This window comes from Streptosporangium amethystogenes subsp. fukuiense (assembly GCF_042665875.1).
GTDB classification, from domain to species: Bacteria; Actinomycetota; Actinomycetes; order Streptosporangiales; family Streptosporangiaceae; genus Streptosporangium; species Streptosporangium fukuiense.
The window spans coordinates 9,535,505-9,590,571 of the sequence record NZ_JBHTEE010000001.1 but is presented as its reverse complement, the minus strand read 5'-3'; the positions used below and the strand labels follow the sequence as shown (position 1 = coordinate 9,590,571).

The following is a 55,067-nucleotide window of genomic DNA, read 5'->3' as shown; positions in this document are numbered from 1 at the left end:
GGCCGGATGAGAGTCGACGATGCCACGTTCGACGCGGAACCCACAGCCGTGACGGGCTTGAGCAGGCGCGAGACCGAGGTCATGGAACTGATCGCGACGGGCCGCTCCAACGGGCAGATCGCCCAGCACCTGTTTCTGAGCGAGAAGACCGTGAAGAACCATGTGAACCGGATATACGCCAAGCTGGGGGTCGACTCGCGGGTCACCGCGATCGATCTGTGGCTGGAACGGGCCGCGCGCGAGGACCCTCGGCACCGCTGAACGGCGACACGACGTCTCCGGACCGCTTCGGAGCCGCCGGGCCTGACCGGGCGGGGCGGCTCGGGCGGCGGGAGACCTCCAGGGCGCGGGCGATGGCGGACGTGCCCTCCTCCAGCTCCTCGGAGGCGATCGAGAGCGCCGGGCGCAACCGTACCGAGCGCTCGCCGCAGGGCAGGACCAGCACGCCCTCGTCCTCCCTGAGCCTGGCCACCAGCAGGTCGCGCCGCGCGGCGTCCGGCAGGTCGAACGCGCACATCAGACCGCGTCCCCTGGCGTTCTCCACCAGGCCGGGGAAGCCGGCCTGGATCTCCAGCAGCGCCTTGAGCAGCTCGGCGCCGAGCCTGCCCGCGCGCGGGATCAGGCCGTCGCGCTCCACGATCTCCAGTATCCGGCGGGAGCGGACCATGTCGACCAGCCCTCCGCCCCAGGTCGAGTTGATCCTGCCGCTGATCTGGAACACGTTGTCCGGCACCTCGTCGACCCTGCGGCCCGCCATGATCCCGCCCACCTGGACCTTCTTGGCGAAGGCCACCACATCGGGACTCAGGCCGAGCTGCTGGTAGGCCCAGGGGGTGCCCGTGGTCCCGGCACCGGTCTGCACCTCGTCCATGACGAGGAGGGCGTCATGCTCGTGGCAGAGCCGTTCCATCGCGAGCAGGAACTCCGCCCGCATGTGGTTGTCGCCGCCCTCCCCCTGGATGGGCTCGGCGATGAAGCAGGCGATGTCGTGGGGATGGCGTTCGAAGGCGGCCCGCGCCGCGGCCAGGGATCTCTCCTCGGCCGCCTCGACGTCGCCGAGGTGGATCGCGGGCACCTCGATCCTGGGCCAGTCGAACTTCGGGAACCGGTCGGTCTTGATCGGGTCGGTGTTGGTCAGCGAGAGCGTGTAGCCGCTGCGCCCGTGGAAGGCGCGGGTGAGGTGGAGCACCTTGCCGCCCAGCTCGGGCGAGTGCCCCCGCGAGGTGTTGAGACGGCTCTTCCAGTCGAAGGCGCACTTCAGCGCGTTCTCCACGGCGAGGGCTCCGCCCTCCACGAAGAACAGGTGCGGCAGCTCGGGATCACCGAGCACCCTGGCGAACGTGTCGGCGAAGTCGGCGAGGTGAGAGGTGTAGAGGTCGGGGTTGGCGGGCTTGTTCGCGGCGACGCGGCCCAGTAGCGCCAGGAACTCGGGGTCGTCGTCGAACGGGTTCACCCCGAGTGGGGCCGAGGCGAAGAAGCTGTAGAAGTCCAGGTAGCTTCGGCCGGTGCGGGCGTCGACGAGCCGGGAACCTCGGCTCCGTTCGAGGTCCAGCACCAGCCGGTAGCCGTCGACGAGCAGATGACGAGCGAGACGGGCGTGCACGTCCATGTCCCCTCCACGGTGATCCGAAGAGATGATCCCCCGTCATTTACACATCTACACGGAGAGATTACGCGTCGAAGATGGTTCTTGTGAAGATTTTTCGGTTTACCGGCCTCCTGGGCATGAACGTCCGGAGCCGGGGACCGTGCGGCCCGAGCCCTTCTCGATGACCGTCTCCCTTCCCGGGGACCGCTCCTTCCGAGACCACAGATCGGTCAAATCAACCTGCCGCGGGTCGGGCCGGGTCAGTTCGGCGGAGAGATGCGGATCCCAACGGTGCCGGCGGCGCCCCGGCGGAACCTGCTACCGATCATGAGCAGCCGGGCGAGGAGCCCGTACTTCGCGACGATCAGTCCCCGGACCCGCTCGCTCTCCTCGGCCGGCAACTCCCGCGCGACGCCCCTGACCCCCTCCCCCCGCGTGTTGCCCCGCGCGTCGCACGCCGCCACGACGACCTCCGGATTGTTACGGATCCTCTTGGCCTTGCCGGAGGAGCCGGCGGTCCAGACCAGCAGTGAGTCACCGTCGGGGGCGACCCACACCGGTGTCGGCACCGCGGCACCGCTCTTCTTGAAGGTGGTCACGGACACGTACTTCTCGGTGCCCAGATCCTGGATTCGCGTCATGCACGGCAGGTTACGCCGCCGCGTAGACCACCAGGGAGACCGCCACGTACTGCACCAGGTAGGCGGCGACGGTGAAGGCGTGGAAGACCTCGTGGAAGCCGAACCACCGGGGGGAGGGGTCCGGCCGCTTCATGGCATAGACGACGCCGCCCGCCGTGTAGAGCACCCCGCCGAGGAAGATCAGGGCCACCGCGACCACGCCCGCGCCCCGCACGAGCTGCGGCAGCACGAAGACGGCGGTCCAGCCGAGGCCGATGTAGAGGGCGGTCGAGAGCCAGCGGGGGGCGTTGACCCACAGCACCCGGAAGAGCACCCCGGCGACCGCGCCCGTCCAGATCACGCCGAGCACCACCGCGTCGGCCGGAGCGTCCAGGGCGAGCAGCGCGAACGGGGTGTAGGTGCCCGCGATGATCAGATAGATGTTGGCGTGGTCGAGCCGGTGGAGCACCTCCTCCGTGCGCGGGGAGAGCACCCCCCGGTGGTAGGTGGCCGAGATTCCGAAGAGCAGGCCGGAGGTGATCGCGTAGACCGCGGCGGCGATCCTCGCCTGCGGAGTGGGCCCCAGCGCCACCAGGACGAATCCCGCGACGAGCGCCACGGGGAGCGCCCCGGCGTGCAACCAGCCGCGGAGGCGGGGCTTGACGGACTCGGCGAGCGTTTCTGCGACGGTCGTGGCCATAAACCTACGGTATCGTAACTTACGTCATCGTAGGTTGTGATCCTCCCTACACACCGCGATCGGAGACCGGCGTCTCCCCCGGCCGGGACCCGCCGCAGCGGAAACGGGGCATATGGTTTCTCTCCGGGTTCACGTCGCGGAAAAGAGGATCCAGCTGATGGGCAGGCGGGAAGCACGGGAGCCGATGCCGGGACGGTATCCGGTGACCTTCGGCGAGGTGGACCTCCTGCAGGACCTCGACCGGCCCTCCGGCTGGGTGGTCTCCAAGGACGGCGTGCCGCAGTCGTACGTCGACCTCGACGACGCCACCTACCTCGACTTCGAGTACGTCCAGCTGATGGCCGACGTCGTCGACCTGCTCGCCGAGGGTCCGCTGGACGCGGTGCACGTGGGCGGTTGCGCCTGCACCCTGCCCCGCTACGTCGCGGCGACCCGTCCCGGGTCCCGGCAGATCGTCGCCGAGCCCGACGAGGGGCTCGTCCAGCTCGTCAGGGACCAGCTCCGGCTGAAGTCGGTGCCCCGGCTCAAGGTCAGGGTCCTCGACGGCCGCACCGCCACCGCCGGGCTCGGGGACGACTCGGCCGACCTGCTCGTGCTGGACGCCTTCAGCGGCGCCACGATGCCGATCGAGCTGGCCACCTCCGAGTACATGGGGGATGTCGCCCGCGTCCTGCGCGCCACCGGCACCGTGCTGATCAACGTCGCCGACGGCAAGGGGCTGGCCTTCACCCGCCGGGTTCTCGCCACCGTCCGCGAAACCTTCCCCCAGGTGGCACTGCTCGCCGAGCCGGGCATCCTGCGGGGCCGCCGCTTCGGCAACCTCATCGTCGCCGCCTCCCGGCTGCCGCTCCCCGTCTCCGAGCTGACCCGCAAGGCCGCGGGCGGCCTCACCCAGGCCCGCTGCGTGTACGGCGAGGACATCGTGAGGTTCATCGCCGGAGCCCGACCGCTGCACGACGGCGACGCCGTGGTCACCCCGGTGCCCCCGCCCGCGGTCTTCGGCTGACCTGCGACCGGCTCGTCGCCCCGATCTCGTCCGCCATGGAATAGTTGAAACATCAACTGAGTTATCGCCTGCGAACATCGCAGGAAGGAATCCACAATGCCGGCCGTGACCGTAGAGAACCCGTTGACCCTGCCCCGCCTGCCGCAGCCGCTGAACGCGGTCCGCGAGCGCCAGGTGCTGGCGATCACCACAGCCCCGAGCGGATTCGAGGGAGAGGGCTTCCCGGTCCGCAAGGCACTCGCGACGATCAAGCCCCAGTATCTCGACCCGTTCATCATGATGGACCAGATGGGCGAGGTCGACTACGCGCCGGGCGAGCCCAAGGGCACCCCCTGGCACCCGCACCGGGGCTTCGAGACCGTCACCTACATGATCGACGGCGTGATGGAGCACGCCGACTCGCATGGCGGCGGCGGCACGATCTCCGACGGCGACACCCAGTGGATGACGGCCGGCGGCGGAATCCTGCACAAGGAGGCTCCCCCGGAGTGGCTGGTCGCCAAGGGCGGCCTGTTCCACGGAATCCAGCTCTGGGTCAACCTCCCCGGCAGGGAGAAGATGGTCGCGCCGAAGTACCAGGACATCGGCAGGACCAACGTCGTCCTGCTCAGCAGCCACGACGGCGGGGCACTGGTCCGCCTGATCGCGGGCGAGGTCGGCGAGTTCACCGGCCCCGGCTCCACCAGGACGCCGATCACCCTGCTGCACGCCTCGCTGAGCCCCGGCTCCCGGCTGACGCTCCCCTGGCGCAAGGATTTCAACGCGCTCGCGTACGTCCTGTCGGGTCACGGCACCGCGGGCGGCGACCGGCAGCCGATCGAGTCGGGCCAGCTGGCCGTCTTCGACGGCTTCGGCGGCCTTCCGGGGCTGGGCACCGACGGCGAGACCATCACGCTGTCGGCGGCCGGCAACCAGGAGAGCCGGAGTCCCAACATGGAGGTCATCGTGCTCGGCGGGCGCCCGATCGGCGAGCCGGTCGCGCACTATGGGCCGTTCGTGATGAACACCCAGGCGGAGCTCGCCAAGGCGTTCGAGGACTACCAGGCGGGCCGCCTCGGCACCATCCCCGCGGGCCACGCCTGACGCCCGGGGTGTGTTCCGTGGATCTTCGCCGTAGCGAGGTTCCACGGAACGCACCCTAGGACGGGATGAGGGTGATGCAGGCGACGCGGGGGCCGGCGTTGCCGGCCTCGGCGCCGGCGGTGCGGGTCGGCTCGGCGTGGATCACCAGCGATCTGGGCAACCGGCCCGCGACGAACGCCCAGTCCCGGGTGGTGGTGGCGGTGGCCTCCCCCCGGGCGTCGGTGGTGAAGTCGAGCCAGACCTCGTTCTGGGCACTGGCGTGGGCGTGGGCGTGCCGGTAGTGCGGCCCGGCGTCCTCGGGCTTGAAACCACACGGGTTGACGTGCAGGTGCGCCCCGTAGGTGCGTCCCGGCAGCATGCCGGTGACGGTGATCGTGGAGGTGGCGAGCACCGCCCCCGACTCCGCGGTGACCCGGGCCGTGGCTCCCGGCGGCACCAGCGTGGTGTCATAGGCGATGACGGAGGCACGAGCTTCGGGAGCGGAGAACACCCCGCCTCCGGTAAGGCGGATCCCCGCGGCGCTTGAGGCGACGGCCGGGCCGTGCCCCGCGGGATGGGTGTCGGCGGCCCGCTCACCACAGCCGGCGCAGAGCAGGGCGACGGCGAGAACTCCCAGGATGCGCATCCATGATCTCCTTGGCGGGCCGGAACAGTGCAGCGCCCACCATAACGAGTAATCGTGTGATCACACTGGGTATTGACCACTTCCGGTCGCCGCCTTCGCTCCCGGCCGGGAACGAAGGCGGCGACCGGAATCCGGCCCTCGCGGGGGTGTTCAGGCGTTGGCGGCGGCTATCTCGTCGATGCGGGCGGCCAGGGTGAAGTCCATCTCGGTCAGCCCGCCGGCGTCGTGCGTGCTGAGCGCGAGATGGAGGGTGCGCCAGCGGATGTCGATGTCGGGGTGGTGGTTGAGCTTCTCGGCCTCGACCGCGATCTCGTCCACGATGCGGATCGCGGTCGGGAAGTCGGCAGCGATGATCTTCCGGCGGATCTCGTCTCCCTCGCGCCGCCATTCGGGCAGGCCGGTGAGCCGGTCGTCCACCGCGGAGTCGTCAAGCAGGTTCATCCTCCCAGGAGATCACGTCCCCGGCGAGGACACCAAGCCTGGGCAGGCTTCCGGCGCGCCGGGCCATGGCCATGATGCCCTGGGCCATGGCGGTGGCGTGGCTGGCCCCTTCCAGGAGGGGCTCCAGCTCGGACAGCAGATCGGGAAGCCGGGACAGGCTCCAGTCGTGCCAGCCGGACAGCCGGGTGCCACCGCTGTCGGGATCCTCGGCGCGGTAGGCGGCCAGGATCGGGCACTCCCGGTGAATGCGGAGCAGCCATCTCTCGATGTCGGCGTTGAGCGCGGCTATCCGGGAAGGCGCGGCGTACAGCCAGCCGTCCTCGCCGATCCGGTCGGACTCGCCGCCGAGGGCGGGGTAGGAGCGGGCCACCGTGCCGTGCAGGAAGAGGCCGCTGGCCACCATGAGCTGGCGCCCCTCGCACCAGTCGAGCGCCCCGCGCAGGGGTGCCGGGACGGTGTCGACGATGACCGCGCGCTGGGAGGCCGTGGGCTGCCGGGCGAAGCGAACGTGCACCTCGGCCCACATGTAATAACTCGCCTCCCCCGCTCCGAAGAAGGGGAAGGGGAAGTCCTGGTCGGGGTGGGCCATGGGTCGGGTTTCTCCGTGGAGAGGGGACAGGAGTCGTTCCGAATATGAACGACTCCTGACACCTGCCTCGGGATTACTCGCCGGAGCCGGTAGTTTGACCGGATCCGGTCATTTGACCGCGCCAGAGGTGAGACCCGACTGGATCTGGCGCTGGAAGATGATGTAGACGATCATGACCGGGATGATGGCCATGCTCAGCGCGGCGAACAGGCCGGGCCAGTCGGCCTCGTAACCGGCACTGGTGGAGATGTTGGCGACGCCCTGGGTGATCAGCCACTTGTTCTCGACGTTGCCCGACAGCAGCACGATCGGCAGGAGGTACTGGTTCCACTGGCCCAGGATGTTGAAGATTGTGATGCTGATCAGCCCCGGCCTGGCCATCGGCACCATGATCTGGAAGAACGTCCGGGTGTGCGAGCAGCCGTCCATCATCGCCGCCTCGGCCACCGAGGTGGGCAGTGTCTTGAAGAACGCCGACAGGAAGAAGACGGTGAACGGCAGCGAGTAGGCGATGTAGACCAGGATCACGCCGAAATGGGTGTCGATCAGGCCCAGGTTCTTCACCACGAAGAAGAGCGGGACCAGCGCGAGGAAGACCGGGAACGTCATCCCCGACACGAACAGGAAGTAGATCGCCCGGTTGCCGGGGAAGCTGTAGCGCGCCAGCACGTACGCGGCCATCGAGCCGAGCAGCATGGTACCGGCCGTGCTGCACGCCACCACGAAGACGGTGTTCAGCATGTACTGCCCGATGTGCGCCTTCGCCCATGCCCGGCCCCAGGCCTCCCAGCCGAAGGAGGAGGGCAGCGTGATGGCGTCCCCGAAGATCTCGGCGTTGGTCTTGAAGGAGGCCAGGAAGGTCCAGAGGATCGGGCCGACGATCAGGATCGCCCAGACCAGCAGCGCGAGGTGGGAGAGCACCCCGAAGGGGCCCAGCGAGTTCCTGGTTCGCCTGGCACGCGCGGGGGCTGCGGGGCGGGAGGCGGCGGGCTTGCGAGCCGTGTCCGTGGCCATCAGAACTCGATCCTCTCGCGCCGGGTCACGCGCAGGGTGAGGGCGGCGAACGTGATGGTCATGAAGAACAGCGCCACGCCCATCGCCGACGCGTAGCCGAACTTGGAGAAGTTGAACGCCGTGCGCCAGATCTCCATCGGGAGCACCGTCGTGGCGTTGTCGGGCCCGCCACGGTCGACCGAGAGGACCTGCACCAGGGCGAAGGCGTCGAAGGCGGCGATGCCGAGATAGACCCAGGCGACCTGCATGGTGTCCCAGAGCAGCGGGATCGTGATCCTGAAGAACAGGGTGAACCTGCCCGCGCCGTCGAGGGCGGCGGCCTCGAACACGTCCTTGGGGATGGAGGACATGCCCGCCGAGAACAGCACCACGTAGAAGCCGACGGCCTGCCAGACCATCACGCCGATGATGGCCAGCAGGGCGATGTCGGGATCGATGAGCCAGCCGACCGGCTCGATGCCGACCTTGCCGAGCAGGCTGTTGATCACGCCGGTCCCGTCCGGGCGATAGATCGCCTGGAAGAGCACGCCGACGATGGCGACCGCCAGGACCTGGGGCATGAAGAAGATCACCCGGTAGACCTTCGAGCCCCAGATCCCGGTCATCCGACCGCCCCGCTGCCCCCCGCTCAGGTTGAGCAGGAAGGAGAAGAACAGCGCGATCGCGATGGTGACCAGCGGCATGACAAGCAGCAGAACACCGTGGTGACGCACCGCAGCCCAGAAGACCTCGTCGTCGAGGAGCCTGCTGAAGTTCTCCAGGCCGATGAACTGAGGGTTCGCCGAGATGCCCTTCCAGTTGGTCACCGCGATGTAGAAAGCCTGGATGTACGGGCTGACCACGAAGACCACGTAGAGGAGCACCGGCGCGGCGAGAAAGCCGACGATGAACGGATACCTGCCGTGCCGCATCGGGGGCTACACCGTCCGGTTCTGCTTGGTGATGGACGAGTCGGCCTTGGTCTTGTCGGCTGCCTTCTGCATCTTCTCGCAGAACTCGTCGGCGGAGATGCGGCCGAACATCAGCGCGTTGGTCTGCTTGCGCAGCTCGGTCTCGAACTCCTTGTACCAGTTCTCGAAGCTGCTGAAGGTGACGATGTTCTGGCCTGCGGCGGTCTGCGCGGCGCTGAGGCTGGCGTTGCCCGGCGACAGCTCCAGGCCGTCGGCGGCGCCGGTCACCACGGTGATGTTGCCCGACTTCTCGGTGAAGCCCCTCGCGCCCTCCTTGGAGAGCATGATGCGCAGGTACTCCAGGCCGCCCTTGGGGTTCTTGGCCTTGGCCGGGACGATGTACGCCTCGCCGGCGGCGGCGCGGATGGCCTCGAACGGCATCTTGTCGGCCGCGGTGACGCTGGGGGTGGGCGACAGCGCGTACTTGAAGCCTTCGGGGGTCTGCTCCTTCTGCTCGTTCTCCAGCCAGGAACCGGAGGGGTAGAGGGCGACCTTGCCCTGGTTCTGGCGGAGCTGCACCTCGGTGTGGATCAGGCCCTCGAAGGACTTGTCCATGTACTTGGCGATCTCGGCCCAGGCGGCGGCGGACTGCTTCATGGCGTCGCGCTGCCACACCCCGTCGACGAGGTTGTCGACGTCGAGCAGGATCTGGTTGCCCTCGATCTTCGCGGCGGAGATGAGGATCATCCAGTACGCGTAGTAGGCGGCGTTCTTGCCCGCGTACGCGAACGGGGTGATCCCGGCGGCCTTGGCCTTCTCGGCGAAGGCCTTGAACTCCTCGAAGGTCTTCGGCGGGGTCCAGCCGTTCTTCTCGAACAGCGCGGAGTCGTACCAGAGGCCGTACGCGGAGAAGACGTAGTTCATCAGGTACGGCTTGCCGTTGATGAGGCCCGACTCCACGGTGCCCGGCGCGACCAGGTCACGGACCTTCTTGCTCGGGTCGTCGATCGAGGGGGCGTCCCACAGCTCGGTGAGTTCGAGGAGCTGGCCCTCCTGCTGCAGGGCGCCGTTGTCCATCAGGTCGGTGCCGGAGTTGGCGATCACGTCGGGAACGTCGCCGCCGGCGAACCGCGGCTGCAGGGTCTGTGCGATCTGCTGGGTGGCGACGTGCTTGACCTGCGCCTGGGCGAACGCCTTCTTGTACAGCGGCTCGTGCACCTCGGTGGCGTAACTGTCACCGAGACCGCCCTTGAAGATGACGACCTCAAGCGGCGCGTCGGCGGCGACGCCGAACGGATTCGCCGCGGAGATCGCGCCACCCGCGGAGGGGGCCGCGGAGGTGCTGGCCGCCGGAGCCGCGCCACCGGTGGCGCAGGCGCTGAGCAGCCCGGCGCCCGGGCCGACGATCAGAGCGCTCATGCCGATCCGGCGGAGCAGCTGCCGCCGGGTGATGTCTCCGGGCGTACCGGCCGAGTTTGACATGCAACCCTCCTGAACGGGGGATCAATTAGGAAAGTTTCCTAAACGTTTGCCCGAAGGTACGTATCCGCGGAGTCCAGCGTCAAGACTTCCCGGCCGGTCTAGACCGAGCCGTGATGTCCTCGCGACCTATCCGCTAGCTACCAAACGCCAAGGAGGTGCAATTGAATGACAGAACGGTACACAGTGCCCGATATTTCCCTGGAACCATTGACGCGGACATCACCAGGGAGATAAAGGAACCGTGCTCACCGGCAGCCGAGGGACGAAAACCGGTCTAGACCAGATAATGGGGGTTTGCCGCCCGGTACCGCAAGCCCCTACTTTTGACGGCATGTTGCTGGCCGAGCAGCGCCGCCTGCTGTGTGAGTACGGCCGCCGGGCCGCCACGACCGGACTGGTCGTCGGAACCGCGGGAAATCTCAGCGTGCGCGCGGGCGAACTCGTCGCCGTGACGCCCAGCGGCGTCTCCCTCGACCGGCTGGAACCCGAGTCCTGCCCGATCGTCGACGTCGAGGGCCGTCTCGTCGAGGGCGACCTGCGGCCGTCCTCGGAGACCCCCATGCACTTGGCGGTCTATACGACCACCGATGCGGGCGCGATCGTGCACACCCACTCCGTCTTCGGCACCGTGGTCGCCACGACCATGAGCGAGCTGCCGCCCATCCACTACAACACCCTGCTGCTCGGCGGGACCGTCCGCGTCGCCGAGTACGCCACCTACGGCACGCCCGAGCTCGCCGCCTCCGTCCGGGCCGCGCTGACGGACCGGCGCGCGGCGCTGCTGGCCAACCACGGCGGGGTCACGATCGGCGACGACCTGGACTCCGCCTTCGAGGCGACCAGGCTGCTGGAGTGGCTCTGTGAGGTCTACGTGCGGGCCAAGGCAGTCGGTGAGCCACGCGTGCTCACCGAGGAACAGCTCGCCGCGGTGGTCCGGCGCGCCTTCGAGCCGCCCACGTTCCCCCGCCGCGAGCACTGATCGCGACACGACCGCCCTTTGCCGGTACGCCCTCGTCGCGAGGACCCAGCGCGACGCGACCCCCGCCCCGTACGCCCCCTTCGCGAGGACTGACCCGATGCCTCTCCAGCTCACCGGCGCCCCGAGCGATCCGGACCTCATCCGCCTGCCCTGGGACGTCCCGCTGGAGGACTGGCCCGAGCATCGCCTGGTCTCCCTGCCCCGCGGCATCTCCCGGCACGTGGTGCGCTTCACCCGCCTGGCGGGCAGGGTCTATGCGATCAAGGAGATCAGCGAGTACTACGCCAAGCGCGAGTACCGCCTGCTGTGGGACCTGAGCCGGATGGACACCCCGTCGGTCGAGCCGGTGGCCGTGGTCACCGGACGGACCGACGCCGCCGGTGAGCCGCTCGACTCGGCGCTCATCACCCAGCACCTGCAGTTCTCCCTGCCCTATCGGGCGGTCATGTCCGGAACGGTCCGCCCCGAGACGCTCAACCGGCTGCTCGACGCCCTGGCCGTGCTGCTGGTACGGCTGCACCTCAGCGGCTTCTACTGGGGCGACTGCTCGCTGTCGAACGTCCTGTTCCGCCGGGACGCGGGCTCCTTCGCCGCCTACCTCGTCGACGCCGAGACCGGTGAGCTGCATCCCATGATCAGCGAGGGCCAGCGACTGTACGACATCGAGGTGGCGCACACCAACATCTTCGGCGAGATGCTCGACCTGGAGGCGGGCGGGTTGCTGCACTCCTCCATCGACCCCGAGCAGGTCGCCGACTCCATCTGCGAGCGCTACCACCGCCTCTGGGGCGAGCTCACCTCCGACGACATCATCGACGAGGTCGACTGGCACATGGTCGACCAGCGAATCCGCCGGCTGAACTCGCTGGGCTTCGACGTCGCCGAGATGATGGTCCGCCGCAAGGCCGGCACCGGGCGGCTGATCGTCCGCCCCAAGGTGGTGGACGCCGGGCACCACCAGCGCAGGCTGCTGCGGCTCACCGGCCTGGACGTGGAGGAGAACCAGGCCAGGCGGCTCCTCAACGACCTCGACTGCTTCCGCGTGTCGTACGGCCTGCGCCACGAGGACGAGGCGATCGTGGCCCACCGCTGGCTGGCCGAGGTCTTCCAGCCCACGGTGGAGGCCGTCCCGCAGAACCTGCGCGGCAAGCTGGAGCCCGCCCAGTTCTTCCACGAGGTGCTCGACCACCGCTGGTTCATGTCGGAGGAGGCCGGGAACGACGTCGGCCTGCCCAGCGCGGTGAATTCCTATGTGAAGAACATTCTTGTTTTCAAGCCGGACGAAAAGGCGATTATCACCGACCAGCCAACGGGTTGATTTCCACCCGGGGTGTATATCTTCCTACTCGGTTGGTGAATCCTACGCTTTTTCCTATCAAGAACCTGGCTGGAAAGGACGAATCCCGAGAGCTTTCCCTACGCTGACCGGGCGACGCCTGAAGTCGCCGGCAAGGGAGAGCACGTGCTCGGAATCGAAGACTGCCTCACTGAGGTAATGGCCATCCCCGGCGCCCTGGACGCGATCCTCATCGATCAGACCAGCGGGACGGTCGTGGCGACCGGTGGCGCGAGCCGCCACGGTGACGTGGAGCGATCGGCCGCGGGACTGAGCGAGACCCTGCGCGCGACGCTGGACGGACTCGCCGTCACCGCACCGGGCGGCGCGGTCCGGATCGACGACATGATCATAACCACGGACGGCGGCCACCATTTGCTACGGCCGTTGGAAACGCTTTTCGACGGCCCCCTGGTGATTTATGTCAGGCTCGACCTTGAACGGTCGAACCTGGCACTGGCCCGCCACCGCCTCCAGGCCCTTTCCGGCCGCCTGATATCGACGTGAAGCCGTGCCGAGCGTCGAGATCATCCTCAGCGGGCTCGCCAGTGATCGCGCCACCGGCTCGCTCCGCCTCGGCAAGGCGGGCGCCATCTATCTCACCGACGGCCGCGTGACCTACGCCGAGAGCGCGGCGGCCCCCCGGCTGGAGGACCTGCTGGCGGCCTGCCGCGGGATCTCCGCCCACGCCGTACGACAGGCCAGGCAGGCCGCGACCGAGGATCTGCGGGGCGGCGAGCCGCCGGTCGCCGCCCCGCAGATCCTCGGAGGCGACCGGCTCCTCGCCCAGGGGCTGCTCACCAGGGGCGAGCTGGAGTTCTGCGTGTTGAGCACGGTGCTCGACGCCAGCTACTTCCTGCTGGAGTCGACCGGGCACCGGCCCAGGTTCCGGCGGGGAGAGCGGCACTGGCTCGGACCGCAGTGGTACTTCGACGCGGCCGGCCTGCTCCGGGAGTGCAAGCGGAGGAAGGCTCAGTTGGAACAGACCTGGCCGTCCGCGGAGCTGGACACGCTCCCGGTCATCCCGCGAAGGCGCATCGCCGCCCAGCGGGTGGTGTTGAGCTCGCTGCAGTGGGAGGTACTGGTCGGCGCCGACTCCACGGCGACCCCGGCCGACCTGGCACGCAGGCTGGGCCGCCCGGCGTACTCGGTGCTGCTCGCCGTACGGCAGCTCGCCTCCCGTGGGCTGCTGCGCGTCCCGGAACCCGACGCGGCCGCCGCACCCGCCGCGCAGGACCCGCTGCCGAGACGGACGAGGGGGGCCTCGGAGATCCCGGCAGCCGGAACGGGCTCCCTCGCGACGCCCGCGTCGCTCCCCGGAGCCACCGGGGACCCGACCGACGTCAACCTGCTCATCCGGCTCAGGAACGCATTGGAGGCACTGACTTGAGCCTGGTTCGATGCCGCCGATAAGGCTGCGGACGCTGAAGCTGATCGGAAGGAGGGTGCCGGTGGAACTGCGTGAGGAGATACGCCAGGAGATGGCGCTGCTGCGAGAGCGCATCCCGGACGTGGACGGGAGCGTCGTGTGCAGCGTCGACGGCCTGACCCTGGCCAGCGATCTGGGCCGTGACATCGCCGCCGAGCAGACCGGCGCGCTCTCCTCCGCGCTCCTGGCCCTCAGCCGCCGGATGACCGACATGGCCGGCAAGGGCACCTTCGAGGAGACGCTGATCTCCGGCACCAACGGCTACACGGCCTGCTACGCCGCCGGACCCAAGATCGTCCTCACAGTCCTGGCACGCCCGGGGACCAATCTCGGGCTGCTCCGGCTGGAGGGCCGCAAGACGGCGGCCAGGTTGGCCGCCATCACCTCGCGTATCTCGATAACCCAGTGATCGGAGACAGAAATGGGCAACATGGACATCTCTCTCAAGGAGATGATGGCGATCGACGGTGCCATCGGCGCGGTCATCGTCGACTACAACAGCGGGATGGCGCTGGGCGCGCTCGGCGGCTCCAAGGATCTCGACCTCCAGGTGGCGGCCGCGGGCAACACCGAGGTCGTCAAGGCCAAGATGCGGACCATGGAGTCGCTCGGCCTCAAGGACGGCATCGAGGACATCCTCATCACGCTCGGCACGCAGTACCACGTGATCCGCCCGCTCTCCGGCCGGAGCGGCAAAGGCCTGTTCATCTACATGGCCCTCGACCGGAACCGGGCCAACCTCGCGCTCGCGCGGCACATCCTGCGCGGCATCGAGGAGAAACTCGAGATCTGATCCTGCCGAGGCCCGTGCCCTTGCGGAAGGGCACGGGCCTCGACAGGAGCTCACCGCCCGGACGTCACCGGGACGGTGAGCTCATCGATCGCGTCGGTGCGGGGTGGGCCGGAGATCGCGCCGGACCTCAACTCTCCTCAGCGACCGCCCTGCGGCGGAGACGGCCGGCGACCAGGTAGGTGCCGCCGCCCGCGGCGAGCACTCCCGCCAGGGCCAGGGAGGCGGCCGTGGAGGGACCGGTCGAGGTCTCGGCCGCCACCGGGGCGGTGGCGCCCAGGTCCCGGACCTCCTGCTCGGCGGCCCCGGCGGCGCCGGACAGGGCGAGCGGCTTGGCGGCGATGATCGCCTCGGGCGCGGTGAGGGGCTCGGACATGATCTTGGGCTTGGCGAACGTCTGGATCGCCTGCTGGGTCTTCACGGACTTCTTGGACCGCTCGGCCTTGACCAGGGCCGTCTGCGGGGGCTTCGCCGGGTTCGCGTCCCGGTAACGCCAGGCACCGGTGGAGAACGCCACGGGGTGGTTCTTCTTGCCCACGCCGTCCCCCCACTTGGTGACCACGTACTTGACGTCGATGTGGCCCATGCCGCCGTTGCCGTCCACGCCGAGCGTGGCGGGGTTGAACCGGCCGCCGGTCAGGTCGGCGAAGGTCTTGGCGTCGAGGTCGATCATGACGCCCGAATTGGAGGGCACGCCGGGACCGCGGTCACCGACGAAGAACTTGGCCTTCTTGCCCTTGTAGACGACGTAGCCCTCGGTGAACAGGGGCCAGCTCGGGCTGGCGATCATGCCCTTCTGCATCGGCTTGCCACTGGCCGGCAGACCGGTGTCGCCGGCCCTGCCCGAGGAGTCGTCCCAGAAGTAGGAGGCCCTGGTCGAGCCCTGGAGGAGCACGACCCCGTTGGCGACCGGCTCGGTGTCCGCTCCGGGGGAGGCGACGGAGGCGGGGGCGGCGGCCGCGGGGGAGGCGGGCAGCGCGGAGACGACGCCGCCGGAGACGAGCAGGCCGGCACCGACGAGGGCGGCGGTGGCGAGGCGGTTCTTGTACGGGAGGCTCTTGGGCAGGCCGTTCTCGGGCAGGCCGAAAGGAAGACGCATGAAGAATGGGCTCTTTCGCGAGGGAACGGGACAACCAGCTGCGACACACGGCAAGAGGTGCACTGGCGGGGACGCGCTCTTCGGAAAAGTGGCGTGGCGAGATCAGCGGGTCGTCACGCGGAGCACGGTCCAGACGCCGCGATCAGGCGCGGCGAAGGAAAGGACGAGGTTCAGGTGGTCGGCACGGGCAGGGCGGGCACCGACGTGGTGACGCGGTGATCCATGAGGGGGATCTCCTCTCCAGCTCGTCTACCGGGTTAGCTGACGGGTTCGGGCGGTGGAGTTGCCCTACCGCCGCACGTTCGCAGCGGATTCACCCCAGGAAAGTGGTTCCCCGGTTCCCTGGCCCCTGGGGGCCGATGGGATTCGACGTCGGCCGGCCGCTCCCTCTTGTGAAGGGCAGGTCGCCAACCGATATCCGTGGACACTACCCGCCGAAATCGGACAAAGCAAAGCAAATGCCATGAAAACCCCAGAAGATCTACCTGCAAGCTTCAAGAAAGCCCCACTGGAGACCCCGTCCCACCAACAGCCGCCCTACCAGCGAGAACGTCTTGCCGATCCCGGGTTTCGCCCCCGGAGCCCCGCATCCGAGACCTTTCCGCCCCCGCGGGGAGCCCGGTCGCCCGAGGGTCGTCCGCACTCGAAGCCCTTTCACGCCCGGAGAGACAGTGGACCACCGCCAAAGACGCGCATCGCCGGAAGCCGCGCCTCCGGGGGCGAGCTCAGTCCCACCAGAACGACCAGGCGTTCCTGCCCTTGATCTGCTCGGCGTAGTCGACGAGGGTCCCCGCGCCCTGGATGATGCTGTCCGGGCAGAACGTCCAGTGCTCCGCGGCGACGTGCAGGGCGTGCTCCGAGGTCGTCGGGGGCGCGGCGACGCTGAGGTCGAGGGTGTTGAACCCCATCCCGACCAGCCGCACCCCGAACCTGTCCTCCCAGCTCCGCACCACCGCCGCGAGCGGGACCATCCACTCGTTGTGGTTCAGGGCGCCCTGCCAGCCCATCACGGCGAGGGCGTCGGCCCCGCGCTCGACCGCGACGAGCCCGAGCGGGGTCCGGCGCTCGGCCACCAGGCCGGCGTACCAGTCGGCGACCACGCCGGGATCGGCGGCGAGCCTTCCCGCCGGGGCCGGACCAGGACATTCGACTCCGAAGGGGTCGAGGATTTCGAGCTGGTCGACGTGCGCCTTGGCGATCCAGTCGGACCAGACCTCGGCCATGAAGGCGGCCGCGTGGTAGTTGTCGATCTCGACGGCGGTGTCCGGGGCGATCTGACCGGCCGACCAGGGCTGCACCGAGTCCTCCAGCAGCACCGGCCACAGGCCGGAGTGCTCGTGCTGCGCCCGCAGCCGTGCCCAGTACTCGCCGGAGACCGCCACCTCACTGAGCCAGAACGCCGGACGGCGACGAAAGGAGAGCTGAGCGTAACCGGGGTCGGGCCACACCACGTCACCCGGTGGCAGGTCCACCGAGAGCCTCCGGCCCTCTCCCCCGCTGCTCCCGTCGGCCCCGTCAGCGAACAACTGGCCCAGAACTGGCGGAAGCCTCCCACCCTCGCAATCGCTCATTCCTACCGATCCGATCCTGACCACGGACCAATTTTGGCCTGTCAACCATCCCGAGGGACAGTTCTGCCCTGGTCCAGGCAAAAATTATCGGTACGGGAGAGAACGGAGCCTGGCGGGTCTCACCCCTTCTTCACTCCGCGCACGTCGCGCCACACGACGGCCCGGGAAACCGGACCCGGCCGGTCTCTCTCCTTTTCCGCTCCGCGAACGTCGTGCCGCACAGTGGCCATCGGGGACCGTACTCGCCTATTTTGCCGTTGATCACCACTATGGGGACACGCCGGTCGACCGGGCCTCCACCCGCTGATCGGTCGAGCCGGGCACGGCCCGCCCACCTACCGAGGAGACGTTTTCCGATGACCGACCTGGTAACGCTCGGCGAGAGCATGGCGCTGTTCAGCGCGCGGCGCACCGGCCCGCTCAGGCACGCCCGCGACTTCGGGCTCGGCGTGGGTGGCGCGGAGTCCAACGTGGCCATCGGCGTCTGCCGCCTCGGCGGGCGCGCGGCCTGGATCGGCAGGGTGGGCGCCGACGAGTTCGGGGAACTGCTCCGCTCGACGCTGGCCGGCGAGGGCGTCGACGTGCGGGGGATGCTGGTCGACCCCGAGGCGCCCACCGGCCTGATGATCAAGAGCAGGCGTACGTCCGAGGTGGTCGACGTGCGCTACTACCGCTCGGCGAGCGCCGGGTCCCGGCTCCGCCCCGCCGACCTGGACGTCTCGCTGATCCGCTCGGCACGCGTGCTGCACGTCACCGGCATCACCCTCGCGCTGTCGGCGTCGGCCGCCGAGGCGGTGCGGGCCGCGATCGCCGAGGCCCGCGACGCGGGCGCGACCGTGTCGATGGACATCAACTACCGCCGTGCCCTGTGGACACCCGCCGAGGCGTCCGCCGCGCTGCGCGAGACCGTCGCCGCCGTGGACGTCCTGTTCGCCACCGAGGCCGAGGCCAGGTTGATCGTCGAGGGCGACGACCCGCTCGCCCTGGCCCGCACCCTGTCGGACCTCGGCCCGCGCCACGTCCTCATCAAACGCGGCGCCCTCGGCGCGATCGAGCTCTCCGACGGCACCGTACGGCACGCGGAGCCCCACCGGGTCGCCGAGCTCGACCCGGTGGGCGCCGGGGACGCCTTCGCCGCCGGCTGGATCGCCGAGACCCTCGCCGGGGCCACCTCCGAGCGGCGCCTCGCCACCGCCTCGGCCGCCGGGGCCTTCGCGGTGACCGCCGACGGCGACTGGGAGAGCCTCCCCCGCCGTGCCGACCTCGACCTGCTCCGCCCGTCCGACGGGGTCAGCCGCTGATCGAGAACGACGCCGTCCGGCTGTCACTGCGCGGAGAGCAGGTCGCGCAGGGCGCGGCACTCGCGGATGACCTGGGTGGAACCCTTGCGCCCGGCGACCGCCGTGACCTCGGGGATCTCGCCGGTCGCCTTCGCCCGCCGGGCCACCCGCCGGGCGAAGGCCAGGAAACCGACCAGTTCCTTGGAGGGCCGCCCGCCCGAGACGGCCAGCAGACCGGGCAGGGCGGCGGCGATCATGGCCCACGCCTCGCGGTGGGTGCCCACGCAGACCGCGTCCTCCATGATCGTCCGGAACCTGAAGATCGAGAGCCAGGCCCGGCGTATCCGCTCCCCGAACTCCGTGCCCATCCGGGTGGCGGGCAGGTCACCGGTGGCCAGGAGGTACTGCACGGCCCGGCGCCGGTACACCGACATGCTCAGGGCGAGCCGTTCCACCAGCAGCAGGGCGGTCGCCTGCCCGACCGGTCCCCGCGCGCACGCGAGGTCGGTGAGCCGCGGCCCGTCGACGAGGCCACCGGTCCAGTCGCTGCGGAACCTGAGCGGGACCATGTGCGCGGCGATCACCTCGCGGTGGGACGGCATGACCCCCGGCCACCAGCCGATCAACCTGCCGTGATGGCCGCGTCCCTCCTCCAGGAACCGGGGCGGCGAGACCAGGAGTCCGGCGATCAGCGACGCCGCGGCACGGACCGTCCGCTCACCGGCCGACGTTCCCGCCTCCTCGTCCGCGCGGTCGCTCGGGGTGATGTCACTCGGCGCGCTGTCGGTCATCGTGCTGCCGGTCACCGTGCTGTCGCTCGGCGTGATGGAGGCCACCGCCAGGGTCTGCCATGCTTCAAGAGCCCCCTGCGGCTCGCGCTCGTCGAGCCAGTGCCCGGCCGGATCCTCCTCGAGCCCCCAGTCCGGCTTCGCACTGGGAGAGCAGAACCGGCGGACGGTCACCACCGGATCGGGCAACCCGTTCCCCGCCAGCCAGCGGGCGGCCTCGCGCCCGGCCGCCGAGGTCAGCGCGGCGGCCCGCGTCACCGCGACGGGATCGGCCTCCCTGGGCAGCCGGAGCAGCGCCTGCGCCAGATCGGCCGGAAGCGGTTCCACACCCGTCCGCTCCAGTTCCTCGATCCTGGCGACCAGCTCCACCGGGTCGAGGTGGCCGGTGGAGAGGGTGGGCGTGGCCAGCAGCAGCGGCGGCAGGACGCCCTCCTTGAGAGCGTCGAGGATCTCCGCGTGGCGGCGCAGCACGAGCCACTCCGGCGCGCAGACCTCATCCCGGCCGGGAAGCCTCGCCCACAGTGACTCCGACAGTGACTCTGACAGTGACTCCGACGGCGACTCCGGCCGCAGGTCGGTGGGGAGGCCGAGCCCGGCCCCGGGCTCCGGGAGCTCCGCGCCGGGATCGACGAACTCCGCCACGATCGCGGCGCCCCAGCACTCGGGACTCGTCCAGTCGCCTTGCGTCGGCGGCCTCTCGGAACGTGCCGCCAGCGCGTCCCGGAGCCCAGTGGGATCTCCGGCGGCGAGGCGGACGAACCCTCCGAGGAATCCCTCGGCCTCGGCCCAGTCCTTCTTCCCGAACAGGGCGGCCACCTGCCGGGGCGTCCGCGGCACCGGGAACACCGTGGCGGGCGGCGGTTCGGGGATCTCGGCGGGGACGAAGGGCTCCTCCGGCTCCGGCTCGGGCTCGGGTTCCTCCTGGAGATCTCCGCCGAAGACCGCGACCAACCTGTTGGACAGGCCGGCCGGAAGCTGCCCGGAGGCGTCCCGTACGGTCTCGGCACCGAGCGGGCCGAAGGCCGCCGCGTGCCCGACCAGCAGGCGCACGGCCCGCTCCTGGACGGCGGGCGCCTCGTGGCCGAGCGCCAACGCCAGAGCCGGCGACAGTTCGTCGGCCCGTTCCGGCTCCCGCTGGAGGAGCCGGTCCAGCCAGGCCAGCCCGGCCTTGACCAGCCCGCTCTCCGCGCGGAACAGCAGGCCGGACAGGGCCTCGCTCACGTCGTCGGGGTCGAGGCCGGCCGCGTTGTCCCCGGAGAGGGAGTCCAGGTGACGCAGGTGCCTGAACGACAGTTCGGCCACCGGCCCCGGCGCCGTCGGCAGCAGCCGCAGGTAGTCACCGGCGCGGGAGGCCACCTCGGCGGGAGACGGTTCGAGCAGCTCGTGCAGGCGGGCGAAGAACCGCAGGTCGGTCGCGCCGCCCCCGCGCAGGAACCGGCCCACGCAGCCCTTCAGCAACGCCTCCCGGCTCACCCTTCCCTCGGCGGCCAGGGTGCGCAGCGCGCCCAGCCACGACTCGGCCGCGAGCGGGTCGGCCCGCTCCTCGCGCAGCGCGCGGCCCACCCCCTGCGCCTGGAAGAGCCTGGGCAGCAGCACGTCGAGCAGCGGGTCCTCGCGCAGCCGCTCCGCGGTCGGCGGTGTGCCGACCCAGGCGAGCACGAGCGGGTCGTGCTCGGGCGGCGTGGCGCCGGTGCGGCCCAGCAGCGCCAGGGTGAGCGGCAGGTTCCGGTCGTGGGGATCGCCCTCCCAGCCTCCGCGCCGGACACGCACCCGGAGCGCGAGCCGTACGGCGAGATCGGCCTGCCACTCGGCAGGGCGGGTGGCGACCGCCTGGAGCACCGGCTCGACGAGGTCGGCGGAGCGATGGCGGCGTTCGAAGTCGCGCCGGTTGAGCCAGGCGACCACGGCCGCCGCACCGGGGAGCGTGCCCGCCCCCGCGACCCGCATCGGGTCGATCCAGGCATCGCCATCGAACGGGGGCGGAAACGCTCTGTAGTACTCCCGATTGTTCTTGGGCCCCTCCCAGGTGCCCTCCATGTCGCCGCCCCAGCCGAGGGTCTCCGCCCACCGCCGGTGGATCTCATGCTCGGGCACCCCGCGTTCGCGGGCGAACCGCTTGTACGCCTCCCCCCGGGCCAGGCGGATCCGGTCGTACTCCTCCCCGCGCTCACTCAGCCGCCGTTCCACCTCCCTGCGGGCCTCCTGGATGTGACCCGGTAGTTCCCGGGCCACCTCCCTCCGCCCGGCGTCGTCGAGGTCGGCGACCCTGGCCGCGACCTTGAAGGCATCACCGGTGCCGATGAGGTCGCGGACTTCTTCCCACACGGTCATGACGGCATCTCCCGAGAACCGGTCCGGATCGCCCGGACGCAAACGTGCGGCGCCTTCGCCATGAGGGACACTAGGCAGCGGCCCGGACAGTAACGGGCCGTTGGAGCCCCGGCGAGCAGAAGATCAACCGCTGGGCGGACACCGTCTCCCCCCGGAGGCGGACACGCCCTGGGCGGAGGGGGTACCCCGGTCACCCGTCGCCCGCCTCCCGGAAGTCGATCACGCCGGGCCTACGGTTCGAACAGCACCAGAGGATGCCGCCGGGCCAGCTCCAGCACCACGCGGCACACCTCTCCGGAGCGTGGGAAGACCGCGTCCATCAGCACGAACTCCTCCCCCACGACCAGCGGTGCGGACCACGGCGAGACCGCGTAGTTCTCGGCGGTCAGGTCCGGGAAGAGCGAGGTCAGCTCCTCGTAGAAGGCCGCCGTCTCCGGGCGCGGCTCACCGGGCACGGCGTCGCTCCGGCTCCAGACGAGATACCTGCGAAGCGCCTCCTGCGCGGTGATCGGTTCGGCCCCGAGCCAGACTCCGAGTTCAAAACTCACGCCACATCCTCGCACGCGCCCCGACTGCCCGGCCGTCGGATCCTGTGCGCCCGGCTCCCACGCACCCGACTCCTGTGCGCCCGGCTCCTATGCGCCCGGCGGATGCTCGGCGGGGCCGAAGCCGACCGTCAGGCCGCTGATGCTCGGGGGGTCGTGCTCCGCGGCGATCCAGGCCCTCACCTGGGGCTCTCGTTCCGCTTCTCGTCTTCCGTGCCCAGGCGACGGCATTAATATAGGCTCAGCCTAAGTAAGATTGTTTATTACTAAGGTTGGATCGATGAAGTTTACCGGCAGGGCCTTCGACCTCGATCAACTCGACGCGCAGTTGCGGCTCGCGACAGAGGGCAGGGGAGGGACGCGAGGCCGGGCAGTGATCATCACTGGCCGCAGGCGAGTGGGCAAGTCCCGCCTGGTGCAGGAGTTCTGTGATCGTTCCGGCCTGCCGTACGTCGTCTTCCAGGCGACGAGAGGCCGCAGTCCGGTCGCGGAGCGTAATGACTTCGCCGAGACCGTCGCCTGCTCGGGACTCGCAGGCGCCGAGTTCCTCCAGGGCGCCGCACCGCAGGACTGGAACCACACCCTCAGGTCACTGGCGCTGGCCGCGGGTGATGAGACCCCGTGCATCGTGGTTCTTGACGAGGTTCCGTGGCTGATCGAGCAGGACGGGGAGTTCGAGGGTGCCCTGCAGACGGCCTGGGACAGGTATCTCTCAGCCCGGCCGATCCTGTTGATCCTCGTCGGAAGCGACCTGTCGGTGATGGAATCCCTGCAGGAGTACGGCCGCCCCTTCTTCGGCCGGGCCGCTCACATGACGCTGAGGCCTCTTGCTCTTCAGGACGTCGCCGACATGACGGGGTTGCCCGCCGCCGACGCCGTGGACGCGCTGCTCGTCACCGGAGGCTTCCCCGAGGTGGTCCGTTCGTGGGAGCACGGCATGTCCAGGATCGACTTCCTGCGCGACAGCCTTGCCAACCCGCTTTCACCTCTTCTCGCCTCCGGCGAGTTGTCCCTGCTCGGAGAATTTCCGTCGGCGACCTACGCCCGGACCGTGCTGGAGGCCATCGGAACCGGAGAACGCACCTTCAGCACGATCGCCGCCAATGTGGGAGGAGCGACACCGTTGCCGTCCGGCACCCTGGCACCGATCCTCACGAACCTGATCGCCAAGCGCGTGGTGGCGACCGACCTCCCGCTCTCCGACCGGCCCGACACCAAGAACAAGCGGTACCGGGTGGCCGACCACTATCTCCGGTTCTGGCTGGCGTTCCTGCAGCGGGCCATCGCCGACAGTGAAAGAGGCCGACCGGATCTGGCGTTGCGACGGATCGAACGTTCCTGGACGACCTGGCGAGGTCGCGCGGTGGAGCCACTCGTACGTGACTGCCTGGCCAGAATGCTTCCGGATGACGCGTGGCCGGACACCGAGGCCGTGGGCGGGTGGTGGAATCGGCAGAACAATCCCGAAATCGATCTCGTGGGCGCGGACCGGGAACCTGTCGCGAGCAGGGTCCACTTCGTCGGATCGATCAAATGGCTCGACGCCCGGCCGTTCGACCGCCACGACTACGACGCGCTGGTCCAGGATTCGGCGGCCGTTCCCGGGGTGACCACGGAGACACCGAAAGTGGCGGTGTCCAGGTCGGGGTACGAACCGGGACTTCCGCTGGCCGCGGCCTGGACACCGGAAGATCTGCTGGCGGCGTGGCAGCGCTAGGCCCGTTTCCCGCATGCGCCGTATCGCTGTAGGTACCTTTGGAAGAAAGGAGTTCGCGCCATGACCGACAAGCCCGTCCTGCAGCCCGGCCCCGATCATCCGATCACGATCGAGGCGAACCCGGCCCGGATCGTCGTCTCGCTGGGCGGCCGGGTGGTCGCCGACTCGCGGCGGGCGTTGACGCTGCGGGAGGCGTCGTACCCGCCGGTTCAGTACATCCCGATCGCCGACGTCGACCGCTCGCTGCTGGAACGGACCGGCACCGCCACCTACTGCCCGTACAAGGGTGACGCGGGCTACTACACCGTCGCGGTGGACGGGAAGCGGTCGGTGGACGCGGTCTGGTTCTACGAGTCGCCGCACCCGGCCGTCGCCGACATCAAGGACCATGTCGCCTTCTATCCCGACCGGGTCGACTCCATCGCCGAGGAGACGGCCACCTGAGAGCCGGGGACACCCGTCCCGACGCGAGTCGACCGAGAGCACGACCCGCCGGATTCCATCGTGGTCGGCGTCGTCCACGGCACGGAGGCTAGAGACGCCCGCGGTGGATGAGAAGGCGGTGCGACTCCTGCATCTCCTCCGGCAGCTCGTCCGGCGCGAACCATCTCGCCTCCAGGATCTCGAAGTCGTCGATCTCGAGCGTGCCACCGACGAACTCGGCCTCGTACGCCACCTCCAGGCGCAGCTTGTAGCCGCTCTTCAGCCGGACGAGCTCTCCGACGCGGACCTTCAGCCCGGTCTCCTCCCGCACCTCGCGGCAGACCGTGTCCTCGAAGGTCTCCGAGCTGTTCGCACAGCCGGTCGGCAGCCCCCACTGCCTGCCGACCGGCCAGAAGCGGTGCTTCAGCAGGAGCACGTTGCCGTCCGCGTCGCGTACCACCCCGGTCACACCGACCGTGAACTTGGCGTGCCGGAGCCAGAGGATGCGCCACTGGAGCGAGCCGTTGACGAGCCTCCAGAGCCGGACGATCAGCTTCTTCACCATGGGTCCATCCGCGGTTCGGCACCTGTTCGAAGATCGGACGCTACCGGGGAAAGGCGGCAGGGCACCTTGGTTTCGGCTTTTGACGCCTCTCGGCGGCGGGACGCACCGCGTCCGGCGCGTCCCTGCCGCGATGATCGTGATCACCCCGGGGCCGTACGGCGCTAGACTTGGATTGTTCGTTCTCTTGTATCATTCGTGTTTATGACGGTAGGTTTGGCGCCATGACCGCACCCAGGACTCCGAACACCGCCGAGGAACTGCGCGGGGCAGGCCTGCGGGTGACGGCCGCCCGCGTCGCACTGCTCGAGACCGTCCGGGACGGTGATCACCTCGGCGTCGAGGCGATCGCCTCCGGGGTGCGCGATCGCGTGGGCCACATCTCCCTTCAAGCTGTGTACGAAGCCCTGCACGCGCTCACCGCGGCGGGACTCGTACGCCGCATCGAACCGGGCGACAGCCCAGCCCTGTTCGAGGGACGCGTCGGAGACAACCATCACCACGTCGTGTGCCGATCGTGCGGTGCCGTCGCCGACGTCGACTGCGCGGCCGGAGAGGCTCCCTGTCTGACCGCGTCCAACGACCACGGCTTCTCGATCGACGAGGCCGAGGTCATCTACTGGGGCCTGTGCCCCGACTGTTCCACCGCCCGTAGTTCCTGAGCACAGTGATCTTCTTACTTCAGAAGGATTCCATGTCTGAGAACCATGACGCAATCGTCGTAGACGCGAAGACGGAGGGCGAAGGTGGCTGCCCGGTCGCGCACCAGCGCGCCCCGCACCCGACCCAGGGTGGCGGAAACCACCAGTGGTGGCCGGAGCGGCTCAACCTGAAGATCCTCGCCAAGAACCCCGCCGTCTCCAACCCGCTCGGCGAGGAGTTCGACTACGCCGAGGCGTTCGAGAGCCTCGACCTCGCGGCCGTGAAACAGGACATCGCGGAGGTGCTGACCACCTCGCAGGACTGGTGGCCGGCCGACTACGGCAACTACGGCCCGTTCATGATCCGGATGGCGTGGCACAGCGCGGGCACCTATCGGATCAGCGACGGCCGCGGCGGCGCCGGGGCCGGCCAGCAGCGCTTCGCGCCGCTCAACAGCTGGCCGGACAACGTGAACCTCGACAAGGCCCGCCGTCTGCTGTGGCCGGTCAAGAAGAAGTACGGCCAGAAGATCTCCTGGGCCGACCTCATGATCCTGGCCGGCAACGTCGCCCTGGAGACGATGGGCTTCAAGACCTTCGGCTTCGCCGGCGGCCGTGCGGACGTCTGGGAGTCCGACGAGGACGTCTACTGGGGTCCCGAGTCCACCTGGCTCGACGACCAGCGCTACACCGGCGACCGGGAGCTGGAGAACCCCCTCGGCGCGGTCCAGATGGGCCTGATCTACGTCAACCCGGAGGGCCCGAACGGCAACCCGGACCCGCTGGCCTCGGCCCGCGACATCCGTGAGACGTTCCGCCGGATGGCGATGAACGACGAGGAGACGGTCGCCCTGATCGCGGGCGGTCACACCTTCGGCAAGACCCACGGCGCGGGCCCGGCGGACCACGTCGGCGTCGACCCCGAGGCCGCCCCCATCGAGCAGCAGGGTCTCGGCTGGAAGAGCACCTACGGCACCGGCAAGGGCGCGGACACGATCGGTAGCGGTCTGGAGGTCACCTGGACCTCGACGCCGACGAAGTGGACCAACAACTTCTTCTGGAACCTGTTCGGCTACGACTGGGAGCTGACCAAGAGCCCGGCCGGCGCGCACCAGTGGCGGCCGAAGCACGGCGCCGGTCAGGACTCGGTGCCCGACGCCCACGACCCGTCGAAGCGTCACGCGCCGGCCATGCTGACCAGCGACCTCGCGCTCCGGTTCGACCCGATCTACGGCCCGATCTCGCGGCGTTTCTACGAGAACCCCGACGAGTTCGCGGACGCCTTCGCCCGCGCGTGGTTCAAGCTGACCCACCGCGACATGGGCCCGGTCGTGCGCTACCTCGGCCCGGAGGTCCCGACCGAGACGCTGCTGTGGCAGGACCCCCTCCCCGAGGTGACCTACGAGCTCGTCGACGCCGCGGACATCGCCTCCCTCAAGGAGCGGATCCTCGCCTCGGGCCTGTCGGTGTCCGATCTCGTGTCCACCGCGTGGGCGTCGGCCTCGACCTTCCGCGGCGGCGACAAGCGCGGCGGCGCCAACGGCGCGCGTATCCGCCTTGAGCCGCAGAGCGGCTGGGAGGTCAACGACCCCGACAGGCTCGCGACGGTGCTGAGCACCCTGGAGGGGATCGCCGAGGCGTTCAACACCGCCCAGACCGGTGGCAAGCAGATCTCACTCGCCGACCTGATCGTGCTCGCCGGCGGTGCGGCCGTCGAGCGGGCCGCCAAGGACGCCGGTGTCGACGTCGAGGTCCCGTTCAGGCCGGGCCGGGTGGACGCGTCGCAGGAGCAGACCGACGTGGAGTCGTTCGCCGCGCTTGAGCCGACCGTTGACGGGTTCCGCAACTACCTCGGGAAGGGCAACCGGCTGCCGGCCGAGTTCCTGCTGGTCGACCGGGCGAACCTGCTGACCCTGAGCGCCCCCGAGATGACGGTCCTCGTCGGTGGCCTCCGTGCCCTGGACGCGAACCACCAGCGGTCGCCGCTCGGTGTCCTCACCGCGACCCCCGGGGTGCTGACCAACGACTTCTTCGTCAACCTGCTCGACATGGGCACGGCGTGGAAGGCGACCTCCGAGGACGCGAACGTCTTCGAGGGGCGCGACACCGCCACCGGCGAGGTCAAGTGGACCGGCACCCGCGTCGACCTCGTCTTCGGGTCGAACTCCGAGCTGCGTGCGCTCGCGGAGGTCTACGCGAGCGATGACGCGAAGGAGAAGTTCGTGAAGGACTTCGTCGCGGCGTGGGACAAGGTGATGAACCTGGACCGGTTCGACCTCGTCTGATCATGTGACGTCCAGGTCGGCCCGCGCGGGCCGACCTGGACGTCCTCCGCTACGTCGGTCCGGAAGAGCGATGACGTCCCCGTTCTATGGCGCTCGCCGCGAACGGGACGGGACGTGGCGGGATGCGGGTGGGTCAGCCGGCGACGTCGGCGGTGGCCCAGGAGTCACGGAAGGCGTAACGGGCCGGGGCGCTCGCGTAGCGCAGGAAGGCCGAGCTGGAGGTGGTGCCCACGGCGGTGTTCGTGTGGTAGAAACGGCAACCCTCGTAGATCATCTTTCCGTTCGTCACGGCGGAGCCCGCGGCGTCCACCAGGTGGTACCCGGCCAGCGTGCAGTCCTGGTAACGGGCGATCGGCAGCCGGTTGGAGGTGGCGGCGTACCGGTGCAGGTTGAAGCCGGCGGCCGACGAGTACTGGAGGGCGGCCATGTCGGAGCAGGAGGTGAAGAGGACCGAGCCGTTGTTCCAGTTACAGTCGATGATCTTGTGGTTGGCGCTCTTGGGCTCGAAGCGCACCCCGCTGACGCTCAGCCGGGTCGCGCCGATCTCCCCGTTGGCGAGCGGCATGTAGAAGTACCGGGCGGGGTTGGAGCCGACCATCGACCAGGAGCCGCCGATCACGTTGATGGAACCGCCCCGGTCGAAGCGGAAGAAGTCACCCCCTGCGAGCGCGAAGTTGCAGGACAGCATGAAGTAGTTGAGGAACTGGTTCTGCTGGTTGCGGCTGGACGGGCTGGAGATCCCGCAGTGCAGGAAGGCGTCGGTGTAGACGGAGGCGGTGTCGGTCGAGCACAGGATGAAGTGGTGCTCGCTGTTGTTGTTGGCCTCGTGGTCGCCGTCGATGCCGATGACCCGGTCCCAGGCGCCCTTCCATTCGATGTTCTGGTAGACGAAGTACTGGTTCTGGCCGTTGCCGTACTCGGGGTACTGAGAGGTGTCGTCGATGGTGTCGACCGACCAGTAGTACGCGAAGCGGTTGTTGGGGTTGGTGGACTGGAACGCCATGTCCTGGAAGTAGGCGTACCGCAACCGGACGGCGGCCGTGATCAGGTTGTTCTCGCGGGGGTCGCTGTTGGCGGTGAAGTCGGTGGCGAAGTTGATGGTGGTCACCCGCGGGCCGGCGCCGCGGAAGCGCAGACCGAAGATCTGGTCGGCTCTTCCGCCGGTGGGCGACCACATCAGGGTGTCCTTCTTGGTCACCTTGTACGTGCCCGGCGGGAAGTAGATCTCCTTCTTCACCACGCCATTGGTCCGGCCGGCGATCGCTGCGGTGACCGCGGCCTTGATGGCGTCCGAGTCGTCGGTGACGCCGTCCCCCTTGGCGCCGTGATCCTTGACGTCCACGATGAACACCGACGGATCGGTGTTGGCCGCGGCCGGTTCGGCGACCCACAGCGACATCGCGCCCACGCCGGTGGCGGCCAGGCCTCCCACCAGCGCGCGGCGGCTGAACCTGCCGCCGTGCTCGTCTCTTTCGTTTTCGGACATGCTGACACCGCTCCTTGACTGAGGGGTTCAAGATCGCGACCAAAGCTAGACCCCGCCTATTCGATCGGCAACCCCCAATATGCATTTACGGGCAAACCGATTCCGGGTGCCGAATTGAGCGGGTTTAGGACAAACAGCTATACAAGCTGACAAATATCTGTAAGCAGGCGCTACATTCGTAGGTCTTGAGGTAGAGGGGTGCCGCGTCGTCGGTGGCAGCCGATCGGTGCCCGGGCTCGGGACGCCAGGGCGACGACACTCCCCGGACAAAACCGGTCGACTCTTCGAGCTTGATCGCTTTAGCGTGGCGGGATGTCCGAACTACGTACCGATCGCCTCCTGCTCCGCCACTGGCGGGACTCCGACCTGGACCCCTGGGCGGCGATGAACGCCGATCCCGAGGTCCGGGAGCACTTCCCGGACCTGCTGACACGTGAGCAGAGTGCCGCTTCGATCGCGCTCTTCCAGGCCGGACTCGAACAGCGGGGTCACGGGTGGTGGGCGGTGGAGGTCCTGGCGACCGGTGAGTTCATCGGCTTCACCGGCCTGGACCCGGCGGACGAGGGCATGCCGTTCACCGAGATGGAGATCGGCTGGCGGCTGACCCGCTCGGCGTGGGGCCACGGCTATGCCACCGAGGCCGCCCTGGCCTGCCTGGAGTTCGGTTTCAAGACCCTGGACCTACCGGAGGTCGTCGCCATCACGACCACCACCAACCTGCGCTCCCAGGCGGTGATGCGCCGGATCGGCATGACCCGCGACCCCGCCGCCGACTTCGACCACCCGAAGGTGCCCGACTGGCCGCTACGCCGGCACGTGCTGTACCGGATTCGCCGGTGACCAGTCCGTACGGCACCTCGTAGGCACCGTTCCGCTTCTCATCTTCCACGCCCAGGCGGTGACATCAACGCAGACTTCACCTAAGTAAGATCATCGAAGAGGCGACCGCCTGGTGCCCGGTTCTGGTCGAGTCGGGCCGCTACCCCGATATCCGGGCGCGCAAGGCCTGGATGAACCAGTCGAGTACTTCCGTCAGGCTTTCCGGGGCCGGCCAGCCGTTGATCACTGAGAGCAGCCGAAGGTACAGCTCCCGGCGAGGGTCGTTCGCGGTCTCCAGCCGGGCCAACAGCCGGCGCCGAAGGTCGACGTCGTCCACGCAGCCGAAGACCTGCGCGTACTGAGCCGTGACCGCCGCGACGACCGGATCGGCCTGGGGCGAGACCGGGTCGATGCCGGTTGCCAGGGCCGGGCCGACCTGGTCACGGACCATCGCGGTGGAGTCGCGGCGCAGGACCGCGGTGTCGCCCTGGGCACGCTCGGCCACATGGTGCTCGGCCATGCGCCGCACGCCGGCGCGAAAATCCGGGTCCTGGGACAGTTCGGCCAACTCCACCCACGCCTCGACCTGCTCGGCCTCGGGATCGTCGGGCAGCTCGGGGGTCATCGAACGCATGATCCCCGCGAATCCGGCGTTGGCCTCCAGGCCGCCGAAGGCGGTGTCGAGGAAATCGCCGATCAGACGTCGACGTTCGTCTTCGGAAAGCCTGGCCAGCTGGTGCATGAGATCCATCTCCTCAGGGGTGGACCCGCGCTTGGCCACCGCCGTCAGCACCGCGTGCCGCAGACGTAACACTCGGATCTGCGCCGCCAGTGCCTCGGCGTGCGCCGCGGCGACCTCGGGAAGCGAGATCTCCCGGTTCACGACCCTCCGGATCGTGGGAAGGTCCAGTCCCAGGGCGCGCAGCGTCCGCAGGAGATCCAAGCGTGCGACGGCGTCGAGGCCGTAGAGGCGGTGGCCGGCCGGGTTGCGGTCGGTCGGCGGCACGATCCCGCGGTCGGAGTAGAACCGAATGGCCTTGACCGTCAGCCCGGTCCGCCGGGCCAGCTCACCGATCGAGTAGAGCGTGTCACCGTTCATGCCCTCACCCTCGCGCCTCCCCCTACGGGAGACGCAACCCGTTCGATTCCCGACGGCCGACGGACAGGGCTGCCCTGTCTGTGCGAGGCAGGGCAGCCGTGAACTGTCGCGGTGACGACGCCGGGGCGACGAGGGCGATCAAGGGCGAGGTCACCGGCCCTCACGCCGAGCGGCGGTCCGCGCTGTCGGATCGTCGGTCGCGTACCTGCTGGAGCTCGGTGTTGATGCGCAGGGCTTCGGCGAGCTGGTCTTCCAAGATGATGATGCGGCAGGCGGCCTCCAGGGCGGTGCCCTGGTCGACCAGTTCTCGTGCGCGGGCGGCCAGGCGTAGCTGGTAGCGCGAGTAGCGGCGGTGACCACCCTCGGAGCGCTGCGGCTCGATCAGTCTGGCGGTGCCCAGGTTACGCAGGAACGCCGGGGTGACGCCGAGAATCTCGGCGGCGCGGCCCATGCTGTAGGCGGGGTAGTCCTCGTCGTCGAACCGGTGACCGGAGATGTCACCCGGCGTGGCGGGGAGCCCCTCGGCCCTTCCCGCGGTGTCGGCCTTGTCGGCCGTTTCAGCCTTGTCGGCGGTGTCGCGGAGCCGGGGCTCTGAGCGGACGGCCGACGCCATCAGTGTTCGATCCATACAGCCTTCCCATAATGCCAACAGGGGCCCCGGCGCCATGATGCGCCGGGGCCCGCGAGGTTCAACACCATCTACCGGCCCTGGGGCCGACCTGTTTCTTCCGCATTGGCCGCCCGATGGGGGCGGGGATGCGGGGATCGCGTATGCGTGACCGTAGACCACCTTCCAATCTGTGGGACTGCGGTACCCGTGCGGCGGAACATCAGCCGGCAACGGGCGATCCTGATGGCGTTCAACACTCCTTTCGCTATCTCTGCTTCCTTGACCTCATGCATCACTTGCCGCAGCTGCGCGTCCACGGTCGGGACCCTTCACCTGCGCTGGTCCCGGCACGTCCGACGTTGTTGCTTCTTCACTGCGTTGGCAGCGCGTCCACGGCCAGGACCCTTCAACCGCTTCGGTCCCGGCACGTCCGACCTTCTGCCCGTCAATCACTTGCCGCAGCTGCGCGTCCACGGCTGGAACCCTTCACCTGCGCTGGTCCCGGCACGTCCGACGTTGTTGCTTCTTCACTGCGTTGGCAGCGCGTCCACGGCCAGGACCCTTCAACTACTTCGGTCCCGGCACGTCCGACCTTCTGCCCGTCTTTCTGCGCCGTCTACTGCTATCCACACTCGTCCGGGCAGTTCGTCGTGATGCCTACGTCCTGCTCTGCCCTCGTGGATCCGTTCCTTGCGATGTCAGAAACTCTACCCCCACCCAACACTGATGTCTACTCCGGTCACTACAGATTTTCGGTTCCGAAGAAGTAAGGACTGAGCTTTCACGCCTCGGGGAGCAGGTCAGCGGCGGGGCGCGGCCCAGGCGTGGACGGCCTGGGCGGTCTCGTCGGTGAGGTCGGTGTCGGACAGCTCGTCGAGAGTGATCCACCGGTAGGACTCGTGCTCGTCGGACAGGACGATCGGACGCGCGTTTCCGGAAAGGGCGAGAGTGAACTGGCGGGCCTTGCGCCCCGAACCGGACACGTAGTCGAAGGCGGCGACGAAATCCCGGTCGAGGGCGAGCGGGCCGCTCCAGCCGATCTCCTCGGCCAGTTCCCTGGCCAGCGCCGACCGGAGGTCCTCGCCGTCGTCGACACCGCCGGAGGGCAACTCCTCGATGCCGGGCAGGAAGTCGTCACCGGAGGAACGGCGCAGGATCAACACCCGCTCGTCGCGATACACGACGGCGCCGACCACAAGCTTCTGAATTCCGTCACGGTCGGCGTCGTCGACGAGGTGCTGAAGATCGGCCATCTGGCGAGGTTAGCGCCCCTCACCGCGTCGGTGTGGGCCAGCCCCTCCTGGTCATCGCCAGCGGGGACGGCGATCCGCAGCGAGGTCGCAGCCAGACGGTCGCTGACGGGCAGATCGCCGCGGATCGGGCCACGGTGGTATGTCGTGACCGGAGAACGCGGGCTCTGGAAGGCGGGGTAGGTGTGCAGCGGCGGCATCGAGTCACACGTTTCGACATCGGTGCAACCTCGCTCCCGCAGGATCCGGAGCAGGTCCGCGCGACTGAATCCGGCGAGGTGCGGGTCGACGGTGAAGACGAAGGCATACAGCGTGCTGGTACGGTCCAGGCCGGTAGGGGTGAGGACCCGGATACCGGTATATCCGGCGAGTGCCTTTTCCAGGCGAATGGCGTGGCGTCGGCGGACGCGCCTGCCCGCCCGAAGACAGCGGCGGCCCCGAAGGGTTCGCCGACCTGCTGCGCGCGCTATGGCACAAGAAGGGCAGCAAGTACCGCCAGGCGCGTGACATTCTCGGCGCCAGCCGCTGGGACGGCGCCGCCTGGGATCGCCAAGAGGTCAACGACCAGCTCGCCGAGCAGCGGCCATGGTGGCCACCCGGCAAGCTGCCGACGCACCTGTCCTGATGTGGTCAGCGGCGGGCCGGTGACAGCCGCTGAATTGGAGCTAATACTGACAAAAGCGAACTGCGGGGCACGGAGCAAGGGCGAGCGGTGCCACCGCAAAGCTCTGAGATGAGAGCGGCGGCCGGGACTCGAGAAGGATAGGGGGAGGGGATCGGCAACCGGTTGAGCACCGCAGCCATGCGCAAACGCAGACCGCCGGTGTTCCGCTTGTGCTTGCCCCACGATGGAGGTTGCGATGAGTTCTGATCTCATACCCGATTCGCCCGTTCCAGGGTCCGGGTTCGTCTCGTCCCAGGGCGCCCCTTCCGCTCCATCTGCGGAGACGCTGACGTGGTCGGCCACGCAGCGCTACGGCGACCTCGAGATCGGCTTTGGTAACGCCATCCGAACCTGGCCAGTTCCCGACGGCAGCACCCACCCTTCGGGGATCTGGCGCCTGGGAACCATGCCCGGTAACAACCGCTGGGCCGCGGGCATGCACTTCGGGCCCGGCAGCCCCGGCGCACTGCCCGGGGCAATCAGCCTCCGGGATGTCTCCAGCGATCAGAGTCTGCTGCGCCGACCCGTCCGCTGGCAGTATCTGGGCCCGCTCCCCTCCGCAGGCGCGCTGTGGCGGCCGATCCCACCGGAGGGCTACGTAGCCCTGGGTGATATCGCCGTGCGCAACGACATGCCCCCGGAGCAGTATGCCGGGTACGCCGACACCGTCTGCGTCAAACGCGTCCACAACGGCCGCAGCTATGTACGCCCCGCCGAGTGCGGCCAGCAGCTGTTCGAGGCCGGCGGATGGCGACTGTGGTCGATCGTCACCCCGCACCATCCCGACGACGACCTGGAGGAGCGCCTGATCCTGCCTTTGGGCTGCTTCACCGCCGTGAACTCCTCCGGCCGCCCTGCCCCCACGCCGGTCACCTGGATCCTGGATCTGCCGGCGGTCATCGACCGGCGACCAGGCCCGGAGATTCCCGAGCTCACCTCGCACGCCCGGCCGCCGGCTCAGGCCCTCATCACCGACCGGACCGTGACCGTGCCCTATTTCATGGTCAAAGACGATGCCCGCGACGTCCAGTGGAAGGTCACGCACTCACCCTTCTACCGAATTCTGCGCAGGCGGCACTACGAGCTGGTCCTTTACCGCGACAACCGCAACGGCACTCTGCCGCAGCCAGAGCGCCAGGAGGTCACCACCGGCGTCACCAGAGAGGTCAGCGATGCCTTCTCCCGGTCGGTAGGCATCACCGTGGGAGTTCAGGTGGGCGTCGAAGTCAGCGCCGCGCCCCTCGGCGTGGGCGTCTCCACCACCGTGACCAACTCCGTGTCCACCTCCATCGAAACCGGCTACGAACGCCGCAACACCGTCTCCACCATGCGCGAGGAGACCAAAGATCGCGGCCTGAACATCCCTCCGCACAGCTCCGCCTGCCTGTGGATGGAACATCACACCCTCACCGCCATGCGAGGCAACGGCGACAGCCTGGGCCCCAGCGCCTCCCTCGGCTTCCTCACCGACTACTACGTCACCGGTGAATACCCCGGAAGGTCCGGCACCACCTACTTCGAGGAAACACTCGACGGCAACCGCGTCGAACGACCGGCCCGCCATCTGCCGCCCGAATAGCCGCACCACCATCTATGGCCCTTTCACGAGGGTCCCGACACGCCCCAGCTCTTCGCGAACAAGGAGGGGTCTGCCACGCGCCAGACCCCTCCTTCGCGGTCTGGCGCGCGGCGGACCGCGAGGAGCACCAACCTGCAGAGATCGGGTCTGTCAATTAAACGGCTCTGTCCCGTATTCGATGGTAGCGCTGCGTGATCACCTGTCAGCCTGAGGCGTGCTGGAGATCGACGATCTGATGGGTGTGGTGTTTTCGGGCCTGTCTGCCCTGGTCATCGAGGATGTAGAGGACGAGGACGATCACATTCGGATCATGGCCCATACTCGGGATGAGCCGATGCCGTGCCCAGTGTGCGGGGTGCTGACCGGCCGGGTGCATGGCTTCTGCGGCCGGACGGTCGCGGACGTCCCGGTCGACGGGCGGCGGGTGCTGGTCTCGGTGCGAGTAGTACGGCGGCTGGTCTGTCCGGCACGGAAATGCCCACGGCAGACGTTCCGTGAACAGGTGCCCGGGCTGCTGGAGCGCTATCAGCGCCGTACCAGCCGGCTGACCGGCCAGCTGGGCGCGGTGGTGAGAGAGCTAGCGGGCCGGGCGGGCGCTCGCCTCTCACAAGCGCTGGACGTCGCGGTGTCGAGGTCCACGGCGCTGCGGCCACTAACGCGGCTGCCGCTGCCACCGCTGCGGATCCCGAGGGTGCTCGGGGTCGATGATTTCGCCTTGAAACGCCGCCACCGGTACGCCACCATCCTCACCGACGCCGAGACCGGCGAGCGCATCGACGTTCTGCCCGGTCGCGGTGCCGACGCCCTTGAGGCGTGGCTACGTACCCACCCCGGAGTGGAGATCGTCTGCCGGGACGGTTCGGGTGCCTACGGCGAGGCGATACGAAGGGCGTTGCCAGATGCGGTGCAGGTTAGCGACAGGTGGCATGTGTGGAAGAACCTCTGTGACAAGACCCTCGCCGAGGTCCGCTCCCACAGCTACTGCTGGGCCACGGTCAACCCGGCTCGGCCTGCCGGTGTCCGGGAGCAGACCACCCGCGAACGCTGGCAGCAGATCCACGACCTGCTGCACAAGGGCGTCGGCCTGCTGGAATGCGCACGCCGTCTCAATCTGTCTTTGAACACCGTCAAGCGCTACGCCCGCACCCGTGAGCCCGAGGCGCTGCGCCGCGCTCCGCGCTACCGGCCCACCCTCGTTGATCCTTATCGCGATCACCTGCGGGAGCAGCGCGCCGCCTAGCCGACCTCCTCCAGCTGTTCCGTGAGATCAAGGAACTCGGTTACACGGGCAGCCTCAACCTGCTCTACCGCTACATCACCCAGGGCCGAGCCGAGAGGGACCGGCCCGTCATCACCCCACGCCGTCTCGCTCGGCTCCTGCTCACCCGCCCCGACAAGCTGCGGGAGGGCGACACCCGGCTACTGCGGGAACTCACGAGCGATGGCGCAGGAACTGGCAGGCCGGCGGGGCCGGTGCGCTGCGCTCGCACGGGCCGGCCTCCCTACCCCGGCTCGGCGAGCGGCAACTCGCCGAACTGGAACAGGAACCGACCAAGGGGCCGAGCGCGCACGGCCGACCCGGCCGGCGCTGGACCTTGGCACGCATCACGGCCGTGATCGGGCGGCGCTTCCACCTGCCCTACACCCTCCAAGGCGTGCGCAAGCTGCTGATCCGCAACGGCTACTCCTGCCAGGTACCGGCCCGGCGTGCGATCGAGCGCGATGCGGCGGCGGTGACCGGCTGGGTGAAGGAGACCTGGCCGAACGCGGAAGATACGCGGCGGCGCTCGGCGCCTGGATCGTCTTCGAAGACGAGACCGGCCTGTCGATGACGCCGTCCATCATGCGCACCTGGGCACGGCGCGGCCGCACCACGGTCATCACCGTACGAGGCCGCTCCCGACGCCGGATCTCGATCGCGGCCCTGGCCTGTTTCGGCTACTCGCGGCCGGGCCGACTCTCGTAGGTGAGGAGATCGCCGGGCTGACACCTAAGCTCGCGGCAGATCGCGCTCAGCGTGGAGAATCGGATCGCCTTGGCCTTGCCGTTCTTGAGGATCGACAGATTGACGATCGTCACGCCGACTCGATCCGCCAGCTCGGTGAGTGTCATCTCCTGCTCGGCGAGCAAGTGATCCAGGTGGACGCGGATGCGGTGCTCGGCATCGGGCGGCATGTCAGACGAGCCCTTCCGCGTCCTCGCGCAGGCGGGCGCCCCTTTTGAAGATCGACCCCAGTGCGATCACGAGGAGGGCAAACCCAATGGGGGCCGGAGTGAACGGCCAGTCAGTGTCGATCATCCCCCCGGCGGAGGTCCCGTCCACCATGATTACCGCCACCAGCGTCCTGAGCGGCTCGACGAGCAGGCCGTATCCGGCCACGCATCCGGACATGATGAAAATCCGGCGAGCGTTACGCGGCACGAATGGATCACCGGACCTGAGGGTCCGGGCGATCTGCCACAGCAGAAATGCGATGATGGCGGTCAGCAGCGCCGTCACCACCGATGGCATGTTCAGCAGCAGGATCTGCCACCGCGCCGGACGGTCAAGCGAGAGATAGGCGCTGTAGTCCAGGCCGATCCTCAACGGCCCTACCTGCTGAGGGTTGGTGAAAGGCCACTCCCGTAGCCGGGGTACCTCCATCACGGCGGGACCCGTGTGGGTCACTCCCGAGGCCATCCATCCGGCGCCGAGCAGGGCGATGACACCAATCGCGAAAGCCAGATAGATCAGGTTCTCAAAAATCACCCACCAGGTACGGATCGACCATGCTCGCAGTCTCACCCATCCCATAAACCGCCCCTTATCGTTTATCGTTAATAACGATAAACGATAAGGGGTGTTCAGTGAAGAGTTAATCTCTTGGCTTACCAGACTGGTGGCGGCCGGCCGAGTCGGGGAGCGCCGGATAGGCGAGAAGATGTCAACGGCCAAGTGCGTGCGAGTCTGCCCACTCTCCGCGCAACGCGGTTTCTCAGACTTCATATCCCGGCTCATCCCGGCAGCGTTACTGGACGCACAAAACCCCCGACCGGTTGACCGATCGGGGGTTGCGATAGCGAAAAGGACAAAGTCCCATTCGCCATTAAGGGATAACCGAAAACTGGTTAATCCCGTCAATCAGCTCAGGAGGTCGAAGTCTCCCGCCTTGATGCCGTGGACGAAGGACCGCCATCCGGCGGGGGTGAGGAGCAGGTTGGGGCCGTGCGGGTCCTTGCTGTCGCGGACCGCGACGGCACCGGGCAGGTTGGCGGCGACCTCGACGCACTGGCCGCCGTTGTCTCCGGAGAGTGACGACTTCCGCCACACGGCGGTACTCAGATCCATCCCTGTCTCCTTCCTGTTTACGGCCTTCGAGAGAGTCAGACCAGGCGGTCGAACTTCCCCGACTTGATACCGCCGACGAAGGATCGCCACTCACCGGGAGTGAAGAGCAGGTTGGGACCGTCGGGGTCCTTGCTGTCGCGAACCGCGACAGCACCGGGCAGGTTCGAGGCGACTTCGACGCACTGACCACCATCGTCTGCGGAGAGCGATGACTTCCGCCATACCGCGACACTCAGGTCCATTCCTGCCTCGCTTCCTCGATCATTTTGAGGGACATGTGGTCAGGATAAGCCCATCCACGTATCGCTTCATAGCGATTCCATATCGGGGTTACGACGCTGGGATCAGCCGAAACCTGTCCTTCCACTGCAGAGCCTGCATGAATCGCATCCGGCTGGTTGTCCGGAAGTTCCGCGATCATGAAAGGGCCCACCATTCCGGAGAGGCAGAGCCGATCGACGAGTTGGACGGAGACGGAGGGACGCTGGGCGATCTCTAGCAAGTAGGTGAGCTGTTCCCACATTACCTCCGGACCGCCGACATTACGGCGCAGCACACTTTCGTCGATGAGGGTAAGAAAAAGTGGGGGATTGTCCCCTTCGAGGATTTTCTTACGCCACATGCGCGCCTTAACCCGCTCCTCTATCTCCTCCGGGGTGATCCGAGGGGCATGCTTGAAGATCGCTCGGGCGTACGCCTCGGTCTGCAGGAGGCCGGGGACGAGCAGCGGATCCCACGAGCGCATGACGAGGGCGAACGGCTCGACCTCCTGTGCCCAGCTCATGAACCAGACCGGGCCGCCATAGCGGGCAACGATGTGTTCGCGCAGGTCCACGAAGTACGTGCTGCCATTGGTGCCGAAGAGGGCGTCGAGGCGCTCGGCGTCGGACTTGGACGGGGTGCGGGTGGCGCTCTCCAGGCGGCTTATCTGGGTCTGGGTGCAGCCGAGGCGTCTGCCCACGGCGCTCTGGGAGAGCTGGGCGGCCTCGCGCAGGCGGCGCATCTCGGCGCCGAAGCGCGCGCGGGGGGAGCCCGGGTCCGGGGGGATCTCGTCGCTCATCGCATTCCTCCTGAAATAGAGAAAAACGGATTTTTTGTTATAGCGGCGATTCCAGGCCCTGGTATGGGGAAACCCTCACCCGACATTCCAGAGCATCCACCGGGGTGCCAATCCAGCCATGAATCCACCTGCCACGCGGGCAATCTAATCACACGTCTTATCGGTTCGACAGGACGAAAAAGAAAGCATCCTCATACCTTTAAATCAGGGGCGAGAACGAGTGATGAACGATCAGAACGGTGACCTTTCGCGCCTCGGTCGTGTTCGCCGGGGGCATCCGGAGGACAGGAGCGTGACGGCGGTCGAGCGGCGTGCGCGATTCGTTCATCTGACCCGGCTCAGCTGGGATCTGCACGGCCTCGGGGTGTGCACCTCGCTGGTCCTTCCGGTGGCCGGGCAGCCGATTCTGGAGATCCGGACGGCGACGGGCACGGCGCTGGTCAGGATCACGGTCGTCCGGCGCTACTGCGGCTGGGCGTTCGTCTGGCGGCCCTGGTGGGCGCGGCTCTGGCAGCGCGGCGAATGGGTCTGGGCGGAGGCCGACAACGCGGCCGACATGATCATGTCGGCGGTGACCGCATGAGACCCGAGCGGGAGACGACGGGGGAAGAGGACGACCGCCCCGGACATCGCGGTGACGGAACTTCAACGATGCCACGGGAGGAAGCCGGGCATCATGCCCCGATGTCGTGGGCGGACGGGCCGTACAGCGCGTGGCGGCAGGTCTTTCCCGGCCGGGTGGCATCCGTGCCGGAGGTGCGGGCCTGGGCGCGGGACCTGCTGGCCGGACGCGTCGCGGTCCCGCTCCTTGACGACGTGCTGCTCCTGCTGAGCGAGCTGGCCGCCAACGCGGTGGCCCACTCCGACTCCGGGCGTACCGCGGACGGGCGCCTGACCGTCTACCTGGCCCGTACCACCACGATGGTCCACGTGCAGGTCACCGACGACGGCTCCGTCACGAGCGCGCCCGCCGTACGCGTACCGGAGGCCGACGACGACGGCGGGCGGGGGCTGTGGCTGGTCGACCTGCTCGCCGCCGAGTGGGGCTCCCACTGCGACGGAGCGAGCAGATCGGTCTGGTTCCAGGTGGCGGGGTAGTCTCCGCCACCGGCGCCCAGGGCGGCAGGACTCAGATCAGCACGTCGAACGGGTTGACGACGGACACTCCCGTGCCGGCGAAGTCCTTGATGTTCCGGCTGACCAGGGTCCAGCCGTTCACCCGGGCCGTCGCGGCGATCAGGCCGTCCGTCGTGGGGAGTGGGCGGATGGCGTTCAGGCGGCCCCACTCCTCGGCGGCCTCCACGGTGACGGGGACGATGCGATCACCGAACTGCCGCTGAAGGCCGTGCAGCCAGCGTTCCAGCACCGTCGCCTGGCCGGGGTCCCGGCGTCTGCGAAGCTCGACTCCGCAGCGGATCTCTCCGACCGTCAGGCTGCTGATGTAGAGGGTGGGTCCGTGCGCCGCGGCGATCCAGCCCTTGACCTGAGGGCTGCCGTTCCGCTTGCGTGCTTCGGAGACCACGTTCGTGTCGAGCAGATAGCCGATGCCCATCAGTCGAAATCGACTTCCCGGGGAAGGTCCCGGTTCCGCGGGAACTCCACGTCGTCGTCCCAGTCGGGGTCGGCGAGCAGGAACCGTCCGAAGTCCGGAGCGTCACCTTTGAGGCGGCGGTATTCGGCGATGTCGATGACGACGGCCACCTCCTCGCCGTGCCGGGTGACCACCTGGGGCCCTTCGCTCACCGCACGCCGAACGACCTCACTGAAGCGCTGTTTCGCCTCCTGGACCTGCCATCCGCTCATCGGCGTCCCCCTGTCTAGTCTGTCTAGATTCAGAGTAGCCTCAGCAGGAGACGATGTGGTGGTCTTGGCAGCCGTCCTGTCTTGTGAGGTCTCAGCCGAAGTGGCGAGTTCTCAAGTGATCTGGCGGAGCGGCGTCGGTTCTCACCTGATGTGGTGAGCATCGGCCCAGGGACCCTGCTGGTCGGCCTCCTCCTTGCCGGGTGGCCCCGATGCAGCGATGCACCGGGGCCACCCGGCAAGGAGACCCTCGGAAGGGCGCCGCCGTTATTCGGGGAAGGCGGCTTCTGCGATCTGTCGCCGGAAGGCGTAGGTCAGTCGTGGATGCCGTAGTAGTCGGCCAGGTAGTCGATGACCTCGGCGGCGTGGGGCAGCAGTTCGGGCAGGTGCTTGGCGAGCGCGGCCCGGGTGGCGGTGGCGAGTACCGCCTTGCTCGCCGTGGCGGTGCGGGTGTAGGGGGCCAGACGCTGGATCAGCTCGTAGTTGCTGGCGATGTTCTCGGCCCGCATCGCCCGTTCGACCGGCGGCGCGCCCGGCGGCGGGACGGGCGGGAGCACCCGGCTGACGAAGGTGACCCGGTGCATGACCCGCCAGCAGGGCGGTTTGGTGGCGGTCTGGCGGGCCTGGCGCAGCGCGGCGGCGTCGGGGGCGCCGCTGTTGGCCAGCCAGATCGGATCGACGACCTTGTGGAAGAAGTCGTCGAAGTTGGCGCTGCTCTCACCCAGGTAGAAGGTGAGAAAGCGGTAGGCGTCCACCTTCCCCGGCACCAGGACGGGCTTGCCCTGCGCGGTGAAGACGGGTTTGCCGTTGTCGTACCGCTGCAGGTCCCCGGAGGGCGCGCAGTCGACGGTGAGGCCGAAGGTGCGGCTGACGTCCTTGGCCCGGGAGCGGGTCACGGAGGTGCTGCCGCCGACGGAGGCGTCGATGTTGCCGGCTAGGCCGACGCCGAGTGCCTTGATGGTGAAGTCGACGCTGAACGACTCGCTCGTCTTGAAGGCGTAGGTGCCGCTGTGGGTCTGCGTGACGGCGTCGGTGGCCTGAGTGGTCTCGGCGAAGAAGCCGCCCTTGGCCGTCCAGACGTAGGTGTTGACCAGGTCGCGGTGGGAGAACTTGTCAGGGGTCGAGCTGTTGGCGTTGCGGTCGCCGCCCGAGGGGGGGTCGGCGGTCACGCCCATGCCCCGCAGGATCTTCTGGGCCTGCGCCTGCGTCTGATCGGGGGCATGGGTCTGGACGGAGACGGCCTCGTAGTAGGCGCGCAGCCGCTGCTGGTCGCGGGTGATGCGGCGTTTGAGCGCGTACGCCTCCTGGGGTTTGAAGAAGCTGTGCTGGCCGTAGCCTGCGGCGGCGGGATAGTCGGGATCGAGGACCTTGCCGCGGTCGTCGAAGCCGACCGCGCCGTCCAGGGTGCCCTGCTTGGTGTAGCGGGGGTTGACCGGGAAGGTGATGATGTTCCAGTCCTTGGGGATGTCGGGGTTGGGCGTCATCCGGTAGGCGACCAGCGCGCCGGTGTGGGCCAGGCGGAGCGCGAAGATGTCGGCCGTCTCCGACTGCACCAGCGCGAAGCCCGTGTTGGCGGGCACGTAGCGGCGGCCGACGGCGGAGTTGAGCAACTGGGTGGGGTCCTCCAGGTTGCCGGTGAGCCGGAGTTTGGCCGCCCGCGTGGTGTTCTGGCCCTGGGAGAGCTTGGTATCGCTCGACCAGGCGTTGGAGAACTCCAGGTTCGTCGTGGTCGAGAGCTTGTAGTCGATCTCCAGGATCGGGATGGCGGTCCCGACGCCGAGCGGCGCGGTGATCGTCATCAGGTTCTGGTCGGAGTCCTGGCCGAGCGAGACGCCGAAGGAGGTGTCGACGCTGCTGTTGCGGTTGGAGGACATGCTGTAGGTGACCTGGTCGGCCTCGGTGAACTCCACGGAGGAGGCGCCGGCGAAGGAGTCGGCGCCGGTCAGGTTCTCCGACGGCACCGGCGGGGCGCTCTCGATGTAGCCGATGAGCTGCGGGTCGAACTGGGCCTGGCCCACCCACTCGGAGATGAGGTTGCCGACCTTGTAGCCGGTCACCAGGTGCCAGCGGCCCTGGCGCAGGTAGCTGTAGCAGCGTTTGAGCACGCCGAACGGCTCGCCCTTGAGCGTCTGCTGCATGTCGGCGTACTCGCCGACGGCCGGGGTGGCGCCGATCATGTCGTGGAAGGGGGTGCGGATGGCGGCCAGCGCGGAGCGCACCTGGGCGGTGTCGGTGGCGATGGGGGCGTTGGAGAGCATCGGGCGCGGGCGTGCCGAGGCGGGGAATTCGAGGTGGTTGCCGCGCAGGCCCTCGTCGTGCACCTCGGTGGCGGTGGGGGAGGTGGAGTCCCGGTCGAAGGGCCAGTAGCCTACGAGTTCCTGCTTCTCGCCCTTGAGGCGGGTGAAGAGGTTGTCGAGGATCTGCTCCCCGCTCCGTGCCGTACGCCAGAGCCTCACCTCCTCCAGCATGCCGCTGAACGGCTCGCCCACCGCGCCGCCGAGCAGCCGGGCGCCCAGCGTGAGCTGCTGGTCGCCGTAGTCGGCAGGGCCCGGGTCGGGGATGGGGTCGGCGACGACCGGCACGCCGTTGCGGTAGAGGCGGAACGGGCTGGCGGTCGGATCGGGGTCGCGCACCCACTGGGTGGCGCGCAGGCTCGCCGGGTAGGAGCCGTCGGCGGCGAGGGTGACGTTGCCGCTGTTCTCCTCGAAGGGCCAGCGGGCCAGCAGCCCCCTGTCGCGCCCGACGACCGGCAGGCCGAGCTGAGCCGCCTCGCGGGCCACGTTCCAGATGCGTACCTCGCCCAGCACACCGGCGAAGGTCGAGGAGGATCCCACCTTGCCCATGATCAGGTTGCTGCTGTTGCTCTGGGCTCCGGGGCCGGTGTAGTGCTCGGCGCCGGCCGGCTGCCCGTTGATGTAGAAGCGGATGTCCTTGCCGGGGTTGGTGTCCGGCGGGGTCTGGGCGGAGGTGGAGACCTCCACCTTGCGGCCTTTCCGTACGACGGCCACCCGCTGGAAGGCCTTCGGGGTGATGCCGATGGTGGAGGTGTAGCGGACGACCTGGCCGCCGGGCTCCTCGAAGGCGAACTCCAGCCTGCCGTCGCCCCGCACACTGAGCTGGTACGGCACCCCGCCGGAGAAGCCCAGCTCGCCCTTGGAGACCAGCCCCATGGTGCCGCCGAGCCGATCGGCCTGTAGGAAGACCTCGAGGGTGAGGTCCTCGGTCACGTTCAGCGCCTCGTCCTTGGCCACCTCCAGGTAGGCGCCGCCGTCCAGCTTGACGGCCCAGGACTGCTGGAAGGCGGCGGCCAGGTGCGTCCACTCGTTGCAGGGGAAGGCCTCCTGGCTGCGGACGAAGCGGCCGCCGACCCCGGCTACCAGCTGGTAGCCCTTGATCGGGGAGGCCTTGGCCGAGGTGCCGGGGAAGGTCCAGTAGCCCAGCAGGCCGGGCTCGTGGCCCGAGAGCCGCTGGTTGCGCTCGCTGCTGATCTCGTTGGGGGTGCGGATGCGGCTCCAGACGCGTACCTCGTCGAGCTGGCCGGCCAGGTAGTGGCCGGCGAAGGGCTTGTGGCCCAGGAGGAGCGGGCCGCGCCCGGTGTAGGGGGCGTTGGAGATGCGGCGGCCGACCTCGGTGCCGTCGAGGTAGAGGATCTGGGTGCGGGTGGCGTTCTCGTACACCACCGTCCAGTGGTGCCATCCCAGGTCCAGGGAGGGCAGATTGACGTTGAGGTCGTCGCCGTAGAGGCTGAAGCCGAAGGTGTTGTTGGCGTGGATCTGCAGGTGCAGCGTCTGGTTCTGCGCCCCCATCGGGTAGCCGTGGAGGAGCAGCGGCTGGGTGTTGGTCTGCCCGGGCTCGAGCCGTGCCCACAGTTCGATGGTGAAGTCCCTGTTGGCCAGTTCGATGCTCCTGCTCAGCTCGTGGGATTCGGCGCCGTTGAACGCCTTGGCGGTCTTCAACGGGGCGTCCGCGAGTGCCAGCGTGTACTGCGATTGGCCGCTGTTGGCCTGCAGGATCCTGGCCTTGCCGTTCACCGGCCCGACGTTCACCCAGCTCTCCATGGTCAGGTCGCCGGTCACCGTCACGCGCTCCAGTTGGGCAGCGGGCAGGCGCAGGTGCTGCTGGCGGCCGTCGAAGGAGTAGGCGCGGCCCGGCATCTCGCCACGCCAGCGAGCGCCGTGCCCGCTGACCAGGCGTTTGGCGGTCCCGTTCGCGATGGAGGCGACGGTGCCCGCGGTGAGGACGACCAGGCGCGAACCCTCCGTCAGCGGCACTCCGGGACGGGCGCAGACGGCCCGCTGGTAGTCGTAGCCGGCCAGGGTGACCAGGGCGCCGGCGGTGATCGTCTGGTTGGCGGCGGTCAGGGTGAGGCTCTTGGCCCCCATCGCGTGGTCAGCGCCGGCGCTGTAACCGTCAGAGCCGATCATGATGTGGGAGGCCTTCGGCACGGCGGTCGTCAGGGGCTCGGCCAGCTCCACCTGCGTGCCGTTCACCTTGGCCACCGTGCCGAGCCTGACGGGCTCGCCCGGGGCTCCGGCCAGCACCGCGGTCAGCCGCGCGGTGTCGCGCGGCAGCGAGCGCCAGGTCTCGCCCTCCTGGCCGCCGGAGATGGTCAGGTCGCATCGGCTGGGCGAGTCGCCGTCGGTCACCGTGATGGTGAGCGCGCCCAGGTCGATGCCCGCGTCACGGGCCGTGAAGAGGACCGCGCCGCTGCCGACGGGCAGCTCCTGCGTCGACGGGATCACGAAGGTGTCGAGGTAGGCGGCGAAGAACTGGTCGTTGACGCCCCGGAAGTAGAGCACCACGTTGCCGGTGGCGCTCTCCATCAGGGTGGGCGCGTCGGCGCATCGGGCGAAGCCCAGCACGGCTCCGGCGCAGCTCAGCCCGGTGCGGTCCAGGGCCAGCAGCGGCATGGCCACCGTCAGGTCGGTCGACCCCTGGGCCGCGCCGGTCATCTGGGCGAGCTGGTTGCGCGCCGTGTCCAGATCGGTGGTCTTGGTGGCCAGGGTGCGGCGCAGCCCATCGAGCCTGCTCTGCGCCATGCGCGCCTCGTCGATGGCGATGCGGAGGTTGACGACCGCGGTCTGCGCGTCCTTCAGGTAGGTGTCCCAGCCGCTCGCATGCTTGACGGGCACCATCTTGACAAGCCCGGAATCATCTGTCGTGGCCGTTCGCGACTGGACCACCGTGTTGCCGGAGCCCGACGAGGAGACGGCGCACCCGCTGTGGCTGTTGATGAGCCGGTGGTACTCGCCGATCTGCTCCAAGCGGAACCTCGCGCCGTCTCCTTGCTGGTTGAGCCTCGCCATGTCCAATGGGGAGAGGCCGACCACGTTGATGAATTTGCCCGACAAGACGTTGATGGCCCGGTAGGTGAAGGCGTCGTTGGTCGACGTGGGCACCCTGTCGAACTTCCACAGGCCGGTGGGCGAGTTACGGTCGGAGGTTCGCACCAGCTCCGCCCCCGAATCGGGGCTGTCGTTCATGACCGCGATGACCGGCCGGTCGGGAGACCCCTTCAGCTCCAGCCGCCATAGCCAGGCCAGGTAATTGCCCTTGTCGCCATCGAGGTTCTGCTGCCAGCGGGCGGCGATCGCGGCCTGCCTGTCATGGTCGGCCTGGAGCGCGGGCAGGTTCCCGGTGGCCTTGGAGATCCGGTCGATCTCCAAGGGCAGGTCCCGCACCTCGGTCTCCAGGGACTTGATCCGCTGCTCCAGCGCGCTGACCGCGTCCAGGTCCTGGCTCTGCTTCGGGCGGTCCAGCAGCGGCAGGTCCAGCAGGTCGGGCGCCTGGGTCAGCCGCCCGTCCCGGCCCACGCCGAAGTCCACAGCCGCCACCTGGCCGCCGGAGTCGGCGGCGGTCTTGGTGGCGAAGGCGAGCAGCACCCGCGCCTGGCGCTTGGCCGGTTTGGCGGTCGTGCTGTATCCGACGGCGGTGGACTGCTGCTGGTGGTAGATGACGGAGGAGAGTCCGGAGACCACGCTCCGGTCCTTGACGGAGAAGCTGTCACGGCGCACGCCGGGGTGATCGCCCACCGGGGCCTGCGAGCCGACCCACCGCACCCCGCCGCGGAGCGTGCCGTTGACGGCGCGGTCGCTCTGGTCGTAGGCGGTCGTGCCCGATCCCTCGTCGAAGCGGTAGTACGAGAGCAGCCCCGGCTCGTTGCCGATCAGGCGGTGGCCCAGTTCCCGATTGAGTTCCTCGGTCGTGCGGGCGCGGTCCCAGAGCCGTACCTCGTCGATCTCGCCGTTGAAGAACTTGGCCGGCTGCCCCGTGTCGTTGGCCGCGCCGATCAGGACCGGTGCGGCCTGGCCCGCCTGGTACTGCAGGCTCGCGCTCTGGCTCGCCCTGCCGTTGATGAAGACGGTCGCCTTGCTCCCGTCGTAGACCCCGGCCACGTGGGTGTACTCGTTCAGCGAGATCGGCTCGAGCGAGGTCACCGACCAGGCCCCGCCGTTGTGGGCGAGGAAGACCGTGCCGTTCGCGTTCACCCCGAACCGGCAGGCCGCGCCCTTGGCCAGGACGGTCCCGCCGAGGGCCGCCGGTTTGATCCACGCCTCGATCGTGTACGCCCCGGGGCCGAACTGGAGCGCTCCAGAGGTGCCCAGGTCCACGTGCCCGGCCGTGCCGTCCAGCAGCAGCGCGGTCTCCGCGTGCCCCGCGACGCCCGGCACCGGCACCAGGTCCAGGCCGGTGAAGGGGCATTTGCCAGGGGCGCGCTCGAAGACGGAGTCACGGTACCTGGGGTCGGGGCTGGTGTAGTGACGCGTGCCCTGGGTGTTGAAGCCGCCGTCGGCGTCCTGCTCGATGTTGAAGCCGTCGACGCGGTCGGTGACGCTGTTGTACGCGAAGATCTGCCAGCGCCACCTGCCGCTGATCGCGGTCGGTACCAGCACCGCCGTGAAGCGCCCGCCGCTCAGGTTGCGGATGAAGGAGAGCTCCCTGGTCGGCTCGTAGAACGGCCGGCTCTCCATGTCCTCGGTGCCCAGCGTGTCCTTGGCCGAGTCAGGGCGGGAGGCGTGGCGGCTGCGCCGGAAGCGCACCTCCAGCACCGGCTTGAGCTTCCCCTCCACCAGCAGGAAGCGGTCGCATAAGAGCGTGTCACGGACGAGCGGCACCTTCTTGCCGCCGCTGAGCAGGTAGCCGGCCGCGGCAGGGTCGCCGGAGCAGCCGCCGCCGGTCAGCTTGTGGACCGCGTCGGCGTGGCCGTCGGGGATCGACTGCCGCAGCACCACCACGTAGGTGCCGTCCGAGATCACCTGGAACGGGGCCGCCGCCGAGAGCCGCGCGGTCGTGGAGAGGAACCTGTTGGTCTCGTCGGGGTCGAGCTGCTCGCTCGCCTTGGCCTCTATCCGGCCGCCCCGCTTGACCGTCGGCATCGCCGTCGCGCCCGCGATGCTGTAGCCGACCTCGGTGATCTCTGTCGGGAACGGCAGTTCGACTGGGTTGTCGGCCCAGTACGCGGAGTCGAGCACGCCCTTGGTGGCATCCTGTTTGCCCAGATCCAGGACGTTGTAGACGATCCGTCGCGCCGAGTCCATCGCGAACGCCACCGTGACACCCTGGTGCCGGACCATCGCCACATGCGCGTACGTCCGATCGCCGTACACCTTGAGCAGGGCATCCTGAGCCGCCATAGCCACCTCCGTGAGCTGAAGTCCACTCACACTGACCGCGATCGCATTTCGGATCAATACGGTCACAGCGACCGCATTCGGCCATCTTCATCGCTCTATCTCCGCCCCCAGCGGGTATCGCGCCTCGCGGCGGTGAAATGGCAGCGATCCCGTTCGGGCGGCTTCTGAGAATGACCGGTTCTCAGAAGTACACTCCGGTGAGGAGGTGCCGCTGTCGGCCGACACCCGCCGCACCTACGCCCTCCCGGGTCCGGGTGTACCTGGCCTGGCTCGCCAAGCGGCGCCGCTGTCAGGTCATCGTCGTGGCCGATTCCGCGGAGATTTTGTCGTTGTGCGGGTCCTCGGGAAACGGCCGGTAGTTCAGCCGGTTGATTATCGTCATGCGACCGAGCCTGCCCGCGAAACGTTATTACTGGTAGATCGCACTTTTTCGAAGCCAGGTGAGGTCCGGGTGACCGGTCAGGCCGTTTTGATCGCGCCACCGTCGATCAGGTAGTCGGCTCCCGCGATACTGGCCGCGAGCGGTGAGGCCAGGTAGGCGACCAGTGTGGCCACCTCGGCGGGCTCGGCGAACCGGCCGGTCGTCATGCCCATCCGCGCGGGCAGCAGCCGGAGCAGGTCCTCGTGCGGCACCCCTATCGCTTTGGCGAGCTCCGCGCCGTAACTCGCCGGGCCCTCCCACAGCGAGGTCCGCACCGGTCCGGGCGAGACCGTGTTGACCCGCACGCCCTTCGGCCCGAACTCGTCGTTCAGCGCCTTTCCGAACGCCGTCAGCGTCCGCACGATCGCCAGGCCGATCCCCCTGCCGGCACCGGTCACCACCGCGGACTTGCCGTTCAGTCCCAGATCCATGACAGAGCCTTCCCATCCACTCGCAACACTTGTGATGCAGTGAAGGTGCGACATGCAACATATGTGTTGCAAGTAATCCTCAAAGGGGGACATTTAAGGAGCCTTACGGGGTGAACAAGCTGCGCTCGGACACGGAACGGACCGTGCGGACGATCCTGGAGGCGGCCGAACGCGTCCTCAGCCGGAATCCGGCCGCGAGCATGGAGCAGATCGCCGAGGCCACCGAGGTCGCCCGCGTGTACGCCGTGGCCCGGGAGCGGTGCGACGAGATGTTCCGCAGAGCACGCGACGCGGGCCTGCTCCGCGCGGACGCCGACCTCGACTGGACCCGCCGCGTCTACTACGCCCTGATCCACGAGGCGGCGACGGGACCGGACGAGGGGCAGGACGCCGACGCCCTGGCCACCCGCCTGGTCGACACCCTGCTGCACGGTTTCGGCGAGCACAACCGATGATCTTCACCTGACGCCGGGTGACCGCCACCTGGCCCGTACCAGCACGATGGTCCGCCGCGAGCACGCCCGCCGTACCCGTATCAGGGCCCGATGGCGACGGCGGGCGGGAGTCGCGGCTGGTCGGCCTGCCCGCGATCGAGGGGCGGGCAGGCCGGTCCGGTTCCAGGTGGCGGGTCTGACGGTCAGTTGTCCCAGGCCGCGTTCTTCAGGATGGTGGCCAGGCCGGGGGTGGCCCACTGGTCGACGATCAGGATCTTCGACTTGGGCAGGTACCACTCGCGCTGGTTGAACGTCGACTTCTGCTCGCCGCCGGTGTACGTCACGCACCGGCCGGGCCACACCCGGTAGTGCGCCTTGTGCGCCACCCCGATGTTGCGGTAGCCGACCGCGATCGCCTTGCCGAGGACCTGGCCGTACCTGGGGTTGGTCGCGCAGGGCACCACGTCGGATGCCGGGTAGAACGGCCCCTGGTCGGGGTTGTAGCGCCCGAAGCCCTCGGCGCCGGTCTTGAGGGCCTTCGGCCCCATGATCCAGAAGCTGTCGCATTTGGGCTGGAAGTAGCCGCCGTTGGGCCGCGCGCAGGCACCGGTCACCACCCGGACCTGGTCCGCGGTCCCGTACACCCGCCAGGAGTTCGGGATCTCCAGCGTCAGACCGCCGCGCAGCCGGAGCAGCGCGGTGGAGGAGCTCGCGGACGCGGGAAGCTGGGCCGCCAGCACGGCGGCTCCGGCGACAGCGGTCACCGCGATCGTTCTTTTCATCATGGCGGCGATGCTAGTGAGGACGGCTTGCCGTTTGCATGCATTTCTCTTGCGAAAAGGGCATATATCGCTACTTGGGATGTCGACCCGGGACGTGCCGGCGACCTTCGAAGTCGGTTTTAAGAGGTACCCAAGTGGCCGGGGTCACGATGGCCGCATGAACCTGCTGAAAAGCCTGCTCAGGGCCGTCGCGGGGGCGGCTCTCGTGGTTCCGCTCCTCGCCCCCGCCACCTCCGCCTCGGCCTCGGACGCGGCCCCGTACGTCCGGATCACCCTGAACACGATCGTCCCGTGGCGGACGCTGGGGAACGGCGGTGACGAGATCTTCGTCAAGATCTCCGGTCCCGGGCTGATACCGCTCACGACCACGACCTACCGGGTCTGGCCGCCCAGCAATGGGGTCCATCCGGTCACCTCGGGCTACTGCTACACCTTCGAGAACGCCCCGTGCCCGCCGGGCAGCGACGACCAGTCCTGGAAGCTCATCACCCCGAGCAAGCCCATCTTCCTCGCCAATGGCGGCCTGGCGACCATCAACATCCGGGACAACGACGTCATATTCGCCGATGACGACGTCTTCCTCCAGTCCTTCCGCCTCAACCCGCTGACCCAGGAGAGCCGCTACACCCTGCGGCCGAACGCCGGCAGGACCGACACCTCCGACTACCAGGTCAACATCACGCTGACGCCCGTTCCGGCACCGTTCTGACCCTGCCGGGAAGATCGGCGAGATCCGGGGTCGGCAAGCGGGTAAATGGGCATCAAGTGTCACGGAGTACCGCGTACGGCTCCCCGTGCCACCGGTAAGATCATCGAGAGAGGAGCCGGGCGTGTTCAGCACTCCGAGCAACCCCGAGTCCGTCTTCACCTACGGCGCCCCCGCCCTGAAGTTCGGCTCCGGTGCCTCGGCCGAGATCGGCTTCGATCTCGGGCAGTACGGCGCCCGGCACGTCCTCGTCATCACCGACCCCGGGGTGGCCGCGACCGGCGCGCCGCGACGGATCGCCGAGCAGCTCTCCGGGTTCGGCATCCAGGCGAGCGTGTACGAGGGCGTACGCGTCGAGCCGACGGACGAGAGCCTGCTGGCGGCGGTCGAGCACGCCCGCGCCGGTGGGCCGTGGGACGCCTTCGTCGCCATCGGGGGCGGCTCCAGCATCGACACCGCCAAGGCGGTCAACCTGCTCACCACCAACCCGGGTGAGCTGATGGACTACGTCAACGCGCCGGTGGGCGGCGGCCTGGCCCCGTCCCGGCCGCTCAAGCCGCTGGTCGCGGTGCCCACGACCACGGGCACCGGTTCGGAGAGCACCACGATCTGCGTGCTCGACGTGCTCGACCTGAAGGTGAAGACCGGGATCAGCCATGCCCGGCTCCGCCCGGTGCTCGCCGTCGTCGACCCCGACCTGGCGATGAGCCAGCCCGCCGGGGTCACCGCGGCCGCCGGGATGGACATCCTCTGCCACGCCCTGGAGAGCTACACCGCCCGGCCGTACACCTCCTACGAGCGCAGGCGCCCCGAGGAGCGGGTGCCCTACTGCGGCTCGAACCCGGTGGCCGACATGTGGTCCGAGCGGGCCATCGCGCTGCTCGCGCGGTCCTTCCGCACCGCCGTGCGCGACGGGGACGACGCGGAGGCCAGGGGGCGGATGGCGCTGGCGGCGACGTTCGCCGGGCTGGGGTTCGGCAACGCGGGCGTGCACATCCCGCACGCCAACGCCTACCCGATCGCCGGGCGGGTCAGGGACTTCCATCCCGAGGGCTACCCGGCGGGCGAGCCGATGGTGCCGCACGGCATGGCCGTCGCGCTGACCGCTCCCGAGGCGTTCAGGTTCACCTTCGAGGCGCTGCCGGAGCGGCACCTGCGCGCGGCCGAGTTGCTCGACCCGTCCGCCGCCAGGCCCGACGACCTCTCCGAGTACCTGCCCGGCGTGCTGACCAGGCTGATGCGCGACATCGGCCTCCCCGACGGGATCGGCGGCGTCGGCTACACCGAGGCGGACGTCCCCGCGCTCGCCGAGGGCGCGATGAGGCAGCAGCGCCTGCTCGGCACCGCTCCCCGGCCGGTCACCGAGGACGACCTCACCAAGATCCTGACCCGCTCCATCGCGCTCTGGTGACGGGGAATCCGCTCCACTGACGCTCAGCGAATGGTGAAGGTGCGGTCCAGGCCGGTGATCCGGAGCAGGGCCGCCGTCTGGTGGCGAGGCGCGGACAGCTCGAAGGTGACTCCGAGTGATCTGGCGCGGCGCTGGATGCCGACCAGTACGGCCAGCCCCGAGGTGTCGAAGAACGACACCCCGGACAGGTCGAGGATGAGCGGGTTCGCTCCGCGCCGCAACGCGCGGAGCAGTCGCTCGCGCAGTGCCGCGCTGGTGAAGACGTCGACCTCGCCGTGCAGATGAATGACGGTGGCGGCGGGGCCGGCGACCTGGGGACCCGCTCCGTGAGAGGTCTGAGTTTGCAGGACGGTCATGATGTCTCCTCTCGGAGAGGGGCTGAGCCCTGGTGACCGACGGCCGGCGCGCAGCCGGCGATCTGTCCGCCCTCGCCCTCCCAGACGGCCTGGCTGTCATCCCTGGCGATCGAGCCGGCGTCCGAGGAGGCCGCGGCGGTGAGGATGTCGGCCGGGCGGGTGGCGCCCGCGCACCTGGTGGCCAGAATGAGCGCGTGCGCGGCCGTGTCGCTCTCGGTGCCGGGTGGAATGACCAGCAGGTTGACGGGTTCCATGGCCTCGCAGATCAGGGTGACCACGTGCGGGTCCATGTTGCGGAACCAGCCCACCTTGACCTGGCGGCCGGGGGCCACGACACGGTGCGGGATGTCGTCCCAGGACCCCAGGGGCAGACCCACCCGCCTGACGGGCCGGTCCAGCCGCCGGTCGACGGCGGCGATGAGGTCCGGCAGTTCCACCGCCGCGTCCTGTGAGTACGGCCACCAGGCCCCGTCCACGGCGCCCCTGCGGCCGAGGGCGGGATCCAGGCTGAGGCGTGCCTCAGGAGTGGTGTCGGTGAGCGGTGTGCTGTGGGAAAGAAGCTCTGGCGTCATGATCGCCCGGCCCGTCTCGGTCCGTGAGGGACCGAAGTCGCCTATCGCCTTGGGCGACGTCGACCTGAATGTCAACGCACGAAATGTCCTCGGTACTTCCTACTCTACGCCTGCTTTCCGCCCCGGCCGGGCCTGGACGGTGATCGTTCCGGTGGAGTCTGCCCCGCCTGGGCCTGACGCGGAGGGGCGAGGGCTCAGGATTCACCGCCATAACGGGTGGGTTATGTCGAAAGGGGATTATCTGGGCGTATGGCGATAACACACGATGTGGGCACTAGATCCACTGCGCTCACCCCCAAGGAGACGCCGTGCCCCGTCCCGTCCGCCTGGCGCTGCTCGTACCGGCCCTCATCGCCTTCCTCGCCGTACCGACGTCCGCCGCCGCCGAACCGTCACCGCCGGGATCCACCGAGTGGGTGGAGGTCTTCTCCCCCGACGGCACGATCCGACAGGTCGAGATCCCGAAGCGGGAGGCGCCCGCCACCGCACGCGCCGCGGTCGCCGCCACGGTCACCGCCCTGCAGCAGACCGGAGCCTCCTCCCAGCGCTTCGACCTGGTCTTCGTGGGCGACGGCTACACCTCCTCCGAGATCTCCACCTTCCAGTCCCACGCCGCGAGCAAGTGGGCCGAGATGACCACCGTCGAACCGTTCAAAACGTACAAGAACTCCTTCAACGTCTGGATGGTCAACGTCGTCTCCACCCAGTCGGGCGTCGACAACGATCCCACCCAGGGCATCAGCAGGAACACCGCGCTCGGAATGGGGTTCTGGTGCTCGGGAATCGAGCGCCTGCTCTGCGTGAACACCAC

At 68.8% G+C, this 55,067-nt stretch carries 54 protein-coding genes, 1 pseudogene and 1 riboswitch (1 of these 56 cut by a window edge); of the genes and pseudogenes, 25 read left to right on the top strand and 30 right to left on the bottom strand.

Annotation, left to right across the window (positions count from 1 at the left end; all coding sequences use genetic code 11):
• Positions 1-6: 6 nt before the first annotated feature.
• Entirely contained in the window at positions 7-261 is a 255-nt protein-coding gene (locus ACFQVD_RS42525; protein ID WP_343969726.1) for a helix-turn-helix domain-containing protein, read from the top strand.
• On the opposite strand, the gene lat is transcribed toward ACFQVD_RS42525, so the two are convergent.
• The 3 genes from lat to trhA all read right to left on the bottom strand — a co-directional run bounded on the left by lat (position 203) and on the right by trhA (position 2,908).
• On the bottom strand, positions 203-1,609 hold the full coding sequence (lat, locus tag ACFQVD_RS42520; RefSeq protein ID WP_343969723.1) for an L-lysine 6-transaminase: 1,407 nt from the start codon (positions 1,607-1,609) through the stop codon (positions 203-205). The two genes, ACFQVD_RS42525 and lat, sit on opposite strands and share 59 nt — an antisense overlap.
• Before the next feature lie 239 nt (positions 1,610-1,848).
• Complete coding sequence (locus tag ACFQVD_RS42515) at positions 1,849-2,229, bottom strand: PPOX class F420-dependent oxidoreductase (protein WP_343969719.1); 381 nt, start codon at positions 2,227-2,229, stop codon at positions 1,849-1,851.
• A gap of 10 nt (positions 2,230-2,239) precedes the next feature.
• Positions 2,240-2,908, bottom strand: a complete 669-nt coding sequence (gene trhA / locus ACFQVD_RS42510) for a PAQR family membrane homeostasis protein TrhA (RefSeq protein WP_343969717.1) — start codon at positions 2,906-2,908, stop codon at positions 2,240-2,242.
• A 157-nt stretch (positions 2,909-3,065) separates the two neighbouring features.
• Between trhA and ACFQVD_RS42505 the strand changes: the two genes are divergently transcribed.
• Both ACFQVD_RS42505 and ACFQVD_RS42500 read left to right on the top strand, forming a co-directional pair.
• Entirely contained in the window at positions 3,066-3,914 is an 849-nt protein-coding gene (locus ACFQVD_RS42505; protein WP_343969715.1) for a spermidine synthase, read from the top strand.
• 96 nt (positions 3,915-4,010) lie between these two features.
• Positions 4,011-4,997 carry a pirin family protein gene (locus ACFQVD_RS42500; RefSeq protein ID WP_343969712.1) on the top strand — a complete coding sequence of 329 codons (987 nt, stop codon included), beginning with the start codon at positions 4,011-4,013 and terminating at the stop codon, positions 4,995-4,997.
• 55 nt (positions 4,998-5,052) lie between these two features.
• Here ACFQVD_RS42500 and ACFQVD_RS42495 read toward each other — a convergent pair whose 3' ends face one another.
• From ACFQVD_RS42495 to ngcE, 6 genes are all read right to left on the bottom strand, one after another.
• A complete protein-coding gene (locus ACFQVD_RS42495; protein ID WP_343969709.1) occupies positions 5,053-5,622 on the bottom strand; it encodes a superoxide dismutase family protein in 570 nt (189 codons plus the stop codon).
• A gap of 150 nt (positions 5,623-5,772) precedes the next feature.
• Complete coding sequence (locus ACFQVD_RS42490) at positions 5,773-6,063, bottom strand: 4a-hydroxytetrahydrobiopterin dehydratase (protein WP_343969706.1); 291 nt, start codon at positions 6,061-6,063, stop codon at positions 5,773-5,775.
• The gene (locus ACFQVD_RS42485) at positions 6,050-6,652 is read right to left on the bottom strand and encodes a hypothetical protein (RefSeq protein WP_343969704.1); all 603 of its coding nucleotides are present in this window, start codon (positions 6,650-6,652) and stop codon (positions 6,050-6,052) included. Before ACFQVD_RS42485 ends, ACFQVD_RS42490 begins: the two co-directional genes overlap by 14 nt.
• Before the next feature lie 108 nt (positions 6,653-6,760).
• Positions 6,761-7,666, bottom strand: a complete 906-nt coding sequence (locus ACFQVD_RS42480) for a carbohydrate ABC transporter permease (protein WP_343969701.1) — start codon at positions 7,664-7,666, stop codon at positions 6,761-6,763.
• Positions 7,666-8,577, bottom strand: a complete 912-nt coding sequence (locus tag ACFQVD_RS42475; RefSeq protein WP_343969697.1) for a carbohydrate ABC transporter permease — start codon at positions 8,575-8,577, stop codon at positions 7,666-7,668. Before ACFQVD_RS42475 ends, ACFQVD_RS42480 begins: the two co-directional genes overlap by 1 nt.
• A 6-nt stretch (positions 8,578-8,583) precedes the next feature.
• Positions 8,584-10,038 (bottom strand): N-acetylglucosamine/diacetylchitobiose ABC transporter substrate-binding protein, encoded by a 1,455-nt coding sequence (gene ngcE / locus ACFQVD_RS42470; protein WP_343969694.1) that lies wholly within the window; start codon positions 10,036-10,038, stop codon positions 8,584-8,586.
• 331 nt (positions 10,039-10,369) lie between these two features.
• On the opposite strand from ngcE, the gene ACFQVD_RS42465 reads away from it, so the two are divergent.
• The 6 genes from ACFQVD_RS42465 (at position 10,370) to ACFQVD_RS42440 (ending at position 14,575) form a co-directional block, all read left to right on the top strand.
• Entirely contained in the window at positions 10,370-11,017 is a 648-nt protein-coding gene (locus ACFQVD_RS42465) for a class II aldolase/adducin family protein (protein WP_343969691.1), read from the top strand.
• 97 nt (positions 11,018-11,114) lie between these two features.
• Positions 11,115-12,335, top strand: coding sequence for a DUF4032 domain-containing protein (locus ACFQVD_RS42460; RefSeq protein ID WP_343969688.1), 1,221 nt, complete (start codon positions 11,115-11,117; stop codon positions 12,333-12,335).
• Positions 12,336-12,479: 144 nt separating this feature from the next.
• Positions 12,480-12,860, top strand: coding sequence for a roadblock/LC7 domain-containing protein (locus ACFQVD_RS42455; RefSeq protein ID WP_343969686.1), 381 nt, complete (start codon positions 12,480-12,482; stop codon positions 12,858-12,860).
• A 4-nt stretch (positions 12,861-12,864) separates the two neighbouring features.
• The gene (locus ACFQVD_RS42450; protein ID WP_343969683.1) at positions 12,865-13,743 is read left to right on the top strand and encodes a hypothetical protein; all 879 of its coding nucleotides are present in this window, start codon (positions 12,865-12,867) and stop codon (positions 13,741-13,743) included.
• A 61-nt stretch (positions 13,744-13,804) separates the two neighbouring features.
• The gene (locus ACFQVD_RS42445) at positions 13,805-14,191 is read left to right on the top strand and encodes a roadblock/LC7 domain-containing protein (RefSeq protein WP_343969680.1); all 387 of its coding nucleotides are present in this window, start codon (positions 13,805-13,807) and stop codon (positions 14,189-14,191) included.
• Positions 14,192-14,203: 12 nt separating this feature from the next.
• A complete protein-coding gene (locus ACFQVD_RS42440) occupies positions 14,204-14,575 on the top strand; it encodes a hypothetical protein (protein WP_030911906.1) in 372 nt (123 codons plus the stop codon).
• Between the two features lie 127 nt (positions 14,576-14,702).
• Here ACFQVD_RS42440 and ACFQVD_RS42435 read toward each other — a convergent pair whose 3' ends face one another.
• The gene (locus tag ACFQVD_RS42435) at positions 14,703-15,671 is read right to left on the bottom strand and encodes a hypothetical protein (protein ID WP_343969674.1); all 969 of its coding nucleotides are present in this window, start codon (positions 15,669-15,671) and stop codon (positions 14,703-14,705) included.
• Positions 15,672-15,902: 231 nt separating this feature from the next.
• A riboswitch (cyclic di-AMP (ydaO/yuaA leader) is annotated at positions 15,903-16,053 on the bottom strand.
• A gap of 343 nt (positions 16,054-16,396) precedes the next feature.
• Positions 16,397-17,143, bottom strand: coding sequence for a DUF4253 domain-containing protein (locus ACFQVD_RS42430; protein WP_343969671.1), 747 nt, complete (start codon positions 17,141-17,143; stop codon positions 16,397-16,399).
• Between the two features lie 455 nt (positions 17,144-17,598).
• On the opposite strand from ACFQVD_RS42430, the gene ACFQVD_RS42425 reads away from it, so the two are divergent.
• Entirely contained in the window at positions 17,599-18,543 is a 945-nt protein-coding gene (locus ACFQVD_RS42425) for a sugar kinase (protein WP_364148861.1), read from the top strand.
• A gap of 23 nt (positions 18,544-18,566) precedes the next feature.
• Here ACFQVD_RS42425 and ACFQVD_RS42420 read toward each other — a convergent pair whose 3' ends face one another.
• Positions 18,567-21,641, bottom strand: coding sequence for a DUF6493 family protein (locus ACFQVD_RS42420; RefSeq protein WP_343975202.1), 3,075 nt, complete (start codon positions 21,639-21,641; stop codon positions 18,567-18,569).
• A gap of 230 nt (positions 21,642-21,871) precedes the next feature.
• Positions 21,872-22,189: a hypothetical protein gene (locus ACFQVD_RS42415; RefSeq protein ID WP_343975199.1), complete on the bottom strand. Its 318-nt coding sequence runs from the start codon at positions 22,187-22,189 to the stop codon at positions 21,872-21,874.
• Between the two features lie 277 nt (positions 22,190-22,466).
• Here ACFQVD_RS42415 and ACFQVD_RS42410 point away from each other — a divergent pair, with 277 nt between their 5' ends.
• Together ACFQVD_RS42410 and ACFQVD_RS42405 are read left to right on the top strand one after the other, a co-directional pair.
• The gene (locus ACFQVD_RS42410; RefSeq protein ID WP_343975196.1) at positions 22,467-23,903 is read left to right on the top strand and encodes an ATP-binding protein; all 1,437 of its coding nucleotides are present in this window, start codon (positions 22,467-22,469) and stop codon (positions 23,901-23,903) included.
• Between the two features lie 60 nt (positions 23,904-23,963).
• A complete protein-coding gene (locus ACFQVD_RS42405) occupies positions 23,964-24,347 on the top strand; it encodes a DUF427 domain-containing protein (RefSeq protein ID WP_343975193.1) in 384 nt (127 codons plus the stop codon).
• Between the two features lie 88 nt (positions 24,348-24,435).
• Here the strand turns inward: ACFQVD_RS42405 and ACFQVD_RS42400 are convergent, their stop codons facing one another.
• Positions 24,436-24,891, bottom strand: a complete 456-nt coding sequence (locus tag ACFQVD_RS42400; protein WP_343975190.1) for an NUDIX domain-containing protein — start codon at positions 24,889-24,891, stop codon at positions 24,436-24,438.
• Positions 24,892-25,112: 221 nt separating this feature from the next.
• Between ACFQVD_RS42400 and ACFQVD_RS42395 the strand changes: the two genes are divergently transcribed.
• Both ACFQVD_RS42395 and katG read left to right on the top strand, forming a co-directional pair.
• Positions 25,113-25,550 carry a Fur family transcriptional regulator gene (locus ACFQVD_RS42395; RefSeq protein WP_030911883.1) on the top strand — a complete coding sequence of 146 codons (438 nt, stop codon included), beginning with the start codon at positions 25,113-25,115 and terminating at the stop codon, positions 25,548-25,550.
• A gap of 32 nt (positions 25,551-25,582) precedes the next feature.
• The gene (gene katG / locus ACFQVD_RS42390; protein WP_343975185.1) at positions 25,583-27,814 is read left to right on the top strand and encodes a catalase/peroxidase HPI; all 2,232 of its coding nucleotides are present in this window, start codon (positions 25,583-25,585) and stop codon (positions 27,812-27,814) included.
• Between the two features lie 133 nt (positions 27,815-27,947).
• Here the strand turns inward: katG and ACFQVD_RS42385 are convergent, their stop codons facing one another.
• Positions 27,948-29,300 (bottom strand): glycosyl hydrolase family 28-related protein, encoded by a 1,353-nt coding sequence (locus ACFQVD_RS42385; RefSeq protein ID WP_343975182.1) that lies wholly within the window; start codon positions 29,298-29,300, stop codon positions 27,948-27,950.
• Between the two features lie 312 nt (positions 29,301-29,612).
• Between ACFQVD_RS42385 and ACFQVD_RS42380 the strand changes: the two genes are divergently transcribed.
• Positions 29,613-30,140, top strand: coding sequence for a GNAT family N-acetyltransferase (locus ACFQVD_RS42380; RefSeq protein WP_343975179.1), 528 nt, complete (start codon positions 29,613-29,615; stop codon positions 30,138-30,140).
• Positions 30,141-30,279: 139 nt separating this feature from the next.
• On the opposite strand, the gene ACFQVD_RS42375 is transcribed toward ACFQVD_RS42380, so the two are convergent.
• The 3 genes from ACFQVD_RS42375 to ACFQVD_RS42365 form a co-directional block, all read right to left on the bottom strand.
• Positions 30,280-31,218 carry a MerR family transcriptional regulator gene (locus ACFQVD_RS42375; RefSeq protein WP_343975175.1) on the bottom strand — a complete coding sequence of 313 codons (939 nt, stop codon included), beginning with the start codon at positions 31,216-31,218 and terminating at the stop codon, positions 30,280-30,282.
• A gap of 160 nt (positions 31,219-31,378) precedes the next feature.
• Positions 31,379-31,669, bottom strand: a complete 291-nt coding sequence (locus ACFQVD_RS42370; protein WP_343975221.1) for a MerR family transcriptional regulator — start codon at positions 31,667-31,669, stop codon at positions 31,379-31,381.
• Between the two features lie 959 nt (positions 31,670-32,628).
• Positions 32,629-33,081, bottom strand: coding sequence for an NUDIX domain-containing protein (locus ACFQVD_RS42365; RefSeq protein ID WP_343975172.1), 453 nt, complete (start codon positions 33,079-33,081; stop codon positions 32,629-32,631).
• Between the two features lie 367 nt (positions 33,082-33,448).
• On the opposite strand from ACFQVD_RS42365, the gene ACFQVD_RS42360 reads away from it, so the two are divergent.
• The 4 genes and pseudogenes from ACFQVD_RS42360 to ACFQVD_RS42345 all read left to right on the top strand — a co-directional run bounded on the left by ACFQVD_RS42360 (position 33,449) and on the right by ACFQVD_RS42345 (position 37,153).
• On the top strand, positions 33,449-33,703 hold the full coding sequence (locus ACFQVD_RS42360) for an IS1096 element passenger TnpR family protein (protein ID WP_343975169.1): 255 nt from the start codon (positions 33,449-33,451) through the stop codon (positions 33,701-33,703).
• Positions 33,704-33,938: 235 nt separating this feature from the next.
• Positions 33,939-35,321 (top strand): hypothetical protein, encoded by a 1,383-nt coding sequence (locus tag ACFQVD_RS42355; RefSeq protein ID WP_343975166.1) that lies wholly within the window; start codon positions 33,939-33,941, stop codon positions 35,319-35,321.
• Between the two features lie 256 nt (positions 35,322-35,577).
• Positions 35,578-36,761, top strand: a pseudogene (locus ACFQVD_RS42350) (ISL3 family transposase); the annotation flags it as partial.
• Positions 36,762-36,799: 38 nt separating this feature from the next.
• Positions 36,800-37,153 carry a helix-turn-helix domain-containing protein gene (locus tag ACFQVD_RS42345; RefSeq protein ID WP_343975218.1) on the top strand — a complete coding sequence of 118 codons (354 nt, stop codon included), beginning with the start codon at positions 36,800-36,802 and terminating at the stop codon, positions 37,151-37,153.
• A 106-nt stretch (positions 37,154-37,259) separates the two neighbouring features.
• On the opposite strand, the gene ACFQVD_RS42340 is transcribed toward ACFQVD_RS42345, so the two are convergent.
• The 5 genes from ACFQVD_RS42340 to ACFQVD_RS42320 form a co-directional block, all read right to left on the bottom strand.
• Positions 37,260-37,496: a helix-turn-helix domain-containing protein gene (locus tag ACFQVD_RS42340; RefSeq protein ID WP_343975163.1), complete on the bottom strand. Its 237-nt coding sequence runs from the start codon at positions 37,494-37,496 to the stop codon at positions 37,260-37,262.
• A 1-nt stretch (position 37,497) separates the two neighbouring features.
• Entirely contained in the window at positions 37,498-38,070 is a 573-nt protein-coding gene (locus ACFQVD_RS42335) for a DUF2975 domain-containing protein (RefSeq protein ID WP_343975160.1), read from the bottom strand.
• 372 nt (positions 38,071-38,442) lie between these two features.
• Positions 38,443-38,649 carry a DUF397 domain-containing protein gene (locus ACFQVD_RS42330; protein ID WP_343975157.1) on the bottom strand — a complete coding sequence of 69 codons (207 nt, stop codon included), beginning with the start codon at positions 38,647-38,649 and terminating at the stop codon, positions 38,443-38,445.
• 35 nt (positions 38,650-38,684) lie between these two features.
• On the bottom strand, positions 38,685-38,891 hold the full coding sequence (locus ACFQVD_RS42325; RefSeq protein ID WP_343975155.1) for a DUF397 domain-containing protein: 207 nt from the start codon (positions 38,889-38,891) through the stop codon (positions 38,685-38,687).
• Positions 38,882-39,709 carry a helix-turn-helix domain-containing protein gene (locus ACFQVD_RS42320; RefSeq protein ID WP_343975151.1) on the bottom strand — a complete coding sequence of 276 codons (828 nt, stop codon included), beginning with the start codon at positions 39,707-39,709 and terminating at the stop codon, positions 38,882-38,884. The genes ACFQVD_RS42325 and ACFQVD_RS42320 overlap by 10 nt, the downstream gene beginning before the upstream one ends.
• A gap of 292 nt (positions 39,710-40,001) precedes the next feature.
• Between ACFQVD_RS42320 and ACFQVD_RS42315 the strand changes: the two genes are divergently transcribed.
• Together ACFQVD_RS42315 and ACFQVD_RS42310 are read left to right on the top strand one after the other, a co-directional pair.
• Complete coding sequence (locus ACFQVD_RS42315) at positions 40,002-40,292, top strand: hypothetical protein (RefSeq protein WP_343975148.1); 291 nt, start codon at positions 40,002-40,004, stop codon at positions 40,290-40,292.
• 101 nt (positions 40,293-40,393) lie between these two features.
• The gene (locus ACFQVD_RS42310; RefSeq protein ID WP_343975145.1) at positions 40,394-40,807 is read left to right on the top strand and encodes an ATP-binding protein; all 414 of its coding nucleotides are present in this window, start codon (positions 40,394-40,396) and stop codon (positions 40,805-40,807) included.
• A 31-nt stretch (positions 40,808-40,838) separates the two neighbouring features.
• Here the strand turns inward: ACFQVD_RS42310 and ACFQVD_RS42305 are convergent, their stop codons facing one another.
• The 4 genes from ACFQVD_RS42305 to ACFQVD_RS42290 form a co-directional block, all read right to left on the bottom strand.
• Complete coding sequence (locus ACFQVD_RS42305) at positions 40,839-41,261, bottom strand: type II toxin-antitoxin system VapC family toxin (protein ID WP_343975142.1); 423 nt, start codon at positions 41,259-41,261, stop codon at positions 40,839-40,841.
• Positions 41,261-41,512 (bottom strand): type II toxin-antitoxin system Phd/YefM family antitoxin, encoded by a 252-nt coding sequence (locus ACFQVD_RS42300; protein ID WP_343975139.1) that lies wholly within the window; start codon positions 41,510-41,512, stop codon positions 41,261-41,263. The genes ACFQVD_RS42305 and ACFQVD_RS42300 overlap by 1 nt, the downstream gene beginning before the upstream one ends.
• A gap of 311 nt (positions 41,513-41,823) precedes the next feature.
• Positions 41,824-49,143 carry a LamG-like jellyroll fold domain-containing protein gene (locus ACFQVD_RS42295; protein ID WP_343975136.1) on the bottom strand — a complete coding sequence of 2,440 codons (7,320 nt, stop codon included), beginning with the start codon at positions 49,141-49,143 and terminating at the stop codon, positions 41,824-41,826.
• Positions 49,144-49,602: 459 nt separating this feature from the next.
• A complete protein-coding gene (locus ACFQVD_RS42290; RefSeq protein ID WP_343975133.1) occupies positions 49,603-49,995 on the bottom strand; it encodes an SDR family oxidoreductase in 393 nt (130 codons plus the stop codon).
• 110 nt (positions 49,996-50,105) lie between these two features.
• On the opposite strand from ACFQVD_RS42290, the gene ACFQVD_RS42285 reads away from it, so the two are divergent.
• Positions 50,106-50,450 (top strand): hypothetical protein, encoded by a 345-nt coding sequence (locus tag ACFQVD_RS42285; protein ID WP_343975130.1) that lies wholly within the window; start codon positions 50,106-50,108, stop codon positions 50,448-50,450.
• Positions 50,451-50,632: 182 nt separating this feature from the next.
• Here ACFQVD_RS42285 and ACFQVD_RS42280 read toward each other — a convergent pair whose 3' ends face one another.
• Positions 50,633-51,214, bottom strand: coding sequence for a hypothetical protein (locus tag ACFQVD_RS42280; RefSeq protein WP_343975127.1), 582 nt, complete (start codon positions 51,212-51,214; stop codon positions 50,633-50,635).
• Positions 51,215-51,368: 154 nt separating this feature from the next.
• Here ACFQVD_RS42280 and ACFQVD_RS42275 point away from each other — a divergent pair, with 154 nt between their 5' ends.
• Together ACFQVD_RS42275 and ACFQVD_RS42270 are read left to right on the top strand one after the other, a co-directional pair.
• Complete coding sequence (locus ACFQVD_RS42275) at positions 51,369-51,920, top strand: hypothetical protein (RefSeq protein WP_343975124.1); 552 nt, start codon at positions 51,369-51,371, stop codon at positions 51,918-51,920.
• A gap of 121 nt (positions 51,921-52,041) precedes the next feature.
• Positions 52,042-53,328 carry a hydroxyacid-oxoacid transhydrogenase gene (locus ACFQVD_RS42270; protein ID WP_343975121.1) on the top strand — a complete coding sequence of 429 codons (1,287 nt, stop codon included), beginning with the start codon at positions 52,042-52,044 and terminating at the stop codon, positions 53,326-53,328.
• Between the two features lie 23 nt (positions 53,329-53,351).
• Here ACFQVD_RS42270 and ACFQVD_RS42265 read toward each other — a convergent pair whose 3' ends face one another.
• A complete protein-coding gene (locus tag ACFQVD_RS42265; protein WP_343975118.1) occupies positions 53,352-53,684 on the bottom strand; it encodes an STAS domain-containing protein in 333 nt (110 codons plus the stop codon).
• Complete coding sequence (locus ACFQVD_RS42260) at positions 53,681-54,331, bottom strand: DUF5994 family protein (RefSeq protein ID WP_343975115.1); 651 nt, start codon at positions 54,329-54,331, stop codon at positions 53,681-53,683. Before ACFQVD_RS42260 ends, ACFQVD_RS42265 begins: the two co-directional genes overlap by 4 nt.
• Positions 54,332-54,564: 233 nt before the next feature.
• On the opposite strand from ACFQVD_RS42260, the gene ACFQVD_RS42255 reads away from it, so the two are divergent.
• Positions 54,565-55,067 carry the 5' portion of a M64 family metallopeptidase gene (locus ACFQVD_RS42255; RefSeq protein ID WP_343975112.1) on the top strand. The gene runs 472 nt beyond the window's last position, so 503 of the gene's 975 nt are visible here — the first part of the coding sequence; the start codon lies at positions 54,565-54,567; its stop codon lies off the right edge, out of view.

What these genes read in the sequence shown, in the direction of transcription:
- ACFQVD_RS42525 (WP_343969726.1), top strand. Translation starts at nt 7, where the DNA reads ATGAGAGTCGACGATGCCACGTTCGACGCGGAACCCACAGCCGTGACG.
- lat (WP_343969723.1), bottom strand. Translation starts at nt 1,609, where the DNA reads ATGGACGTGCACGCCCGTCTCGCTCGTCATCTGCTCGTCGACGGCTAC.
- ACFQVD_RS42515 (WP_343969719.1), bottom strand. Translation starts at nt 2,229, where the DNA reads ATGACGCGAATCCAGGATCTGGGCACCGAGAAGTACGTGTCCGTGACC.
- trhA (WP_343969717.1), bottom strand. Translation starts at nt 2,908, where the DNA reads ATGGCCACGACCGTCGCAGAAACGCTCGCCGAGTCCGTCAAGCCCCGC.
- ACFQVD_RS42505 (WP_343969715.1), top strand. Translation starts at nt 3,066, where the DNA reads ATGGGCAGGCGGGAAGCACGGGAGCCGATGCCGGGACGGTATCCGGTG.
- ACFQVD_RS42500 (WP_343969712.1), top strand. Translation starts at nt 4,011, where the DNA reads ATGCCGGCCGTGACCGTAGAGAACCCGTTGACCCTGCCCCGCCTGCCG.
- ACFQVD_RS42495 (WP_343969709.1), bottom strand. Translation starts at nt 5,622, where the DNA reads ATGCGCATCCTGGGAGTTCTCGCCGTCGCCCTGCTCTGCGCCGGCTGT.
- ACFQVD_RS42490 (WP_343969706.1), bottom strand. Translation starts at nt 6,063, where the DNA reads ATGAACCTGCTTGACGACTCCGCGGTGGACGACCGGCTCACCGGCCTG.
- ACFQVD_RS42485 (WP_343969704.1), bottom strand. Translation starts at nt 6,652, where the DNA reads ATGGCCCACCCCGACCAGGACTTCCCCTTCCCCTTCTTCGGAGCGGGG.
- ACFQVD_RS42480 (WP_343969701.1), bottom strand. Translation starts at nt 7,666, where the DNA reads ATGGCCACGGACACGGCTCGCAAGCCCGCCGCCTCCCGCCCCGCAGCC.
- ACFQVD_RS42475 (WP_343969697.1), bottom strand. Translation starts at nt 8,577, where the DNA reads ATGCGGCACGGCAGGTATCCGTTCATCGTCGGCTTTCTCGCCGCGCCG.
- ngcE (WP_343969694.1), bottom strand. Translation starts at nt 10,038, where the DNA reads ATGTCAAACTCGGCCGGTACGCCCGGAGACATCACCCGGCGGCAGCTG.
- ACFQVD_RS42465 (WP_343969691.1), top strand. Translation starts at nt 10,370, where the DNA reads ATGTTGCTGGCCGAGCAGCGCCGCCTGCTGTGTGAGTACGGCCGCCGG.
- ACFQVD_RS42460 (WP_343969688.1), top strand. Translation starts at nt 11,115, where the DNA reads ATGCCTCTCCAGCTCACCGGCGCCCCGAGCGATCCGGACCTCATCCGC.
- ACFQVD_RS42440 (WP_030911906.1), top strand. Translation starts at nt 14,204, where the DNA reads ATGGGCAACATGGACATCTCTCTCAAGGAGATGATGGCGATCGACGGT.
- ACFQVD_RS42435 (WP_343969674.1), bottom strand. Translation starts at nt 15,671, where the DNA reads ATGCGTCTTCCTTTCGGCCTGCCCGAGAACGGCCTGCCCAAGAGCCTC.
- ACFQVD_RS42425 (WP_364148861.1), top strand. Translation starts at nt 17,599, where the DNA reads ATGACCGACCTGGTAACGCTCGGCGAGAGCATGGCGCTGTTCAGCGCG.
- ACFQVD_RS42420 (WP_343975202.1), bottom strand. Translation starts at nt 21,641, where the DNA reads ATGACCGTGTGGGAAGAAGTCCGCGACCTCATCGGCACCGGTGATGCC.
- ACFQVD_RS42410 (WP_343975196.1), top strand. Translation starts at nt 22,467, where the DNA reads ATGAAGTTTACCGGCAGGGCCTTCGACCTCGATCAACTCGACGCGCAG.
- ACFQVD_RS42405 (WP_343975193.1), top strand. Translation starts at nt 23,964, where the DNA reads ATGACCGACAAGCCCGTCCTGCAGCCCGGCCCCGATCATCCGATCACG.
- ACFQVD_RS42400 (WP_343975190.1), bottom strand. Translation starts at nt 24,891, where the DNA reads ATGGTGAAGAAGCTGATCGTCCGGCTCTGGAGGCTCGTCAACGGCTCG.
- ACFQVD_RS42395 (WP_030911883.1), top strand. Translation starts at nt 25,113, where the DNA reads ATGACCGCACCCAGGACTCCGAACACCGCCGAGGAACTGCGCGGGGCA.
- katG (WP_343975185.1), top strand. Translation starts at nt 25,583, where the DNA reads ATGTCTGAGAACCATGACGCAATCGTCGTAGACGCGAAGACGGAGGGC.
- ACFQVD_RS42385 (WP_343975182.1), bottom strand. Translation starts at nt 29,300, where the DNA reads ATGTCCGAAAACGAAAGAGACGAGCACGGCGGCAGGTTCAGCCGCCGC.
- ACFQVD_RS42380 (WP_343975179.1), top strand. Translation starts at nt 29,613, where the DNA reads ATGTCCGAACTACGTACCGATCGCCTCCTGCTCCGCCACTGGCGGGAC.
- ACFQVD_RS42375 (WP_343975175.1), bottom strand. Translation starts at nt 31,218, where the DNA reads ATGAACGGTGACACGCTCTACTCGATCGGTGAGCTGGCCCGGCGGACC.
- ACFQVD_RS42370 (WP_343975221.1), bottom strand. Translation starts at nt 31,669, where the DNA reads ATGGGCCGCGCCGCCGAGATTCTCGGCGTCACCCCGGCGTTCCTGCGT.
- ACFQVD_RS42365 (WP_343975172.1), bottom strand. Translation starts at nt 33,081, where the DNA reads ATGGCCGATCTTCAGCACCTCGTCGACGACGCCGACCGTGACGGAATT.
- ACFQVD_RS42355 (WP_343975166.1), top strand. Translation starts at nt 33,939, where the DNA reads ATGAGTTCTGATCTCATACCCGATTCGCCCGTTCCAGGGTCCGGGTTC.
- ACFQVD_RS42340 (WP_343975163.1), bottom strand. Translation starts at nt 37,496, where the DNA reads ATGCCGCCCGATGCCGAGCACCGCATCCGCGTCCACCTGGATCACTTG.
- ACFQVD_RS42330 (WP_343975157.1), bottom strand. Translation starts at nt 38,649, where the DNA reads ATGGATCTGAGTACCGCCGTGTGGCGGAAGTCGTCACTCTCCGGAGAC.
- ACFQVD_RS42325 (WP_343975155.1), bottom strand. Translation starts at nt 38,891, where the DNA reads ATGGACCTGAGTGTCGCGGTATGGCGGAAGTCATCGCTCTCCGCAGAC.
- ACFQVD_RS42320 (WP_343975151.1), bottom strand. Translation starts at nt 39,709, where the DNA reads ATGAGCGACGAGATCCCCCCGGACCCGGGCTCCCCCCGCGCGCGCTTC.
- ACFQVD_RS42310 (WP_343975145.1), top strand. Translation starts at nt 40,394, where the DNA reads ATGTCGTGGGCGGACGGGCCGTACAGCGCGTGGCGGCAGGTCTTTCCC.
- ACFQVD_RS42305 (WP_343975142.1), bottom strand. Translation starts at nt 41,261, where the DNA reads ATGGGCATCGGCTATCTGCTCGACACGAACGTGGTCTCCGAAGCACGC.
- ACFQVD_RS42300 (WP_343975139.1), bottom strand. Translation starts at nt 41,512, where the DNA reads ATGAGCGGATGGCAGGTCCAGGAGGCGAAACAGCGCTTCAGTGAGGTC.
- ACFQVD_RS42295 (WP_343975136.1), bottom strand. Translation starts at nt 49,143, where the DNA reads ATGGCGGCTCAGGATGCCCTGCTCAAGGTGTACGGCGATCGGACGTAC.
- ACFQVD_RS42290 (WP_343975133.1), bottom strand. Translation starts at nt 49,995, where the DNA reads ATGGATCTGGGACTGAACGGCAAGTCCGCGGTGGTGACCGGTGCCGGC.
- ACFQVD_RS42280 (WP_343975127.1), bottom strand. Translation starts at nt 51,214, where the DNA reads ATGATGAAAAGAACGATCGCGGTGACCGCTGTCGCCGGAGCCGCCGTG.
- ACFQVD_RS42275 (WP_343975124.1), top strand. Translation starts at nt 51,369, where the DNA reads ATGAACCTGCTGAAAAGCCTGCTCAGGGCCGTCGCGGGGGCGGCTCTC.
- ACFQVD_RS42265 (WP_343975118.1), bottom strand. Translation starts at nt 53,684, where the DNA reads ATGACCGTCCTGCAAACTCAGACCTCTCACGGAGCGGGTCCCCAGGTC.